Source organism: Rhizobium sp. BT03, assembly GCF_030053155.1.
Lineage (GTDB): Bacteria > Pseudomonadota > Alphaproteobacteria > Rhizobiales > Rhizobiaceae > Rhizobium.
Genome location: NZ_CP125640.1, coordinates 4,191,679 through 4,248,647 on the forward strand (window position 1 = coordinate 4,191,679; position 56,969 = coordinate 4,248,647).

Annotated in this window: 49 protein-coding genes and 1 other RNA gene (1 of these 50 running past the window's edge); 29 read left to right on the forward strand and 21 right to left on the reverse strand. The window is 62.9% G+C overall.

Going from position 1 to position 56,969, the window contains the following annotated elements; translation table 11 throughout:
- Positions 1-77: 77 nt before the first annotated feature.
- Both pncA and QMO80_RS20355 read right to left on the reverse strand, forming a co-directional pair.
- Positions 78-704, reverse strand: a complete 627-nt coding sequence (gene pncA / locus QMO80_RS20350) for a bifunctional nicotinamidase/pyrazinamidase (RefSeq protein ID WP_283198095.1) — start codon at positions 702-704, stop codon at positions 78-80.
- A gap of 248 nt (positions 705-952) precedes the next feature.
- Positions 953-1,456 (reverse strand): EF-hand domain-containing protein, encoded by a 504-nt coding sequence (locus tag QMO80_RS20355; protein ID WP_283198096.1) that lies wholly within the window; start codon positions 1,454-1,456, stop codon positions 953-955.
- A 275-nt stretch (positions 1,457-1,731) separates the two neighbouring features.
- Here QMO80_RS20355 and QMO80_RS20360 point away from each other — a divergent pair, with 275 nt between their 5' ends.
- A complete protein-coding gene (locus QMO80_RS20360) occupies positions 1,732-2,079 on the forward strand; it encodes a hypothetical protein (RefSeq protein ID WP_283198097.1) in 348 nt (115 codons plus the stop codon).
- A gap of 27 nt (positions 2,080-2,106) precedes the next feature.
- Here the strand turns inward: QMO80_RS20360 and QMO80_RS20365 are convergent, their stop codons facing one another.
- A complete protein-coding gene (locus tag QMO80_RS20365; protein ID WP_283198098.1) occupies positions 2,107-4,584 on the reverse strand; it encodes an ATP-dependent helicase in 2,478 nt (825 codons plus the stop codon).
- Between the two features lie 582 nt (positions 4,585-5,166).
- Here QMO80_RS20365 and QMO80_RS20370 point away from each other — a divergent pair.
- From QMO80_RS20370 to QMO80_RS20405, 8 genes are all read left to right on the forward strand, one after another.
- Entirely contained in the window at positions 5,167-5,643 is a 477-nt protein-coding gene (locus QMO80_RS20370) for a VOC family protein (RefSeq protein WP_283198099.1), read from the forward strand.
- A gap of 409 nt (positions 5,644-6,052) precedes the next feature.
- The gene (locus tag QMO80_RS20375; protein WP_283198100.1) at positions 6,053-7,996 is read left to right on the forward strand and encodes a PrkA family serine protein kinase; all 1,944 of its coding nucleotides are present in this window, start codon (positions 6,053-6,055) and stop codon (positions 7,994-7,996) included.
- Positions 7,997-8,008: 12 nt separating this feature from the next.
- Positions 8,009-9,283, forward strand: a complete 1,275-nt coding sequence (locus QMO80_RS20380) for a YeaH/YhbH family protein (RefSeq protein ID WP_283198101.1) — start codon at positions 8,009-8,011, stop codon at positions 9,281-9,283.
- Positions 9,280-10,830 (forward strand): SpoVR family protein, encoded by a 1,551-nt coding sequence (locus QMO80_RS20385; RefSeq protein ID WP_071087689.1) that lies wholly within the window; start codon positions 9,280-9,282, stop codon positions 10,828-10,830. The genes QMO80_RS20380 and QMO80_RS20385 overlap by 4 nt, the downstream gene beginning before the upstream one ends.
- A 168-nt stretch (positions 10,831-10,998) precedes the next feature.
- The gene (locus QMO80_RS20390; RefSeq protein WP_283198102.1) at positions 10,999-11,898 is read left to right on the forward strand and encodes an adenylate/guanylate cyclase domain-containing protein; all 900 of its coding nucleotides are present in this window, start codon (positions 10,999-11,001) and stop codon (positions 11,896-11,898) included.
- A 240-nt stretch (positions 11,899-12,138) separates the two neighbouring features.
- Positions 12,139-13,362 carry an efflux RND transporter periplasmic adaptor subunit gene (locus QMO80_RS20395; protein WP_283198103.1) on the forward strand — a complete coding sequence of 408 codons (1,224 nt, stop codon included), beginning with the start codon at positions 12,139-12,141 and terminating at the stop codon, positions 13,360-13,362.
- A complete protein-coding gene (locus QMO80_RS20400; RefSeq protein ID WP_283198104.1) occupies positions 13,359-16,514 on the forward strand; it encodes an efflux RND transporter permease subunit in 3,156 nt (1,051 codons plus the stop codon). Before QMO80_RS20395 ends, QMO80_RS20400 begins: the two co-directional genes overlap by 4 nt.
- A gap of 275 nt (positions 16,515-16,789) precedes the next feature.
- Positions 16,790-17,788 (forward strand): flagellin, encoded by a 999-nt coding sequence (locus QMO80_RS20405; protein WP_283198105.1) that lies wholly within the window; start codon positions 16,790-16,792, stop codon positions 17,786-17,788.
- A 291-nt stretch (positions 17,789-18,079) separates the two neighbouring features.
- On the opposite strand, the gene QMO80_RS20410 is transcribed toward QMO80_RS20405, so the two are convergent.
- Positions 18,080-19,411, reverse strand: coding sequence for an IS1182 family transposase (locus QMO80_RS20410; protein WP_283196684.1), 1,332 nt, complete (start codon positions 19,409-19,411; stop codon positions 18,080-18,082).
- Between the two features lie 273 nt (positions 19,412-19,684).
- On the opposite strand from QMO80_RS20410, the gene QMO80_RS20415 reads away from it, so the two are divergent.
- Positions 19,685-20,350: an OmpA family protein gene (locus QMO80_RS20415; protein WP_049733608.1), complete on the forward strand. Its 666-nt coding sequence runs from the start codon at positions 19,685-19,687 to the stop codon at positions 20,348-20,350.
- Between the two features lie 49 nt (positions 20,351-20,399).
- Here QMO80_RS20415 and QMO80_RS20420 read toward each other — a convergent pair whose 3' ends face one another.
- The gene (locus QMO80_RS20420; protein WP_283198106.1) at positions 20,400-20,807 is read right to left on the reverse strand and encodes a DUF2000 family protein; all 408 of its coding nucleotides are present in this window, start codon (positions 20,805-20,807) and stop codon (positions 20,400-20,402) included.
- 40 nt (positions 20,808-20,847) lie between these two features.
- Here QMO80_RS20420 and QMO80_RS20425 point away from each other — a divergent pair, with 40 nt between their 5' ends.
- Complete coding sequence (locus QMO80_RS20425; protein WP_283198107.1) at positions 20,848-21,759, forward strand: AraC family transcriptional regulator; 912 nt, start codon at positions 20,848-20,850, stop codon at positions 21,757-21,759.
- Here QMO80_RS20425 and QMO80_RS20430 read toward each other — a convergent pair.
- Entirely contained in the window at positions 21,719-22,813 is a 1,095-nt protein-coding gene (locus tag QMO80_RS20430; protein ID WP_283198108.1) for an AbrB family transcriptional regulator, read from the reverse strand. The two genes, QMO80_RS20425 and QMO80_RS20430, sit on opposite strands and share 41 nt — an antisense overlap.
- A 193-nt stretch (positions 22,814-23,006) precedes the next feature.
- A complete protein-coding gene (locus QMO80_RS20435; protein WP_283198109.1) occupies positions 23,007-23,930 on the reverse strand; it encodes a LysR family transcriptional regulator in 924 nt (307 codons plus the stop codon).
- A gap of 93 nt (positions 23,931-24,023) precedes the next feature.
- Between QMO80_RS20435 and QMO80_RS20440 the strand changes: the two genes are divergently transcribed.
- The 3 genes from QMO80_RS20440 (at position 24,024) to QMO80_RS20450 (ending at position 30,532) form a co-directional block, all read left to right on the forward strand.
- Positions 24,024-25,058, forward strand: coding sequence for an aldo/keto reductase (locus QMO80_RS20440; RefSeq protein WP_283198110.1), 1,035 nt, complete (start codon positions 24,024-24,026; stop codon positions 25,056-25,058).
- A gap of 267 nt (positions 25,059-25,325) precedes the next feature.
- Positions 25,326-26,738, forward strand: a complete 1,413-nt coding sequence (locus tag QMO80_RS20445) for an FAD-binding oxidoreductase (protein WP_283198111.1) — start codon at positions 25,326-25,328, stop codon at positions 26,736-26,738.
- An 89-nt stretch (positions 26,739-26,827) separates the two neighbouring features.
- Positions 26,828-30,532 carry an AsmA-like C-terminal region-containing protein gene (locus tag QMO80_RS20450; RefSeq protein ID WP_283198112.1) on the forward strand — a complete coding sequence of 1,235 codons (3,705 nt, stop codon included), beginning with the start codon at positions 26,828-26,830 and terminating at the stop codon, positions 30,530-30,532.
- Positions 30,533-30,587: 55 nt separating this feature from the next.
- Here the strand turns inward: QMO80_RS20450 and QMO80_RS20455 are convergent, their stop codons facing one another.
- The 4 genes from QMO80_RS20455 to ssrA all read right to left on the reverse strand — a co-directional run bounded on the left by QMO80_RS20455 (position 30,588) and on the right by ssrA (position 32,159).
- Complete coding sequence (locus QMO80_RS20455; RefSeq protein WP_283198113.1) at positions 30,588-30,806, reverse strand: ribbon-helix-helix domain-containing protein; 219 nt, start codon at positions 30,804-30,806, stop codon at positions 30,588-30,590.
- A 102-nt stretch (positions 30,807-30,908) separates the two neighbouring features.
- Entirely contained in the window at positions 30,909-31,103 is a 195-nt protein-coding gene (locus QMO80_RS20460) for a DUF4169 family protein (RefSeq protein WP_049733600.1), read from the reverse strand.
- Between the two features lie 49 nt (positions 31,104-31,152).
- Positions 31,153-31,668, reverse strand: coding sequence for an SspB family protein (locus QMO80_RS20465; protein WP_283198114.1), 516 nt, complete (start codon positions 31,666-31,668; stop codon positions 31,153-31,155).
- A 128-nt stretch (positions 31,669-31,796) separates the two neighbouring features.
- Positions 31,797-32,159: a transfer-messenger RNA gene (gene ssrA, locus QMO80_RS20470) on the reverse strand.
- 112 nt (positions 32,160-32,271) lie between these two features.
- Between ssrA and QMO80_RS20475 the strand changes: the two genes are divergently transcribed.
- The 5 genes from QMO80_RS20475 to QMO80_RS20495 all read left to right on the forward strand — a co-directional run bounded on the left by QMO80_RS20475 (position 32,272) and on the right by QMO80_RS20495 (position 37,741).
- Positions 32,272-33,066 carry a thymidylate synthase gene (locus QMO80_RS20475; protein WP_283198115.1) on the forward strand — a complete coding sequence of 265 codons (795 nt, stop codon included), beginning with the start codon at positions 32,272-32,274 and terminating at the stop codon, positions 33,064-33,066.
- A 13-nt stretch (positions 33,067-33,079) separates the two neighbouring features.
- Complete coding sequence (locus QMO80_RS20480) at positions 33,080-33,598, forward strand: dihydrofolate reductase (RefSeq protein ID WP_283198116.1); 519 nt, start codon at positions 33,080-33,082, stop codon at positions 33,596-33,598.
- Positions 33,599-33,747: 149 nt separating this feature from the next.
- Positions 33,748-34,833, forward strand: coding sequence for an FtsH protease activity modulator HflK (gene hflK / locus QMO80_RS20485; RefSeq protein WP_283198117.1), 1,086 nt, complete (start codon positions 33,748-33,750; stop codon positions 34,831-34,833).
- Positions 34,834-34,836: 3 nt separating this feature from the next.
- The gene (hflC, locus tag QMO80_RS20490) at positions 34,837-35,796 is read left to right on the forward strand and encodes a protease modulator HflC (protein WP_283198118.1); all 960 of its coding nucleotides are present in this window, start codon (positions 34,837-34,839) and stop codon (positions 35,794-35,796) included.
- A gap of 208 nt (positions 35,797-36,004) precedes the next feature.
- Positions 36,005-37,741, forward strand: a complete 1,737-nt coding sequence (locus QMO80_RS20495; protein WP_283198119.1) for a Do family serine endopeptidase — start codon at positions 36,005-36,007, stop codon at positions 37,739-37,741.
- Between the two features lie 316 nt (positions 37,742-38,057).
- Here QMO80_RS20495 and serB read toward each other — a convergent pair whose 3' ends face one another.
- Complete coding sequence (serB, locus tag QMO80_RS20500) at positions 38,058-38,948, reverse strand: phosphoserine phosphatase SerB (protein ID WP_283198120.1); 891 nt, start codon at positions 38,946-38,948, stop codon at positions 38,058-38,060.
- On the opposite strand from serB, the gene miaA reads away from it, so the two are divergent.
- On the forward strand, positions 38,947-39,843 hold the full coding sequence (miaA, locus tag QMO80_RS20505; RefSeq protein WP_283198121.1) for a tRNA (adenosine(37)-N6)-dimethylallyltransferase MiaA: 897 nt from the start codon (positions 38,947-38,949) through the stop codon (positions 39,841-39,843). The genes serB and miaA overlap by 2 nt on opposite strands.
- Positions 39,844-39,872: 29 nt before the next feature.
- Here the strand turns inward: miaA and QMO80_RS20510 are convergent, their stop codons facing one another.
- The gene (locus QMO80_RS20510; RefSeq protein WP_283200241.1) at positions 39,873-41,342 is read right to left on the reverse strand and encodes a PLP-dependent aminotransferase family protein; all 1,470 of its coding nucleotides are present in this window, start codon (positions 41,340-41,342) and stop codon (positions 39,873-39,875) included.
- Positions 41,343-41,439: 97 nt separating this feature from the next.
- Here QMO80_RS20510 and QMO80_RS20515 point away from each other — a divergent pair, with 97 nt between their 5' ends.
- The gene (locus tag QMO80_RS20515) at positions 41,440-42,054 is read left to right on the forward strand and encodes a LysE family translocator (protein WP_283198122.1); all 615 of its coding nucleotides are present in this window, start codon (positions 41,440-41,442) and stop codon (positions 42,052-42,054) included.
- A gap of 22 nt (positions 42,055-42,076) precedes the next feature.
- On the forward strand, positions 42,077-42,991 hold the full coding sequence (locus QMO80_RS20520; protein ID WP_283198123.1) for a dihydrodipicolinate synthase family protein: 915 nt from the start codon (positions 42,077-42,079) through the stop codon (positions 42,989-42,991).
- Here the strand turns inward: QMO80_RS20520 and QMO80_RS20525 are convergent.
- On the reverse strand, positions 42,976-45,000 hold the full coding sequence (locus QMO80_RS20525) for an ATP-binding protein (RefSeq protein ID WP_283198124.1): 2,025 nt from the start codon (positions 44,998-45,000) through the stop codon (positions 42,976-42,978). The genes QMO80_RS20520 and QMO80_RS20525 overlap by 16 nt on opposite strands.
- Before the next feature lie 324 nt (positions 45,001-45,324).
- On the opposite strand from QMO80_RS20525, the gene QMO80_RS20530 reads away from it, so the two are divergent.
- Together QMO80_RS20530 and ilvN are read left to right on the forward strand one after the other, a co-directional pair.
- Complete coding sequence (locus tag QMO80_RS20530) at positions 45,325-47,115, forward strand: acetolactate synthase 3 large subunit (protein ID WP_283198125.1); 1,791 nt, start codon at positions 45,325-45,327, stop codon at positions 47,113-47,115.
- An 83-nt stretch (positions 47,116-47,198) separates the two neighbouring features.
- The gene (gene ilvN / locus QMO80_RS20535) at positions 47,199-47,771 is read left to right on the forward strand and encodes an acetolactate synthase small subunit (RefSeq protein WP_003593459.1); all 573 of its coding nucleotides are present in this window, start codon (positions 47,199-47,201) and stop codon (positions 47,769-47,771) included.
- Positions 47,772-48,095: 324 nt separating this feature from the next.
- Here the strand turns inward: ilvN and QMO80_RS20540 are convergent, their stop codons facing one another.
- Positions 48,096-48,944, reverse strand: a complete 849-nt coding sequence (locus tag QMO80_RS20540; RefSeq protein ID WP_283198126.1) for an aldo/keto reductase — start codon at positions 48,942-48,944, stop codon at positions 48,096-48,098.
- A 150-nt stretch (positions 48,945-49,094) separates the two neighbouring features.
- Here QMO80_RS20540 and QMO80_RS20545 point away from each other — a divergent pair, with 150 nt between their 5' ends.
- Complete coding sequence (locus tag QMO80_RS20545; protein ID WP_283198127.1) at positions 49,095-49,688, forward strand: LysE family translocator; 594 nt, start codon at positions 49,095-49,097, stop codon at positions 49,686-49,688.
- On the opposite strand, the gene QMO80_RS20550 is transcribed toward QMO80_RS20545, so the two are convergent.
- Both QMO80_RS20550 and QMO80_RS20555 read right to left on the reverse strand, forming a co-directional pair.
- On the reverse strand, positions 49,680-50,156 hold the full coding sequence (locus QMO80_RS20550) for a DUF2269 domain-containing protein (RefSeq protein WP_283198128.1): 477 nt from the start codon (positions 50,154-50,156) through the stop codon (positions 49,680-49,682). The two genes, QMO80_RS20545 and QMO80_RS20550, sit on opposite strands and share 9 nt — an antisense overlap.
- Entirely contained in the window at positions 50,156-51,430 is a 1,275-nt protein-coding gene (locus QMO80_RS20555) for an SDR family oxidoreductase (protein ID WP_283198129.1), read from the reverse strand. The genes QMO80_RS20550 and QMO80_RS20555 overlap by 1 nt, the downstream gene beginning before the upstream one ends.
- A 406-nt stretch (positions 51,431-51,836) precedes the next feature.
- Between QMO80_RS20555 and nthA the strand changes: the two genes are divergently transcribed.
- From nthA to QMO80_RS20570, 3 genes are read left to right on the forward strand one after another with little or no spacing between them, the layout of a single operon-like run.
- Positions 51,837-52,484: a nitrile hydratase subunit alpha gene (gene nthA / locus QMO80_RS20560; RefSeq protein ID WP_283198130.1), complete on the forward strand. Its 648-nt coding sequence runs from the start codon at positions 51,837-51,839 to the stop codon at positions 52,482-52,484.
- On the forward strand, positions 52,481-53,140 hold the full coding sequence (gene nthB, locus QMO80_RS20565; RefSeq protein WP_283198131.1) for a nitrile hydratase subunit beta: 660 nt from the start codon (positions 52,481-52,483) through the stop codon (positions 53,138-53,140). Before nthA ends, nthB begins: the two co-directional genes overlap by 4 nt.
- Positions 53,127-53,498, forward strand: a complete 372-nt coding sequence (locus tag QMO80_RS20570; protein WP_283198132.1) for a nitrile hydratase accessory protein — start codon at positions 53,127-53,129, stop codon at positions 53,496-53,498. The genes nthB and QMO80_RS20570 overlap by 14 nt, the downstream gene beginning before the upstream one ends.
- Before the next feature lie 3 nt (positions 53,499-53,501).
- Here QMO80_RS20570 and QMO80_RS20575 read toward each other — a convergent pair whose 3' ends face one another.
- The 3 genes from QMO80_RS20575 to QMO80_RS20585 are packed head-to-tail and all read right to left on the reverse strand — an operon-like array spanning position 53,502 to position 55,198.
- Positions 53,502-54,284, reverse strand: a complete 783-nt coding sequence (locus QMO80_RS20575) for an anti-sigma factor (protein WP_283198133.1) — start codon at positions 54,282-54,284, stop codon at positions 53,502-53,504.
- On the reverse strand, positions 54,281-54,796 hold the full coding sequence (locus tag QMO80_RS20580) for an RNA polymerase sigma factor (protein WP_283198134.1): 516 nt from the start codon (positions 54,794-54,796) through the stop codon (positions 54,281-54,283). Before QMO80_RS20580 ends, QMO80_RS20575 begins: the two co-directional genes overlap by 4 nt.
- A gap of 21 nt (positions 54,797-54,817) precedes the next feature.
- Complete coding sequence (locus QMO80_RS20585; protein WP_184344495.1) at positions 54,818-55,198, reverse strand: hypothetical protein; 381 nt, start codon at positions 55,196-55,198, stop codon at positions 54,818-54,820.
- Between the two features lie 238 nt (positions 55,199-55,436).
- Between QMO80_RS20585 and QMO80_RS20590 the strand changes: the two genes are divergently transcribed.
- Positions 55,437-55,925: an Rrf2 family transcriptional regulator gene (locus QMO80_RS20590; RefSeq protein WP_283198135.1), complete on the forward strand. Its 489-nt coding sequence runs from the start codon at positions 55,437-55,439 to the stop codon at positions 55,923-55,925.
- Between the two features lie 13 nt (positions 55,926-55,938).
- On the opposite strand, the gene QMO80_RS20595 is transcribed toward QMO80_RS20590, so the two are convergent.
- Positions 55,939-56,969: the 3' portion of a mechanosensitive ion channel family protein gene (locus tag QMO80_RS20595; RefSeq protein WP_283198136.1), read on the reverse strand. The gene runs 451 nt beyond the window's last position; the window shows 1,031 of its 1,482 coding nt (coding positions 452-1,482); its start codon lies beyond the right edge, outside the window — the gene reads right to left on this strand; the stop codon is at positions 55,939-55,941.

The following is a 56,969-nucleotide window of genomic DNA, read 5'->3' on the forward strand; positions in this document are numbered from 1 at the left end:
CATTCTCCGCGTTGTTTTTAAAGCCTGTCGCGCAAAAAAAGCGAGGAGCGAAAGATCGCGACGCGCTTTAGCTTGAGTTAGCCGGTCAAAACCTTGGCGCTGTCGATAATGGCGATGCCATGGGCGCGCATCTCCTCGATCGCGGCGGCAACACCTTGGGGCGAGATGCCGCGGCTGGCATCCTCGATGAAGCGGACGCGCACATGGGGCATCATTTCCAGCGCGTCGAGCGCGGAGAACTTGACGCAATAATCGGTCGCGAGACCGCAGACATCGAGATCGGTGATGCCCTGATCCTCGAGGAAGTCGGAGAGGCCGGTGGAGGCATCCCGGTCATTATCGCGGAAGGCCGAATAGCTGTCGATCCGGGGATCTTCGCCCTTCTGCTGAATCAGATCGATCTCCGCCGATTTGAGCGCGGGATGCAGTTCGGCATCGAGCGTGCCCTGGATACAGTGGTCCGGCCACATCATTTGCGGTTTGCCGGCGAGTTCGCCCATCTCGAAGGGAGCAGCACCCGGATGGGTCGAGGCGAAGCTGCCGTGGCCCGGCGGATGCCAATCCTGCGAGGCGACGATCAGGTCGTATTTGCCGCTGTCGATCAGGCTGTTTGCGATGGGAACCACCTTGTCGCCATCCGGTACCGGCAGATTGCCGCCCGGACAGAAGCCGTTCTGAATGTCGACGAGCAGCAGCGCTTTCATCAAGGCCAATCCCTTCGCTTATCTCAGTGTAAGATGCCAAGCATATTGAACGCATCAACTAGTGGATTTCCCGGGGCCGGCGCGCAAGTGTTAATTCTGGTACTAGCGGTAGTAACCAGCTGAAAAAGAATACGCTAATACAATCATTGCGAGATTCTGTGGCGGCTCTCGTGTCGAAATGGAGGGGAAAGCGGAAGACGCTTTGCGTCTGGCGGGTCGAGGCTCCCCCGGCGGAGCCCCGCGCCGAACTATGCCGCGGTCACGCCGTCGGCTGTGGAATCATCCGCTGCGGCGGAAGCGCCATAGGTATTGCGGTGGGCTTGGAGGGCCGTCTGCATGTCGCTCAGGACTTTGGTGAGGAGCGGGTCGCTATCGCCTGACGCATTAATTTTGCTCGGATCGGCGGCGAGGAATTCGGACTCGGTCAATTTGCCGTCGCCATTGCTATCCATCGCGGCAAAGACGCCCTTGGAGGTGTCGTCGCTCTGATCGCTGCCGTCGCTCTGATCGTCGCTGCCGTCGGTCTTCTGCAGGGACAGCATCAGCGACAGGATGTCGGCGGTGATCTTCTTGACGATATCGGCGCTGCCGTCATCGCTGTCGGCGGCGGTTGCAGCCGTGCCGGATGACGAGGACTGCGATGCGGCGGCGAGCTCATCCGGGGAAATGACGCCGTCGCCATTCTTGTCGAGGCCGGAAAGGGGAGACTGATACTGGGATAATGTGCTGCCGAGAGATGAAACACTGGTCACTTGAACCTCCTTCGAAAAGTTCGTCGTGAAGCCCGCCTTTCATGGACGGGCAGGTTCCGGGCTAAGCTGATTTGCGCAAAGCGTCAAAGCGACGTTTTGACACGTTAACTTTTCGGTTTACAAATATATCCTATTGAAATTATTGTATTTTTATAGGTGAATGGGCTCGGCCGAACGGGGTTCTGCTCCGGTCGCGGAAGCGAGATGCGAGGGCGATCTTGCTCCCGGCCGCGATTTCTGCCTTTCTTGCTCAGACGCAAGCCGGAAGCGAAACCATGTCCGAGGCAGAGCCGAACGAGAAGATCGATGCGACGTTCCGCAACGGATCGCTGACGGCGACCGGGATCATCCTCGGTTTCTCTCTTAATTTCATCAGCCTCTGGGTTTCCAATCCCAATGACTGGAGCCGCATCGATCTGCTGCCGATGTCGTTCCTGACCGTCGGCATCGCCATTCAGGTGAAGGTGTTTGCCGATCTTTTGGCGCGGGACTCGCTGCTTGCCGTCAAATATGACCGGTCGCGCCGGCTCTTCCTGATCGGATTGTCGATCGTGGCCGTCGGCATGGGCATCGCCCTGATGAACGATATCCTCGGTCTGGGAAGCATGCGAATGCTCGGGTGACGGTTCTCGCGTCGCGCCGGCGGATTGTCAGACGCGCTCGACGAACCCGTCCAGCACCCGCTTCTGCCCAGCCCGGTCGAACTCGATCGTCAGCTTGTTGCCTTCGATGCCGGTGATGTTGCCGTTGCCGAATTTCAAATGGAACACGCGGTCGCCGAGGGTGAAGCGTGAAGGTTCCGACGAGGTGGATTTTGCCACCAGCTCGCCGTCGATCGTCCGTCCCTTCGGGCCGCTTTCGCCATAGCCGATACGTTCGACGGCGTGGCCGGAGCGGCTGCCCCAATTGTCGCGCGTGGCGTCGGTCTTGTTGGCCTGGGCGCGTTTCCAGCCGGGGGTGGAATAGGAATTGGCAAAGGGTTCTGATTTGTCGAAGCGGGACTGGCCGTAGCCGCCACGGCCATAGCCACCATAGCTCTGTTCCATTTCGGCGACCTCGACATGGGTCTCCGGCAGCTCGTCGAGGAAACGCGAGGGCAGGGTCGATTGCCAGAGGCCGTGAATGCGGCGGTTGGAGACGAACCAGATGTGGCAGCGGCGCTTGGCGCGGGTGATGCCGACATAGGCGAGGCGGCGTTCCTCCTCCAGGCCGGCGCGGCCGCTTTCATCGAGCGAGCGCTGATGCGGGAAGAGGCCTTCCTCCCAGCCCGGCAGGAAGACGGTGTCGAATTCCAGGCCCTTGGCCGAGTGCAGCGTCATGATCGAGACGGCATCGAGGTTCTCGTTGGTCTCGGCATCCATCACAAGAGAGACGTGCTCGAGAAAGCCGCGCATCGACTCGAAGCTTTCCATCGAGCGGATCAGTTCCTTGAGGTTCTCAAGGCGGCCGGGCGCTTCGGCGCTCTTGTCGTTCTTCCACATGTCGGTATAGCCGGACTCTTCGAGGATCTGCTCGGCGAGTTCGGTATGCGGTGTGTTTTCAAGCAGTTCCTGCCATCGGCGGAAAGATTGAATCACGTCGAAGAGGGCTTTGCGCGCCTTCGGCTTCAATTCGTCCGTTTCGATGATGTCGGCGGCTGCCGCAAGCATCGGGATATCGCGGGCTCGCGCATAATCGTGCAGGGCGCGCACCGTCGTATCGCCGAGACCGCGCTTCGGCGTGTTGATGATGCGCTCGAAGGCGAGGTCGTCGGAGGCTTGAGCGACGAGGCGGAAATAGGCCATGGCATCGCGGATTTCGAGGCGCTCGTAGAAGCGCGGGCCGCCGATGACGCGGTAATTGAGACCGAGAGTGACGAAGCGGTCTTCGAATTCGCGCATCTGGAAGGAGGCGCGAACGAGGATCGCCATATCGTTGAGCAGATGCTTGCCGCGCTGAAGCTGCTCGATCTCCTCGCCGATGGCGCGGGCTTCCTCCTCCGAATCCCAGGAGGCGTGCACCTGCACCTTGACGTCCTCAGGATCGGAGCGGTCGGTGAACAGCGTCTTGCCAAGCCGCCCTTCATTATGGGCGATCAGATGGGCGGCCGCTCCGAGGATATGTTCGGTCGAGCGGTAGTTGCGCTCGAGCTTGATGACCTTGGCGCCGGGGAAATCCTTCTCGAAGCGCAGGATGTTGTCGACCTCGGCGCCGCGCCAGCCATAGATCGACTGATCGTCGTCGCCGACGCAGCAGACGTTCTGCGGCTCGCCCTTGGTGCGCTGGGCAAGGAGCCGAAGCCACATATATTGCGCGGTGTTGGTGTCCTGGTACTCGTCGACGAGTATATAGCGGAAGCGGCCGTGATATTCCTTCAGGAGATCCGGGTTCTTGCGGAAGATCGCGATCGGATGCATCAGCAGGTCGCCGAAATCGCAGGCATTCAGCGTCGTCAGGCGCGCCTGATAGGCGAAATAGAGATCGCGGCCGCGGCCGTTGGCAAAGGCGCGGGCATCGCCCTCGGGGATATCGGCCGGGCCGAGCCCCTTGTTCTTCCAGGTGTCGATCATGCCGGCGAACTGCTTGGCCGGCCAGCGTTTGTCGTCGAGGCCTTCGGCCTGGATCAGTTGCTTGATCAGGCGGACGACGTCGTCGGTATCGAGAATGGTGAAATCGGAGCGCAGGCCGACGAGATCGCCGTGGCGGCGCAGAAGCTTGACGCCGATCGAGTGGAAGGTGCCGAGCCAGGGCATGCCTTCGACCGCGCCGCCGACGAGCAGCGCGATGCGCTCCTTCATCTCGCGGGCGGCCTTGTTGGTGAAGGTGACGGCGAGGATCTGCGAGGGGAAGGCGCGGCCGGTATTGAGGATATGGGCGATGCGGGTCGTCAGCACGCGCGTCTTGCCGGTGCCGGCGCCGGCAAGCACGAGGACCGGGCCTTCCAGAGTTTCGACGGCTTCGGTCTGCTCGGGGTTCAGCCCGGCGAGATAATCCGGCCGGCTGCCACCGTCGCGGGCCGCCATGGCGCGGGCGGCAATACCGCCGCCGGCGGGCACTCTTCCGGCGGGTGCGGCGGGTGGCTGCGGCTTGCGCGCCATCTCGGCCGGCTCTTCGTCGAAGAAGGGAATATCGTCGAAACTATTGCTCATGGCGCGTAATGTAGTGATTCGGGAAGGAAAGACCAGAAAAGATGTTCTGCTTTCATTCCCGGGCCGCCGCTATCCCAAGGGGTTTGCGCATGGCGGCAGGGCTGCTGGATAGAGCCTTTCCTGGTTAGATTGAAGCATTCTGTTGGCTCAAACGGAGTCGGATGGTCGACCGGCCGGCGCGCGTCGTAGCCCAGCTCTACGGCCAAGCCGGCCGGTCGATCAGCCGGCCCGTTTCAGCCAACCCTCCCGCAGATTTGCCAAGCAAATCTGCAAGACTCTAAAGCGCCGGCCGCACTGATCGCTTCGCCGCGGCGAAGCGGTGTGGCCGGAGGGCCGGGCATCTTTCCGCCAGTATCAGAGGCGATCGGCTCGGCCGTACCTGGGGTATGCCCGTCGCCAATCGCCTCTGCCCTGACGAAAACCTGCTCCGGCAGAATGCTTCAATCTAACCAGGAAAGGCTCTAGGACAGCGGCGACACGACGGAAAAATTTCAGCCGCACTCTGTCGGAAGCCGCGCAGGCGGGGCGTCCTTGGATCATCGGACAGTGGTCCGGATCCACCGTCAGCAAGGAGGCTGCATCATGACGAAGGTCGTTTCAAATCTCTGGTTCGCGGAGCACGCGCGCGAAGCCGTCGAATTCTATGTGTCCATTATCCCGGATTCCAGCATCGGCCGCACCACCATCCTTCCGGCGGAAACGCCGAGCGGGCCCCCCGGCAGCGTCGAGCTGATCGAGTTCACGCTCGGCGACCAGGCCTTCCTGGCGATGAAGGCCGGCCCGCTCGATAGTTTCAACCATTCCTTCTCGATCGCGATTCTGCTGGAAAACCAGGCCGAGATCGATCGGATATGGGACGCATTCCTCGCCAATGGCGGCACGCCGGAGGCCTGCGGCTGGCTGAAGGACCGCTGGGGCCTATCCTGGCAGATCGTGCCGCGCATGCTTGCCGAGATGGTCGCCGACGACGACCGCGAGCGGGCAAGGCGCGTGACCGAGGTGATGCTCGGCATGGTCAAGATCGATGTCGCTGCGCTGGAGAAGGCATTCAACGGCTGATTTGCGCCCGCGGGCGGATGATCGAACGATGGACTGACGGCCGGGATGCGGCCGTTTCCATCGTGTCAGGCGGGGATCGGCACATGCCGTCCCAGCATCGACTCTGAGCAGATCTGGCTGCCAATCGTCGATTTTTCCGGAACTCGAATCACGGGCGACATTGCACACCCTTTTCATCTTTCTGTCACGTCGCGAAATGTGCTGATACCGCAAGGGTGCTTTTTTCAACTATAATGAGAAACAGTTTCGTAGAGTAAAAATAACCGGTGAATGCACGTTTTTGTGCGTTGCAAGAAATAGCCGGTGAGCGTCGAATATACCTACGAAATTATTGATTCTTAGGAACGCCGTAGCCATCTCGATGGTTATACGGCTTAGAGCCTGCGGCATAAACCTTAATGGAGGTCCCATGCTGAGTGAATCCGTATTCGATGCGTTTACGCGCAGTTACGAAGCGCGCCGCGAAACCGACCTGTCGGTGCAGGAATATCTCGATCTCTGCAAAAAGGACCCGATCGCCTATGCCAATGCGACCGAGCGCCTGCTCGCCGCCATAGGCGAGCCGCAGATGGTCGACACCGCCAGGGACGCGCGCCTCGGCCGGATCTTCATGAACAGGACCATCCGGATCTATCCTGCCTTTGCCGGCTTCCATGGCATGGAGGAAACGATCGAGCGCATCGTTTCCTTCTTCCGGCATGCCGCGCAGGGGCTGGAGGAGCGTAAGCAGATCCTCTATCTCCTCGGCCCGGTCGGCGGCGGCAAGTCGTCCTTGGCGGAGCGGCTGAAGCTCTTGATGGAGGTTCATCCGATCTATGTCTTGAAGGCGGGCGACGAGATCAGCCCTGTTTTCGAAAGCCCGCTCAATCTCTTCGATCCGGAGACGATGGGGTCGCTCCTGCAGGAGCAATATGGCATTCCCGCGCGGCGTCTGAACGGGTTGATGAGCCCGTGGTGCCTGAAGCGCCTCGACGACTTCGGCGGCGACATTTCCCGCTTCCGTGTGATCAGGATACAGCCTTCGCGGTTGCGCCAGATCGCCATCGCCAAGACCGAGCCCGGTGACGAGAACAATCAGGATATTTCGTCGCTGGTCGGCAAGGTCGATATCCGCAAGCTCGAAACCTATTCCCAGAACGATCCTGATGCCTACAGCTATTCGGGCGGGCTCAACCGCGCCAATCAGGGCGTGCTTGAATTCGTCGAAATGTTCAAGGCGCCGATCAAGATGCTGCATCCGCTGCTGACGGCGACGCAGGAGGGCAACTATATCGGCTCCGAGAATATCGGCGCCATACCCTTCTCGGGCATCGTGCTGGCGCATTCGAACGAAGCGGAGTGGCAGACCTTCAAGGCCAACAAGAACAACGAGGCCTTCATCGACCGCATCTGCGTGATCAAGGTGCCCTATTGCCTGCGCGTGACGGAAGAGCAGAAGATCTACGAAAAGCTGATCGAGGGATCGGAGCTTGCGGATACGCCCTGCGCCCCGGCAACGCTCGAAATGCTTGCCCGCTTCTCGGTGCTGTCCCGTCTGCGCAAGCATGAGAACTCGACGTTCTTCTCGAAGATGCGCACCTATGACGGCGAGAGCCTCAAGGAGACCGATCCGCGCGCCCGCAGTGTCCAGGAATACCGGGATGCCGCCGGCATCGACGAGGGCATGGATGGAATATCGACCCGCTTCGCCTTCAAAGTGCTCGCTTCGACCTTCAATCACGATACCACCGACATCGGCGCCGATCCGGTTCATCTGATGTATGTGCTGGAACAGGCGATCCGCCGCGAGCAGTTTTCCGACGATGTCGAGAAGCGCTATCTGGAGTTCATCAAGGCCGATCTTGCGCCTCGTTACGCAGAGTTCATTGGCAATGAGATTCAGAAGGCTTATCTTGAGTCCTATGCGGATTACGGGCAGAACCTGTTCGACCGCTACGTTGATTATGCCGATGCATGGATCGAAGACGTTGACTTCAAGGATCCCGATACCGGCCAGCTTCTCGACCGCGAGCTCCTCAATCAGGAACTGACGAAGATCGAAAAGCCGGCGGGCATTGCCAATCCGAAGGATTTCCGCAACGAAATCGTCAAGTTTTCGTTGCGGTCGCGGGCAGCCAACGGCGGAAAAAATCCGTCATGGACGAGTTACGAGAAAATCCGGGAAGTGATCGAAAAGCGAATGTTTTCGCAGGTCGAGGATCTTCTGCCGGTCATTTCCTTCGGATCGAAGAAGGATTCGGAAACAGAGAAGAAGCATAGCGAATTCGTCTCGCGCATGGCCGCGCGAGGTTACACGGAGCGGCAGGTTCGGCGCCTTGTCGAATGGTACATGCGCGTCAAACAGGCAAGTTAATGCGGAGCCATTATGCACATTGTCGACCGGCGGTTAAATCCGCGCGGTAAAAGTCTGGAAAATCGGCAGCGGTTCCTTCGACGCATGAAGGGCGCCGTGCAGCAGGCGGTGAAACGTTCTCTGCAAAACCGAAACATTCGGGATGTGCTCGACGGCGGGGAGATCAGCCTGCCGATCGATGGAATGGCCGAACCGAGCCTGCGCAGAGGTGAGGGCGGCATCAGTGATCACATCCTGCCGGGCAACAGGGCCTTCGTCGAAGGAGACATCCTGCCACGCCCGCCAAGCGGCAGAGGCGGAAAACCAAAGGATGCCGGCGAGGGTGACGGCGAGGACGGCTTCCGTTTCGTGCTGACGCGCGAGGAATTCCTCGACGTGTTCCTGGACGATCTGGAACTGCCCGACCTTGCCAAGCGGCGCCTGGCCGAAACCGAAGAGGAAACGCCGTTCCGGGCCGGCTATTCCGTATCCGGATCGCCGTCCAACATTGCCGTCGGCCGCACGACGCGGCTGGCGATGATGCGTCGCGTCGCGCTTCACCGCCCGCGCCGCGAAGAGATCGAAGCCCTGCAGCGGCAGATCGACGAATGCGAAGACGACGAGAGCCGGCTGGCGCTCGAGGCGAAACTCAAATCCCTGACGGAAAAAAGCCGGCGCATCCCCTATATCGATCCGCTCGACGTGCGTTACCGCCGTTTCGAAAACGAGCCGAAGCCCGTGGCCAAGGCCGTGATGTTCTGCCTGATGGACGTCTCCGGCTCGATGTCGGAACATATGAAGGACCTTGCGAAACGGTTCTACCTGCTGCTCTACCTTTTCCTGTCGAAGCGCTACAAAAAGGTTGAGATCGTCTTCATCCGCCATACCGACAGGGCTGAGGAAGTCGACGAGGAAACCTTCTTCTACGGCCCGGCGACCGGCGGCACGCTGGTTTCCAGCGCCCTTGCGGCTATGCGCGGGATCATAGCGGCGCGTTTCGATCCGGCGGAGTGGAACATCTATGGCGCCCAGGCCTCGGACGGTGACAATGCCCATTCGGACGGAAACCTGAGCGGACAGCTGCTGCGCGAGATTTTGCCGCTGTGCCAGTACTTCGCCTATATCGAGGTTGGCGAAGAAGGCGGCGACTCGTCGGTATCGCGTTCACCGCTGTGGATGCTCTATGACGGGATCCGCTCCGAGCTGCTGCCGCTTTCGATGCGCAAGGTCTGCCGGCGAAACGAAATATTCCCGGTTTTCCATGATCTCTTCCAGAAACGTGACGCACAGTCGAGGGTGACGCCATGACTATGACGATGAGGCCCAGAGAACGGCTGTTGTTCGAGGGGGCCGACTGGGATTTTTCAACACTCCAGCGCATCCACGACGCCTGCGAGGACATCGCGCTTAACGAGCTTGGCCTCGACGTCTATCCGAACCAGATCGAAGTCATCACCTCGGAGCAGATGCTAGATGCCTATTCCTCGACCGGCATGCCGCTCTTTTACCGCCATTGGTCCTTCGGCAAACACTTCGCGCATCACGAAGCCTTCTACCGCCGCGGCATGCGCGACCTCGCCTATGAGATCGTCATCAACAGCTCTCCCTGCATCTCCTACCTGATGGAAGAGAATACGGCGACGATGCAGACGCTCGTCACCGCGCATGCGGCCTTCGGCCACAACCACTTCTTCAAGAACAATTACCTTTTCAAACTCTGGACCGATGCAGAGGGCATCCTCGATTACCTCGATTTCGCCAAGGGTTATATCACCCGCTGCGAAGAGCGTTACGGCGAGACCGCCGTCGAGCGGACGCTGGATGCGGCGCATGCGCTGATGTCGCACGGGGTGCATCGTTATGCGGGCAAGACCACCATCGACCTTCGCCAAGAGGAGAAACGGCAGCAGGAGCGCCGCGCCCACGAGGAGCAGATGTTCAACGATCTGTGGCGCACGGTTCCCGTCGGCAAGGCCAAAAAGACGAACGACGGCGGCCTGGAAAAGCGCCGCGCCGCACTTGGCCTTCCGCAGGACAACATCCTTTATTTTCTCGAAAAAACCGCGCCGCGGCTGCAGCCATGGCAGCGCGAGATCATTCGCATCGTCCGCCATGTCGCCCAATATTTCCATCCCCAGCGGCAGACCAAGGTGATGAACGAGGGAACCGCCACCTTCGTCCATTACCAGATCATGAACCGGCTTCACGAGCGGGGGCAGATCAGCGATGGAAACTTCCTCGAATTCTTGAAGTCGCACTCCAATGTCGTGTTCCAGCCGAGCTACGACGACCGCCGGTTCTCGGGCTTCAACCCCTATGCGCTCGGCTTTGCGATGATGCAGGATATCGAGAGGATCGTGACGAAGCCGACGGAAGAAGACCGCGCATGGTTTCCCGATATCGCCGGACGGGGCGATGCGATGGCGATCCTGCGCGACATCTGGGCCAATTACCGGGACGAGAGTTTCATCAGCCAATTCCTCAGCCCGAACCTGATCCGCCAGTTGCGGCTGTTCCATCTCTACGATGATCCGGAACAGACCGAAGGCATTCTGGTTTCGGCGATCCACAATGAGCGCGGATACCTGCGCATCCGCCGCCAGCTTTCCCGCGAATACGATATCGGCTGGACCGATCCGGCAATCGATATCGTCGATGTCGACCTCGCCGGCGACCGCCGCCTGCTGCTGCAGCATATTATGATGAATGGCAGCTATCTTCAGGAAGCCGACACGAGGCTTGTGCTGCAGCATCTTGCCGATCTCTGGGGCTACGACGTGTTGCTTCAGGAAATCGATGGTTCGAATACCGTGGCGAGAGAGCACACGGCGAGCCCCCGCAAGATCGTTCAATGATCGTCGCTATGTCTCCGAGCCGCATTTGTTGCCGTCGATAGTGTGCAATTATCGATGGCAACGAAGACAAAGGCTTAGTAACCTGCCGCCGCTGCAATCGCCCATCACTCACCCGCATTCACGTTTGCAGCGAGCGTCCGGGAGCGAATAGCGCGGAGACAAGAGATTATGAGTGAAACGCGGCGCAAGCTGACGACGATCTTCTGTGCTGACGTGCAGGACTATACCCGGCTGATGGGGACTGACGAGGAGGGGACGCTTGCGGCGCTGAAGCGCTGCCGGGAGGCGATGGGGCGCCTGATCGAAAGCCATGGCGGCCGCGTCATCAATACCTGGGGCGATGGGCTGATCGCCGATTTCCCGAGCGTGGTCGAGGCGGTGCGCGCGGCCGTCGACACCCAGAACGAACTGGCCGGTTTCAATGCCCGCCGCCCGGAAGACGGCCGCATGCTGTTCCGCATCGGCATCAATCTCGGCGATGTGATCGTCGAAGGCGACGACATCTACGGCGACGGCGTCAACATCGCCGCGCGGCTGCAGGCCTCGGCTTCGGCCGGCGGCATCGTCATATCGAGCACCGTCTACGATCAGGTCCGCAACAAGGTCGCTGTCGGTTTCGAGTTTCTCGGGCCGCTGATGGTGAAGAACGTCGATGAAGGCGTGCCGAGCTATGCGGTAAAGATCGGCGATGAGGCGCCGCCTCCCCAACGACCAAGCCCCTCGCGGCCGCAGCCGGCGGCTGAGATCGCCGAAGCAAGACCCGCGCCTGCCGGACGCAGGCTGTTCGCTGTGCTCGGCGTCATCGCGGCTGTGCTGATCGGTATCAATCTTCTATCGTGGCAGGGCGTTTTCTGGGCGCGCTTTCCGGTGCTTGCGCTCGCCGTCGTCGCCGCCTTCGCCTGGAATCGCAGCCAGATCCTGTTCAACCGGAAGGCCACCTCGCTGGCGATCGTGGCGCTCGGCATGGTCGGCATCAACCTCTTCACCTGGACGGGGCAGTTCTGGGCGGTGTGGCCGATACTGGGGATTGCGGCCGTCATGGGCTTGCGATGGTCGATGCGCCGGTAAATCGACGATCCCGGCTGGTTTTTTCAGGGGCGTCGAAGACGTTTGCGAGGTTCGCTCAAGCAAAAGTGAGCGGTCGGGTTATTCCCATTCTTTGCTGATATTACAAATCGGTAATGCCGGCTGCTTATGCTTGCCGGTAAACTGTAAACGCGCGATATTGTCGCATCAGACGGGATGTTGATCCCGCGGCGCCTCTTTCGACCGACCCTGGTCCAACCTCGAGTCCCTCTGGAGACGTGAATGGCCTTTTGGAAGCAGTTGATACTTTCTCTCATCGTCATTGTTGCCGGCTTTGCCGCGTGGGTTTTCTTTGTGCCCGGCGCCGGCGAAATGATGCGCGATGCAGGTATTCCAGAGAACCTCGTTTCCAGGATCGCGCCGAAGGCTGAGGAGACGGGGGATACCCGGGCGCAAGGCCAGCAGCGTGGCGAGGGGCAGGGAGAGGGCCAAGGACAGGGCCAGGGACAGGGACAGAACCGCCGCAATGGCGGTGGGCGCAACGGCGCCATTCTTGTCGCGACGCAGGCCGTCGTCCAGGGCGTCGTCAACGACCGGCTGAACGCCATCGGCACCGGTGACGCGATCCGCTCGGTCGCGGTCACGCCGCAGGCCTCGGGTACGATCCGCGAAATCCTCATCAAGTCGGGCGACAGGGTGAAGGCCGGCCAGGTGCTGGCCAAGCTCGACAGCGAGGAGCAGGTGATCGCCCGCGGCCAGGCCGATGTGGCGGTCAAGGCGGCCGTCGAGAAATCCAATCTCTATCACAACATCAAATCCAGCGTGTCGCGCATGGATGTCTTCGATTCCGAAATCGCCGAGCAGGGCGCGCGGCTGCAGTTGCAGGCCGCCGAGCTCAATCTCGCACGGCGCAACATTATTGCGCCGATCGACGGCATCGTCGGCATCGTGCCGGTCAATATCGGCGATAACGTCACGACGAGCATCCCGATCGTCACGCTCGACGACCGTTCGGAAATCCTCGTCGACTTCTGGGTGCCTGAGCGCTTCTCCAACACGGTGTCGGTCGGTCAGCCGGTGGAGGCGATGTCGGTCGCCAAGCCGGGACAGATGTTTACCGGCGTGGTCGAGGCCGTCGACAACCGCATCGACGCGGCAAGCCGTACGCTTCGATTGCGGGCCCGCATCGACAACTCTTCCGACGAGCTGCGCGCCGGCATGTCCTTCAGCGTCAGCATGAAATTCCCCGGTGATAAATATCCGGCCGTCGATCCGCAGTCAGTGCAGTGGGATTCGCAAGGGTCCTTCGTCTGGCTGGTGACCGACGACAAGTCGCATAAGGTGCGGGTCAGCGTCGTGCAGCGCAACCCGGATTTTGTGCTCGTCAAAGCCGACCTCAAGGACGGCGACAAGATCGTGACGCAGGGCCTGCAGCGCGTGCGTGAGGGCGGGGCGGTGCGGGTTTCAGCCGATGTCGCCGCGAATGCGGAGGTCGCCACGCAATGAATGTGACCGAGATTCATCAGGACAGGACCTCGGGCAAGCAGAGCTTCACCGCGCTTTTCGTTCGCCGGCCGATCCTGGCGCTGGTGTTCAACACGCTGATGGTGGTCGCCGGCCTTGCGGCTTATGTCGGCGTCGAGGTGCGTGAACTGCCGGATGTCGACCGTCCCGTCGTCACCGTGCGCACCACTTTCGACGGCGCATCGCCGCAGACGATCGACCAGGAACTGACCAAGGTGATCGAGGGCGCGGTTGCGCGCGTCAGCGGGCTGAAATCGATCTCCTCGACTTCTTCCTTCGGCCAGAGCCGGGTGACGCTCGAATTCTCGGATACGATCGATCTCGCTGTCGCCGCCAACGACGTGCGCGACGCGATCGGCCGCATCACCCAGAACCTGCCCGATGAAGCGGATGCGCCGCAGATCGTCAAGGCGGATTCGGATTCCTCGGCGATCATGCGCCTTGCCGTCACCTCCACCAATCTCAACATGGACGACCTGACGCAGCTCGTCGAAAACGAGGTGATCGATCGCCTCGCCTCCGTCGACGGCGTCGCCGACGTCGAGGAATATGGCGACCAGGAGAAGGTCTTCCGCGTCGATGTCGATCAGGGGGCGCTGGCGAGCCGCGGACTGACCATCGGCGATCTGACCAAGGCGCTCGACAATGCCGCCCTCGACGTGCCGGCGGGATCGCTGAAGAGCAATACGCAGGATATCGTGGTGCGCGCCACCGCCAACCTGCAGACGCCGGCGGATTTTTCCAACGTCATGCTGCAAGACCGCGTCCGGCTCGGTGACGTCGCGACGGTGACGCTCGGCCCACGCGACGGCGAAACGGCGCTGCGCTCGAACGGCAAGCCGGGCATCGGCCTCGGCATCATCCGCCAGGCGCAATCCAACACGCTGAATATCTCGACCGGCATCAAGGCCGCCGTCGAGCAATTGTCGAAGACGCTGCCCGAGGGCACGACGATCGCGATCACCAGCGACGACGCCGTCTTCATCCAGGGCGCGATCCACGAGGTGGTGCTGGCGCTGGTGCTCGCTGCCGTCATCGTCACCGCCGTCATCTATCTCTTCCTGCGCGACTGGCGGGCGACGCTGATCCCGGCGGTCAGCATGCCGGTGGCGCTGATCGGCACGCTGGCTGCGATCTATATGGTCGGCTTCTCGATCAACATCCTGACGCTGCTGGCGATCGTGCTGGCGACCGGCCTCGTCGTCGACGACGCGATCGTGGTGCTTGAAAATATCGTGCGGCGGCGTGCCGAAGGCATGGGGCCGCGAGCGGCCGCCGTGCTTGGAACGCGCGAGGTGTTCTTCGCGGTTGTCGCCACGACCGCGACGCTTGCGGCCGTGTTCATCCCGCTTTCCTTCCTTCCGGGACAGGTCGGCGGCCTCTTCCGTGAATTCGGCTTCGTGCTCGCGTTCTCCGTCGGCCTGTCGTCGATCGTGGCGCTGACGCTCTGCCCGATGCTGGCCTCGCGCATGCTGACGAAGCCGATGATCGAAGATCACGGCGCGCTCGGCCGTCTGGGCGGGGCGCTCGCCCGGCTCTACAAATGGGCGCTGCACGGCTGCCTCAACGCCCCCTTCGTCGTCCTCCTGTTCTCGGTGATCTTTGCCGGCGCGGCACTCGTCGCCTTCTCGAGCGTCAGAAGCGAACTGACGCCGGAAGAGGACCGGTCGATGGTGATGATGCGGCTGACGACGCCGCAGGGATCAAGCCTCGAATACACCCGCGACAAGATGCAGCTCGTCGAGGAAAATCTGCAGCCGCTCGTCGACAGCGGCGACATCCGCAACGTCTTCTCGATCTCCGGCCAGGGCGGTTCGCTGAATAGCGGCTTCATGGTGCTGACGCTTGCGCCCTGGGGAGAGCGCCACAGGACGCAGGCGGAGATCGTGGGCGACATCAATCAGGCGGCAGCAAGGGTGCCGGCACTGCGCGGCAATGCCATCTCCTCCAACAGCCTGCGCATCCGCGGCGCCGGCAGCGGCGTGCAGATGGCGCTGATCGGCAACGATCATGAGGCGCTGACGGCGGCGGCGGCCAAGCTGGTCCAGGCACTCGACGCCACCGGCCGGTACGATACGCCGCGCCTGACCAACGAGCCCAGCCAGGCGCAGGTGTCGGTGGCGATCGACCGCGAGCGTGCCTCGGATCTCGGCATCGACATAACGGGGCTTTCGACGGCGATCCAGTCGCTGCTCGAAGGGCGCTCGGTGGTCGACGTCTTTGTCGACGGCGAGTCCTATCCCGTGCTTCTGACCTCGACGACGCGGCCGATCGACGATCCGACCGACCTCGAAAACGTGTTCCTGAAAACCGGCGACGGCAAGATCGTGCCGATGTCGGTTATTGCCACGATGAAGGAAGGTTCGGTCGCGCCGCAGCTGAACCGCGAACAGCAGCTCGCCTCCGTCGCGATCACCGCCGGCCTGAAGGGCGGCATGTCGCTCGGCGACGCGGTCAAGCAGGTGACGGAGCTTGCGCAGCCGCTGCTGCCGGCCGGCGCACGCCTGCTGCCGCTTGCCGAAGCCGCGACGCTGGAGGAGAATTCGAGCGGCATGGCGCTGACCTTCGGCTTTGCCATCGTCATCATCTTCCTGGTGCTGGCGGCGCAGTTCGAAAGCGTGCTGTCCTCGCTGATCATCATGTCGACGGTGCCGCTCGGCCTTGCCTGCGCCGTCTTTGCGCTCATCATCACCGGCTCCAGCCTCAATATCTACAGCCAGATCGGACTGGTGCTGTTGGTCGGCGTCATGGCGAAGAACGGCATTCTGATCGTCGAATTCGCCAATCAGCTGCGCGACCGGGGCGAGGACGTGCGCTCGTCGATCGAAAAGGCCTGCGCCTTGCGCCTTCGCCCTGTCATGATGACGATGATCGCCACCATCCTTGGCGGCGTGCCGCTGGTCTTTGCCCATGGCGCCGGCGCCGAAGCGCGCGTCGCGCTCGGCTGGGTGATCGTCGGCGGCCTCGGCTTCGCGACGCTGGTGACGCTGTTCATCACGCCGGTCGCCTATCTGCTGCTCGCCCGCTTCGGCAAACCGCACGCCCATGAAGAAGCGCGGCTGCACGAGGAGATGGCGGTCGCCACGCGGCCCCGCGCCGCACCCGACGAGGAACAGCTGCAGGCCGCCGAATAGGCCTCCATCCGAACTGAAGACGCCGCCGGATCGCCATTCGGCGGCGTTCTTATGGTGTATCAAACCTTTTGAAATAAGATAAATTACTTCTGAAGTTTAGCCGTTTGTTAAGCATAAACGGCAATGATCGTGACCAGCAACCGGCTGGTCTTCTTCGTTTCTTGAAGGCCGCAACGCGCTGGAACCCCAGCGACCCCGGACATGAATGTCCGCGCGGCAACGGTTCATTTCTTTGTGCAGTTTGCGTCCTGTTTGCGTTTTGGAGTGTAGTTCCCGTGAGTATTTATCAGCGCGTCTCCGTGGACGCGGCGCTTCATGTGCTGCGCGATATCAACCGCAACATGACGGTTACGCAAAACCACATCACGACCGGAATGCGTGTCGCGAAAGCCGCCGACAATGGCGTCTACTGGTCGGTCGCCACCACCGCGCGCACCGACAACAAGGCTGTGTCGGCGATCCAGGATGCACTCGGCATGGCGGCGGCGACGATGGGCACAGCCTATACCGGCGTCGAAAACGTCATCGACGTCGTCTCCGAGATCAAGGCCAAGCTGGTTGCCGCGACCGAAGACGGCGTTGACAAGGACAAGGTCAACGAAGAGATCAAACAGCTGCAGGAGCAACTGCGCAGCGTTTCGGAATCGGCGACCTTCAACAGCGACAATTGGGTGATCCTCAACAACGACGCGACGCCGACGCAGCCGCGCCAAATCCCGGCCTCCTTCATCCGCAATGCGGACGGCACGGTCTCGGTCGGCATGCTGAGCTATCATATCGACAACACGCCGGTGGGGGCGACGAGCTCCAAGGACGCGCGCTATTTGATCGACGATCGCGCCACCGGTTCTGGCGAATACGGTGTGCTGACCTCGTCCTATTTCGCCACCGAACTCGGCGCCTCGCAGAATTATGTGCTGATGGAAAGCAAGAACGGCACCACCACCGGGCAGGTGGTGATCTCGCTTTCGGACGCCACGACGCAGGGGCAGATCGGCGAAATGATCAGTGTCGTCGATGCCGCGCTGACGCAGCTGACGACGGTCGGTTCGGCCTTCGGCGCGCTGGAGAAACGTATCAACCTGCAGAACGATTTCGCCATGAAACTGCACGACAACAACACCGCCGGAATCGGCCGGCTCGTCGATGCCGACATGGAGGAAGAGTCGAGCAGGCTCAAGGCGCTGCAGACGCAGCAGCAGCTCGGCCTGCAATCGCTGAACATCGCCAATGCCACTTATGATACGGTCAGGCAGTTGTTCCAGAATTTCTAAGGATGTGAGCCGCCACCCGCCCTCGTGGTTCGAGACGGCCCTGCGGGCCTCCTCACCATGAGGGCTGGTTGTCGCGCCCTGCGGCTAGGTTATCAGCGGCAGGGCGCTGCGCTCTGATTGGGCAAGCCGCAACCTCTCTCCGGCCTCATCCTGAGAGCTTGTGAAGCTTTTGAATCTTGTGCGTTTCAGGCCAGTGTTGGCTGGTCTTGGCTGGCCGATGCCATCGAGCGTTAGCCGATTACGCGGTGCGTTTTGATGGTCGCGTGTTGGCGTCAGGGTGATTGCCCTGGTTTAGCCATTGGCAAGCCGATGGCCTTGCAGGATATTGTTGGTGAGTGCGTAGCAGAGCACGACGGCCTGGACCTTTTCGATGCCGCGCACCGTCAATTGTCGCAGATTCCAGTTGCGCCAGCGGGCATGGATGCATTCGCAGATCGAGCGGGGTTTGTACTGAGCCTTGCCCGTCTCGCTTCCCATGCGGGTCCGCCAGGTTGACACACCCGCACCGTCGCCGCGCCGCGGCAAGAAGGGATCGGTTCCGTGTTTGGACTGCGTGGGCGGACAAAAGACCTCGACCCCTTCGCCGTGCGCCCACTCGATATCTTCAGCGCTGCAAAAGCCGCCATCGGCGAGATAGCGGCGCGGCAGATGGCCGCTCAGCGCGCGCAACCGCTCCAGCATCGGCCGCATGAGGCCGCGATCGGAGCCGGCATTGGTCACCTCGAGCCCGACCACGAACTGCTCGCCGGCGGTGCTCGCAACCTGCACATTATAAGCCGGACGGAAGCCGCCGTCGGCCATCTTCATCACCCGCGCCTGCGCATCCGTGCTGGAGGCGCGCGGCTCCTTCGGCTTTTTGCCATTGCCGCGCTTTTCTTCGCGCGCTTGGCGATGGCGCTGAATCTCGTCAAGAGCGGCCTTGGCTGCTCTGAGCCGCTCGCCGCGCTCACGCGCCGCTCGTTGCCTGGCAGCCTCGATGCGCCGAGTGCTGGCATCCGAACGCGCATCGACCTCGCGCTTGAGCTGATCCACAACCGCCTCGGCAATGGAAAGATGCCGATCAAGCGTCGCCTTGCGGCCGAACGAGGCGGCACCCGCGCTCGCCCGGACCCGCACGCCATCCTGCGCCAAATTATCGAAAGCGACGAGGCCGGCATCGGCAAGCGCCGCCAGATGCTCGGCCAGCAGCCGGTCGAGCAGATCGGCGCAACCAACCCGAAAATCCGACAGCGTGTGATAGTTCACCGAGACGCCGCCGCACAGCCAGCGATAGACGTCGTGGCTCCCGCACAGCCGTTCCAGCGCCCGCGCACTGCCGACGCCATCGCTGCTGGCATAGAGCCACAGCGCCAGCAAAAGCCGTGGCGAAATCGGCGGATGGCCCGGCCGCTGCTCACGCGCTTTGATCCGATCTTCAAGCGCGCTCAGATCCAGTCCCTCGACATAGCTCCAAATCACGCGCACCGCGTGATCCTGGCCGATCAAGCTGTCGATATCCACGGCACGCAACTCGATCTGATCGCGCACCGGCTCGCGCATGCGCGCCGCCCCGCGCCCCGCCTGAGCACTGCGCTGCGATCCATGCACCGGCAATCCTTCGAACAGCTCGTCGCTCACCATCATCCCCCAAGCAAATCAACCACCCAACAGAATCACAATCCCATCGACACCGCCACAAAACATTCACAGGCTCTGAGGCGCCCCGCAGGGGCCTCGAAGGACGGGGCCGGGCACTGACGCGTGGTCGATCCATTAAAACTGGTGATATCAGCGCATTCCCGCAACATGGCTCCTATTTCGGCGCCTGAAATTCCCTTATCACGAGAACATCTTCATTTTCTTGCCGCAATCCTTGCCATTTGCTCGTATCAGCTTCGAACGGAGACCATCCTGTCCATGATCAAGAAATTCGTACTTTTGGCTGTCGCAGCAAGCTATCTCAGCGCCTGCACGACGACCGATCCCTATACCGGTGAACAGAAGGTTTCCAATACGGCGGGTGGCGCAGCACTTGGCGCGCTTGGCGGCGCTCTGGTCGGCGTGGCTGTCGGCGGCGGCGGCCACGGCAAGCGCAACGCAGCGCTGATCGGCGCCGGCGTCGGTGCGCTCGCCGGCGGCGCGATCGGCAATTACATGGATCAGCAGGAATCCGAGCTTCGCGCCCAGCTCGAAGGCACCGGTATTTCGGTAACCCGCAACGGCGACAACATCATTCTCAACATGCCGTCGAACATCACCTTCGACGTTGACCAGGATGCGGTGAAGCCGGGCTTCTATCCGACGCTGAATTCGGTGGCGATCGTGCTGCGCAAGTTCAACCGCACGCTGATCGACGTCAACGGCCATACGGATTCGACCGGCAGCCTGCAGCACAATCAGGACCTGTCGCAGCGCCGCGCGCTTTCGGTCGCCGATTATCTCGGCGGCCAGGGCATCGACCAGCGCCGCGTCTCGGCCGTCGGCTTCGGCCCGTCGCAGCCGGTTGCCTCCAATGCCAGCGAGGCCGGCCGCGCCCAGAACCGTCGCGTCGAAATCCAGATCGCGCCGATCACACAGGGCTGAGGCAGACTTTCCGTCTTTGAAGCGGCCGGGCTATGCCCGGCCGTTTTTGTTACTGCTGCATCGCCGCGCCCTTGGTGATCTTGTCGACGATCTTCTTTTCGGCGCGCAGCGCGATCCCGACCACCCTGGCATCATCGGGCGCATATTCGGAAAAGACGGCGCGGTTGGCGGCGTCGTGGCCGGTTGCGAACATTTCCTCGATGAAGAGCGAGGCGGTGACATCGCGTTCCAGCGCGCGTCGGTGGATGGCTGACATCGTTGCCTCGTCGGCGGAAAGCACGATGATCGGCTGGATCGATAGCGGATTGTAGAGATTGCCCACGCGATCCTTGTAGGGCTCGCCGATGATTTCGGGATGGCCGCCGGCGATGCCGGTCATCAGGAAGGCGGTGACGTTCAGCTTCTGCCAGCCGGCAAGATTGTTTCGCAGGACGACGGCAATTTTGGTATCAAACATCGGACAGTCTTTCACCTCGGGTTAGGGAGTCTCGGGCGCGTTGAGCCAGGATCTACATCCGCAGGCCCTCGAAGGTCTTGAACGTTTGTGCGCGGGACCTGCCGGCAACGCCATCCTGGCGGCGCCGGCTTTTCCCGGTATCGAGCGCATCGAGGCGCAGTTTTCAGGCAATGCCTTCGAGCCGCACCGACACGACACCTATGCGCTCGGCGTGACGCTGAAGGGTGTGCAGACGTTCGGCTATCGCGGCGAGCGGCGCTTCAGCCTGCCGGGCCAGGTGATCGTGCTGCATCCCGATGAGGAGCATGACGGCGGGGCCGGGACCGAGGACGGGCTGCACTACCGCATGCTCTACCTGGAGCCGTCGCTGCTGCTCGAATGCCTGGAGGCCGATGGTGTCGGTCTGCCTTTCGTCGACCAGCCCGTCATCGGCGATCCGGCGCTGGCGGCTGTGCTGCTCGCCGCCCTCGGCGAGCTCGACCGCGAGTTGGACGAGCTTTTCGTCGACGATTTCCTGTCGCAGGTGGCGGGCGGGCTGTCCAAGCATGCGCTGCTGCCGCGCCGGCCGCTCGGCAGCGTCGCCTGGCGGCAGGCGCGGGCGGCGCGGGATTATCTTGAGGCGCATACGACCCGCGCAGTACGCTCCGGCGAGCTGGAAGCGGTGACGGGGCTCGACCGTTTCGCGCTGTCGCGGCATTTCCGGGCGGCCTTCGCCACCAGCCCGCACCGCTATCTGCTGATGCGGCGGCTGCAGCGGGCCTGCACCATGGTCGGCGCGGGAGAGGGGATTTCGGACGCGGCGGCTGCGACCGGCTTTGCCGACCAGAGCCATCTCAACCGGCATTTCAAGAAGGCTTACGGCATGACGCCCGGCCAGTGGGCGGCGCTCGCCCATAACCCTGCGCGGCGCTTTATACGGGATTTTCCGCAAGGCCGGAGCGACGGGCGATGAAGCGGGCGAGCGCCGGGCCGATCATCAGAATGACAAGGAAACGGCCGGTCTGCATCGCCATGACGAAGGGCACGTCGACATCGCTGGAGGCGGCGATGATGGCGACGGAATCGGCGCCGCCCGGGCTGGTGGCGAGATAGGCCGTCAGCGGGTCGATGCCGGCGAAGATATGAAGCGCAGCCGCCATGCAGCCGCAGAGCGCCATCAGCAGCACGATGCAGGCTGACACCCGCGGCAGGGCGCGTGCCACATGCTCAAGGATCGAGCGGGTGAAACGCAGACCGATGCTCCAGCCGACAAGCGCATAGGCGATGGCGAGCAGCCACATCGGCAACTCGATCTTCAGAAAGCCGATGCCCTGCAGGAAGGCGCCGAGAAAGAGCGGCACGATGATCGTGCCGCCCTGAATGCGCAGGCGGCGGACGCCATAGGCACAGATGGCGGCAAAGGCGGTGGTCGCCGCGAAGGCCGGCCAGTCGACCGCGGGAAAAAGGATGAGCGGCGGCGGCTCGGCGCCGTCGGCCGCCACCCAAAGGCGCGAGATCACCGAAGCGCCGACGGCGACGAAGACGACGCGCAGATATTGCATGAAGGCGACGAGGCGGGCATCGGCGCCATAGGCCTCCGACATGATGACCATGGCCGACGCCCCGCCCGGCGAGGAGCCCCAGACGGCGGTGGTTCCAGGCAGTACCTGCCAGCGTGTCAGCAGCCAGCCGAGACCGGTGGCGATGGCGATGACCGAGAAGATGAAAAGCAGGAAGAGCGGCGCGTCCTTCGCCATCGTGCCGAGAATGTCGGGGGTGATGGTGCGCGCCATCATCAGGCCGACTAGGACCTGGCCGAATTGCAGCGGCCAGGCGGGCACGCGAAGCTTTCCCTTGCCGACGGTGAGCGCCAGCACGATGGCCGCGGCCATCGGTCCGATCAGCAGCGAGGCGGGCAGGGCAAAGAGTTCGAGGAAGACGACGAGAGCGGTCGAAAGCGCCAGCAGCAGGGCCCATTTCGGCAGGCCGGCATCCCGCAGCAGGCGGCGTGCGTCGCTGAATGGCATGATCCCCATATCTTTCCTGGCCGGTGCCAAGCCCTGAGGCTGAAAATGGGAGGAAGCTCCGGCATGTCGAAGAGAGGCCGGCTGCAAGGACCGGCTGGCGCGGGTTCGGTATAGGCAGCGGCAATGGCGGCGGTCAATTGCGAAATCTGGCTCTTCGGCGGCCCGGATTGCGAATTCGATTCAAGCGGCGGCTTTAAACCATTGTATTCATGGATGAGAGACGCACATGGCCTGCGAGGAAATCGAGCAAGGCGCGCACGCGCGCCGGCAACGGGCCGCCCTGGCCCATATAGAGGGCGTAGAATTCTTCGAGATCGCCGGGATTGGCTTCTTCGAGCACGGGCACCAGCCGGCCGGCATCGATATCGGCACGCACGGTGAAGGCGGCAAGCCGGGCGAGACCGGCACCGGACAGCGCCAGATGCCGCATGGCTTCGCCATCTCCCACCTGCACGCCGGGCGTGATCGGGACCGTTACCGTCTCGCCGTCTTCGCGCAGCGGCCAGCCCTCGACGGCGCGGGCGTAGGAAAAGCCGATGCGGCAGTGGCGGCGGAGATCGGCGACCGTGCGTGGCTCGCCGTGACGCCTGAGATAGTCGGGCGAGGCGACGATGATCTTGCCGGTGGCGCCAAGCTTGCGGGCAATCAGGCTGGAGCTCTTCAAGGGGCCGGCGCGGATCGCGACGTCGGCGCGCTCCTCCATCAGGTCGACGATCGCGTCGGTATGAGAAATATCCAGCGTCACGGCGGGATGAAGCGCCATGAAGGCCGGCACGAGCGGCGCCAGCACATGGTTGCCGAAGGAGCCGCTGGTGTTGACGCGGATGCGGCCCGAGGCCTGTTCGCCTGATGAGGCCTGGCGCTCGGCCTCGGCGATATCGGCAAGGATGGCGATGCTGCGCTCGTAAAAGGCGCAACCCTCAGGCGTCAGCTGCAGCTTCCGCGTCGAACGATTGACGAGGCGTGCGCCGAGGCGTTTCTCCAGGCGGGCGACGAGCTTGCTGACGGCCGACGGCGTCATGCGCCGCGCCATGGCGGCCGCGGAAAATCCGCCGCGCTCGACGACGCTGACGAAGACCTCCATTTCGCCGGAGCGGTTGATGTCCTGACGGCTCATGATGAATTCAAGTCATAAATGATTTGCTGACAGGCAATCTATATCACCGGGTTGCCGAGGTCTATCTCAGACGAAAACGAAGGAGACAGATCCATGGACTACAGAAATCTCGGCGCATCCGGCCTCAGAGTGCCGGTGTTGAGCTTCGGCGCCGGCACCTTCGGCGGCAGCGGTCCGCTGTTCGGCGCCTGGGGCAATACCGATGCGCAAGAGGCGCGGCGGTTGGTCGACATCTGCCTCGAAGCCGGCGTCAATCTCTTCGACACCGCCGACGTCTATTCGGCCGGCGCTTCCGAAGAGGTGCTCGGCCAGGCGATCCGCGGCCGGCGCGACGCCGTGCTGATCTCGACGAAGACGGCGCTGCCTACGGGCGAGGGGCCGCAGGACTGGGGAACGTCGCGGGCGCGGCTGATCCGCGCCACCGAGGCAGCGCTCAGCCGGCTCGGGACCGATTATATCGACCTCCTGCAGCTTCACGCCTTCGATGCCTCGACGCCGGTCGAGGAGGTGCTGTCGACGCTCGACGGGCTCGTTTCCTCAGGCAAGATCCGCTATGTCGGCGTTTCCAACTTTGCCGGCTGGGAGCTGATGAAGTCGCTCGCCGCCGCCGAACGCCACGGCTATCCGCGTTATGTCGCTCATCAGGTCTATTATTCGCTGGCCGGGCGCGATTACGAATGGGAGCTGATGCCGCTCGGCGCCGACCAGGGCGTCGGCGCTCTCGTCTGGAGCCCGCTCGCCTGGGGACGGCTGACCGGCAAGATCCGCCGCGGCCAGCCGCTGCCTGCGGCAAGCCGGCTGCACGAAACGGCGCAATACGGCCCGCCTGTCGACGACGAGAAGCTGTTCGACATCGTCGCGGTGCTGGACGCCATTGCGGAGGAAACCGGCCGGACGGTGCCGCAGATCGCCATCAACTGGCTGCTTGGCCGGCCGACGGTCTCGAGCGTCATCATCGGCGCACGCAACGAGGAGCAGCTCAGGCAGAACCTCGGCGCGGTCGGCTGGAGCCTTTCGAAGGACGAGATCGCAAGGCTCGACGCCGTCAGCGCCGTGACGGCGCCCTATCCCTATTTCCCCTATCGGCGGCAGGAGGGTTTTGCGCGGCTCAACCCACCGATCGTCTGAGGCGCCGGAGACAGCGGACTTGCGTGTGGCAATGGGTCTATAACAAGAGGGGAATGAAATCTTCCGGCAATCTTAACTGGACAGCCGCTTTGACTTGCCCCATACCCAGCCTGCTGGATAATTCCTTAAATCGGAATCGATTTAAGGATGAAATTATGCAGTAATTTTAAAGGTCTACAGCGGCCTTCGCGTGTCTGAACAGATGCGCGGCGCTGTAGCCTGCAGGACATGATGTGGTTTCTGCGAAATGGCAGGGAGATCAAAGGGATGGCGCTGAAGGACGCGAAGGCCGGCACACGCAACGAGGCGGGGATATCAGCCGTGCTCGGCATTCTCAAACAGACCTTCGGCGAGCGCTTCCAGACCGGCCAATCCTTCCGTGAACAGCATGCCCACACGACCACCTACATCCCGCCGCAGCTGCCTGATGGTGTGCTCTTCGCCGAGAGCGCCGAGGATGTGAAGGCGGCGGTCAGGCTATGTGCGACCCACAAGGTGCCGGTGATCGGCTTCGGTGTCGGCACCTCGCTGGAGGGCCAGGTCAATGCCGCCAATGGCGGTATTTCGATCGATTTCAGCCGTATGAACCGGGTGCTCGAAGTCAATCCGGAGGATCTCGACTGCACCGTCGAGCCGGGTGTGACGCGCGAGGCGCTGAACATCCACCTGCGTGATACCGGCCTGTTCTTCCCGATCGATCCCGGCGCCAATGCTTCCATCGGCGGCATGGCCTCGACGCGGGCCTCCGGCACCAATGCCGTGCGCTACGGAACGATGAAGGACAATGTGCTTGCCGTCACAGCCGTCACCGCCAATGGCGAGGAGATCCGCACGGCCCGGCGCGCCCGCAAATCTTCCGCCGGCTACGACCTGACGCGGCTCTTCGTCGGCGCCGAGGGCACGCTTGGCATCCTGACTTCGGTGACGCTGCGCCTGCAGGCGATCCCGCAGAAGATCGCCGGCGGCGCCTGCGCCTTTCCGAGTGTCAAGGCCGCTTGCGACGCCGTCATCATGACGATCCAGATGGGTATTCCCGTGGCCCGCATCGAGCTGCTCGATACGGTGCAGATGCGGGCCTGCAATGCCTATTCCAAGCTTTCCTATGCCGAAAGCCCGACACTCTTCCTCGAATTCCACGGCACCGACGAGACGGTGCCGCTGCAATCGGCAGCCTTTGGCGAGATCGCGGCGGAATGCGGCGGCGGCGAATTCCTGTGGACCGCCAACGCCGAGGAGCGGACCAAGCTCTGGAAGGCGCGCCACGATGCCTATTGGTCCGCAAGGGCGCTGGCGCCCGGGCTTGCCGCACTTTCGACCGATGTTTGTGTTCCGATATCGCGGCTTGCCGATTGTGTTTCGCAAACGCAGGCCGATATCGAGGCGCATGGACTGCTCGGCCCGATCGTCGGCCATGCCGGCGACGGGAACTTTCATGTGCTGCTGTTGTTCGATGACAAAAGCGCCGAAGACATCGCCAAGGCCGAGAGCTTCGTGCAGCGGCTCAATCGGCGGGCGCTCGACATGGACGGGACATGCACCGGCGAACACGGAATCGGGCAGGGCAAGATGGCGTTCCTCGAACAGGAGCTGGGGGGCACGGTGGATCTGATGCGACAGGTGAAACAGGCGCTCGATCCGGACGATATCTTCAATCCCGGCAAGATTTTCCACCAGGGCTGAAAACGGAATATTCTCATGAACTTGGGCCTTGCCCCCGGCATGAATAGCGCTAGTGTCGGCAACAGTATCCCGAATGGAGAATTCTTGCATTGGTAGGCCGGTTCCTCGTCTTTCTGGGGGGAGTGATCGTCGTAGCGCTGTTTGTGGCGCTGCTTGCGCCGCTGTTCATCGACTGGACGGATTTCCGCAAGAATTTCGAGGATCAGGCAAGCCGCATCATCGGCAAGAAAGTCACCGTCTACGGCACGGTGGATGCGCGGTTGCTGCCGTTTCCGTCGGTGACGCTGCACGACGTGCGCGTCGGCCAGGAAGCGGACGGCACGCCGATCGTCAAGGTCGAGCAGTTCTCCATGGATGCGGAGCTTGCGCCTTTCCTGTCGGGCGAGGCGCTGATTTTCGACATGCGCGTCGTCAATCCGAAGGTGCGCCTGAGATTGCTCAAGGACGGCACGCTCGACTGGATGCGCGGCAGCCACGCCGAAATACCGGCGAAAACCGTCGTTCTCGAAAACGTGCATGTCAATGGCGGCGAAGTCGAGTTCATCGACGACCAGTCGGGCCGCTCCCGCCGGATCACAGGCCTCAATGCGGAAATGTCGGCCAAGTCGCTGGCCGGCCCCTGGCGTATCGAGGGCGATGCGGCGCTTGACGGCGAGCACGGCAGCTTTGTGATATCGAGCAGCCAGCCGGACGAGAAGGGCGTGCTGCGCATGCGCACGAAGCTTTCGCCGGACAAACAGCCTGTCAGCGTCGATCTCGACGGCGAATTGAAGCTCGTCGACAGCAAGCCGAACTATCAGGGCCAGCTTTCGGCGGCGATCGAAAACCGCAACAGCGCCAGGCCCGCCAACAAGAAAGAGCAGCCGCCCCGCGTCAAGGGCCGCTTCGAGCTTACCAACGAACGCATCCGCATTCCCGAATACCGAATGGAGATCGGCCCGACGGACGATCCCTATGTCATCACCGGCGAGGCGACGCTCGATACCGGCAATGCGCCGGAATTCCTGTTGACCGCCGACGGGCAGCAGATCGACGTCAACCGCATCGGCAATCAGGGCGCGGCCGGCAAGACGACGCGCGATGCGGCGGTCTCGGCACGCCAGCGGCTGAGCTCGCTGATCGATGTCATCCGGCAGGTGCCGATCCCGCAGGTGCCTGGAAAGGCGAGTGTCAAGCTGCCGGCGATCGTCGCCGGCGATACGACGCTGCGCGACGTGCAGCTGGAGTTGGAGCCAGCCGGTACCGGCTGGATGATCGACAGCGCCACCGGCACGCTGCCGGGGCGCACGCAGGTGGAAGGCAAGGGCAAGCTCCTGCTGCAGGGCGAAGCCTCGTTCAACGGCCAGATCGTGGTGGCCTCCAGCCAGCCGACGGGGCTTGCCTCCTGGCTTGCCGGCTCGGTCGATCCGGCCATCCGGCAATTGCGGCAGGCCGGCTTTTCCGCCAATGTCAGCCTGACACCCGAATTGCAGCGTTTCGAAAATCTCGAGATCGCCATGGGACCGGCGACGCTGAAGGGCAGGCTGGAGCGGCAGGCGATCTCCGGCCAGACACCGACGCTGTCGGTGGCACTGAACGGCGATACGCTCGATCTCGATGCGCTGCAGGCGCTGAGCGGGCTGATGACCGGCCAGGATGCCGGCGACAGCGTGCTCGACCACAAGATCGCCGCCCAGCTCAAGGCCGATAAGTTCACCGCTTTCGGCGTCGATGCCGAGAATGTCGAGACCACTTTCACGATCGCCGACGGGGCGCTTGCCGTCGACCGGCTGTCGATCAAGAATATCGCAGGCGCCGAACTGACGGCGACGGGCAGGGCGGAAGGCTCGCTGCTCGACTATAAGGGCGCCGGCGAGATCACCTTCAAATCGGCCGATCCCGGCGGCTTTTTCACCATGCTGCGCGAGCACCTGCCGCATCACCCGGTGCTCGACCGGCTGGTGCGAAATGCCGGCTGGTACGGCAATACGGCGCTGCGCGGCGCGCTGACGCTCGGCGGCGACGAGGGCGATGCGCTGACGGTGACGCTTGCCGGTGTTGCGAACGGCAGCCGCGTCAATCTCGATTACCGCATGTCCGACCTGCTGGCCCTGACCGGCAACGGCACGACGAGCCTCGAGGCGACGCTCGAAAATGCCGTGCCGTCCATCCTGTTCGGCCAGGCCGGGCTCGATCCGCTGCCGGTCGATGTCGGCGCCAACGGCCGCCTGACGCTGAAGGTGAAGGCATCGGGCAACGATCCCGCCGATGCCGCGCTGACCTTTGCCACCGACCGGACCTCGTTTACCGCCAACGGCAAGGTCGATGTCCGGCCGGAGACTTTCATGAACGGCCAGATCGCGCTTTCGCTCGACAGCGCCGATATCGATCCCTATCTCATCATGAACGGGATCGCCCTGCCGCAGACGGGAACCGGGCTGCCGTTCGGCCTGCAGGTCAATGCCGGCGTCGACAGCGACAAGATCGTCTTGTCCGATCTCAAGGGCCATGCGGCCGACAACGAGTTTTCAGGCGCGCTGAGCTTCGACCGGAAGGCTGCGAAGACGACGGCGAGCGGCGAACTGACGCTCTCCAAGGCGGATGCCGGCTGGCTTGGCGAGGCGGTGTTCGGGCAGATCGTCGATCCCGCCAATGGCGCGCTGACGACGGCGCCGCTCGGGCTGCCCGTCTTCAAGGATCTCGACGTCAACGTGAAACTGACGGCCAAGCAGTTCTGGCCAGGCCTGCCGGAAACGGCGGTCACCGACTTCACAAGCAACGTCGTCTACAAGGGCGACGAGCTGCAGCTCAACGACATGGCCGGCAGCTGGGACGGCGGGAAGCTCTCCGGCAATCTGCTGTTCACCAATGCCGACGGCACCGGCTTCCTGCAGACGAAGCTTGCGCTTGCCGATTCCGATCTTGCCGGCGTCGTCTGGCTGCGCGACGGCGCACCGATTGCCAACGGCAAATTCGGATTGTCGCTGTCGATGGAAGCCTCGGGCAAGACCATCGGCGAGATCGCCAGTTCGCTGAACGGTTCGGGCGAACTGAGGCTCGGAGATAGCAGCATACGCGGGCTGAACCTCGCCATCTTACCGCCGCTGCTTGCCGCGACCGACACGATGCAGGAGCAGATCAATGCCGGCAAGGTGCATCCGATCGTTGAGACGCTGCTCAGCAACGGAGAGGCGAAGCTGCCGCCGCTCGGCATCCCCTTCAATATCGCCGATGGGACGTTGCGCGTGCAGAATGTCGCCGTCGCCAACGATCTCGCCCGCATCACCGCCGATGCGCAGATCGCGCTGCCGGAGGAACGGATCAGCGCGACGTTGGGCGTCGGGCTCATTCCGGGCACGGAAGCGCTGTCCGGCGCGGAGCCGGCGCTCAGGCTGAATTTTTCCGGCATGCTGCCGTCGCCCGGCAAGACGATGGATGTGACCGATATCACCAGCTATCTGTCGCTACGCGCCTTTGAGCGCGAGCGCCGGCGCGTCGAGCGGCTGCAAGCGATCGTACTCGAAAAGCAGCGGCTGCGCCGCGAGGCGGCCCTCTATCGGTTCAACGACGCCGAGCGCGTCAGGGCGGCCGAAATCGAAAAGCAACGGCAGGCGGAGGAAGAGCGGCTGCGCGCATTGGCGCAGGCAGCGGCCGCGCAGAAGGCGCTCGCCGAAGCGGAGGCGGCACGCGCGGCCGAGGCCAAAGCCAAGGCGGATGCGCAGGCGAGGGCTGCCGCCGAGGCGGAAGCGGCGCGGCGCAGCGGGCCGCCCGGTTCGCTCAATTTCGACCAGGTGCCGGGCGTTCAGGCGCAATGAATATGCGCGGGATTTGATTGCAGCGCGCGGCGTGAATCGAGTCCGATTGAAGGAATTATGCCGCAGCGCCGGCTTTCGCCCAGGCGAGCACATGCAGCCGGAGTGCCGAGGACAGGTTGCTGTCCGGCGGCCGATGATCATCGATCTCCGAAATCAGCGCGGCCAATGCCATGGAGCGGCCTGCGGCGATCGTTTTCAGCTCAGCCCAGAACTCGTCTTCGAGGGAAAAACTGGTGCGATGGCCGTGCAATGTCGCCGAATGCTTGCGGATCATGAAGCGGCGTCTCGGTTGGGCTTTCGCGGATTGATTCAGTAAAACCGCATAAGTGGCTGATCTTGGAATCGATTCCGGCTCTTCAAGCTCTGCGTGAAAGTGTCAGGCTCCGTCGTCATCCGTCTCGATCCGGCCGGCGCGATGGGCCTTGTCGGCCTTCTCGTTCAGACTGCGGGTGAGCTGCTTTTCGGCCTTGGTGCGACCGAAGGAAATGCGGTTCTGCTCGGCCTGCGCCTCCTTTTCGGAGCGGGCCTGCTGCTTGCGGAATTGGCGCAGATTGACGATTTCGGCGCTCATGCGGGGCCTGAATCCTTATGAAAAAGGGAGGCCAAGCCTCCCTTTGAAATCACTGCTTCTTGCGGAAGGAGTCGAGCGAGACGACCGAGCCCGGCTTCTTCTCTTCGCCATCGCCGGGTTTGGCGCCCGCAGCCTCATCCGGCTTTGCTGCCGCGTCGACGGGATAGGCGGTGATCTCGCCGGACGGCAACTCCTCGCCATCGGCGAGCGGCACATCGAATTCGAGCTCGAAATTGACGGAGGGATCGTAAAAGCCGCGGATCGCGTTGAACGGGATGACCAGCTTCTCAGGAACGTCGGAGAAGGAAAGGCCGATCTCGAAATGCGTCTCGGTGATCTTCAGGTCCCAAAACTGATGCTGGATGACAATGGTCATCTGCTCGGGATATTTCGACTTCAGGTGCTGGGAGATGCGTACGCCGGCAGCACCCGTGAGGAAGGTGATGAAGAAGTGATGGTCGCCGGGCAGACGGCCCGTCGCTCCGACTTCCGCCAAAACCTTGCGGATGACGCCGCGAAGTGCATCCTGTGCCAGAATGTCGTAGCGGATATGATCCTGCCCCATGCTTTTCCTGTCTTTCGTCGGTTCGGAAGTCTTTTCACAAGGTTATATGCCACGTCCGGGCGCCTTGGGAAAGACCGGAGCCGAGTCACGTTTTTCAGCAGCATACATGATTTCGGCGGCAGGGAGAAGGTGAAGGCTTCTGTTGCCAGGTGCCTTCGGACCCCGCCTAGAGGTGCGAACCACTAGGACTTGATTTGAAGTGTCACACTGCGATTAAGCAGCGAGACGAGCTTCCGCATAGTTGTCGTTTGCAACTACAATTTTAGCCCGATAACGGCGGTACAATGCCGAGCAAAAAGACGATCTTTACACCCTTGTCGATCCTGTTTCGCCCCCATCAAAAGCCGGCCTTCGTGGCCGCCGGTTTTTGGTGGAGGCGCCGGGTACCGCCCCCGGGTCCAATAGGCTTATTACACCGCTCGTTTATCGCCATAGCCGGCCCGAAAGCCGGCAGGGTTGATATAGTGGTTTCCTCAGCCCAAGGAAAGGGCCAACGTCATAAAAGCGTTTATGGACCGCATCAGAAACATTGGGAAAATACTCGCCGGTGATTGGTTTCCTGCTGCTTGAGGCTTAAATTGGCCGAAACGGAATCAGCGCGCCATGAAGCAATATCTCGATCTCCTGAACCATGTGATGGAAAAGGGCTCCGACCGGGGCGACCGCACCGGCACCGGCACGCGTTCGGTCTTCGGCTACCAGATGCGCTTCGACCTGCAGGAAGGCTTCCCTGTGCTGACCACGAAGAAGCTGCATCTGCGGTCGATCATTCACGAACTTTTATGGTTCCTGAAGGGCGAGACGAATATCCGCTATCTCAAGGAGAACGGCGTTTCCATCTGGGACGAATGGGCCGACGAAAACGGCGATCTCGGCCCGGTCTACGGCGCTCAGTGGCGCTCCTGGCCGGCGCCGGATGGCGGCCATATCGACCAGATCGCCAATCTCGTCAAAGGCATCGTCAACAACCCGAATTCGCGCCGCCACATCGTCTCGGCCTGGAATCCGGCCGAGGTCGACGAGATGGCGCTGCCGCCCTGCCATTGCCTGTTCCAGTTCTACGTGGCCGATGGCAAGCTTTCCTGCCAGCTCTATCAGCGCTCGGCCGACATCTTCCTCGGCGTGCCGTTCAACATCGCCTCCTATGCGCTTTTGACGATGATGGTGGCTGAGGTAACCGGGCTGAAGCCTGGCGATTTCGTCCACACGCTGGGCGACGCCCATCTTTACCACAACCATTTCGACCAGGCGAAGCTGCAACTGGCGCGCCGGCCGAAGCCGCTTCCCTTCATGCGCATCAATCCCGATGTGAATGACATATTCGGCTTCACCTTCGACGATTTCGAGCTGATCGGCTACGAGGCCGATGCCAGCATCAAGGCGCCGATCGCCGTCTGATCCGGGACATCCCATGGCCGATATTCGCAGGACCATTTTCGCCGCCGTTGCCCGCAACGGCATTATCGGCCGCGACGGCGACATGCCCTGGCGGCTGTCGAGCGATCTCAAGCGCTTCAAGGCGCTGACATTGGGCAAGCCTGTGGTGATGGGCCGCAAGACCTATGAATCGATCGGCAAGCCGCTGCCGGGGCGGCCGAACGTCGTCATCTCCAGGCAGGCGGCGATAGACCATCCCGATGTCTCCATGGCGCATTCGCTGCCGGAAGCGATGACGGCGGCCGAGTGGCTGGCGCGCGAAACCGGTGTCGACGAGGTCTGCATTATCGGCGGCGGGCAGGTCTATGCCCAGGCGATCGGCCTGGCCGATCGGATGTGCATCACCCATGTCGAGGTCGATCTCGACGGAGACGCATCGTTCCCTGCGATCGATCCCGACATCTGGCAGGCAGGGGAGCCTATCGCAGTTCCGGCCGGCGAGAAGGACAGTTATCCCACGCGCTATGTCATCTATGAGCGCCGCCACGCCTGAAAATGAACTATTTTCCAATTAAATTGACCAAGTTTCTCACGTTGCGTTGAAAGCCGATGCGGCGATACCTATAACGGTCACCAACGCATCCACCGGTCAGCCCCCACGGTTCCGGATGCGTGGAAGACTTAACGAACAACGAGGTTTTGATGCCCTGGAGCAATCAGAATGGCGGCGGCGGCCCTTGGGGCGGCGGCGGCGGTAATAATCAGGGACCATGGGGCCAGGGGCCGAACCGCCCGCGGGGCGGTGGCAGCGGCAAGGGCGGACCGCCCGATCTGGAAGATATCATCCGGCGCGGCCAGGACCAGCTGCGCAACATCGTTCCCGGCGGTTTCAACGGCGGCGTGGCGGTGATCGTCGCGGCGGTCGTCGCCATTTTCTGGCTGATCCAGTGCGTCTACGTGGTGCAGCCGGACGAACGTGGCGTCGAGCTGCGCTTCGGCAAGCCGAAGGACGAGATCTCGATGCCCGGCCTGCATTTCCATCTCTGGCCGATGGAATCCGTCGAGACGGTCAAGGTGACCGTGCAACAGCTGAATATCGGGGCGACGTCTGCATCGTCCTCGAACGGCCTGATGCTGTCCAGCGACAAGAGCGTCATCAATGTGCAGTTCGCCGTGTTCTATACGGTCAGCGATCCAAAGGCCTATCTCTTCAACGTCGAAAATCCGGCAGAGACCCTGCAGCAGGTTTCCGACAGCGCCATGCGCGAAATCGTCGGGCGTCGTCCGGCGCAGGACGCCTTCCGCAGCAATCGGCAGCCGATCGAAGTGGATGTGCTCAATATCGTCCAGGATACGATGAACCGCTACGGCGCGGGCGTGACCGTGACCGGCGTGACGATCCAGAACGTGGCGCCGCCGCGCGAAGTCGCCGATGCCTTCGAAGAAGTGCAGCGTGCCGGCCGTGACCGCGACAGCACGATCGAAGATGCCAACCGCTACACGAACCAGAAGCTCGGCCAGGCGCGAGGCGATGCGGCGCGAATCCGTGAAGATGCGGCCGCTTACAAGGACCGTGTCGTCAAGGAGGCGGAAGGTGAGGCGCAGCGTTTCACCGCGATCAACGACGAATATTCGAAGGCTCCCGAAGTGACCCGTAAGCGGCTGTTCATCGAAACGATGGAACAGGTCTTGAAGAGCTCGAAGAAGGTGATCATCGACGAGAAGCAGGGTGTGTTGCCCTATCTGCCGCTCAATGAGCTCGGCAAGCCGGCGCAGCAGGGAGGTTGAACCATGACATCGAACAGACTTCCCATCATTCTCATCATCCTCGCCATCGTGCTGGTCGGGCTTTATTCGTCGATCTTCGTGGTGAATGCACGCGAGCAGGCGATCGTCGTCCGCTTCGGCCAGATCCAGTCGGTCAAGACCGAACCCGGCATCTATTTCAAGCTGCCCTTCGGCTTCATGGATGCCGACCGCGTCCAGCTGGTCGAAAAGCAGGCGCTGAGGCTCGATCTCGACAATATCCGCGTTCAGGTTCAGGACGGCCAGACCTTCGACGTCGATGCCTTCGTGATCTACAATATCTCGGATGTTCGCCGCTTCCGCGAAACGGTGTCGGGTGACCGCGAGGCCGCCGAAGCGCGGTTGAGGGCGCAGCTCGATTCATCGCTTCGCCGCGTCTACGGCCTGCGCGACTACAATGCCGCGCTCTCGGAAGAGCGTGTCGCGATGATGCTGGAGATCCGGGACGACCTGCGCACGGATGCCGAAAATCTCGGCCTGCATATTGACGATGTTCGCATCCGCCGCACCGATCTCTCTCCCGAGGTTGCGCCCAACACCTATAACGCCATGCGCTCGGAACGCCTGGCCGAAGCCGAGCGTATCCGCGCGGAGGGTAATGAAGAAGGCCAGCGGCGCCGGGCCGTCGCCGACCGCCAGGTCGTCGAGTTCACCGCGGGCGCCCAGCGCGACGCGGAAATCCTGCGCGGTCAAGGCGATGCGGAACGCAACCGCGTCTTCGCCGACGCCTTCAGCAAGGATCCGGCTTTCTTCGAGTTCTATCGCTCGATGGCTGCCTACTCCTCTGCGCTTTCGTCGCAGGATACGACGCTGGTGTTGTCGCCGAATACGGAATTCTTCCGCTATTTCGACAATGCCGCCGGCACCCTGCAAGCGCCGACAAATCCGGCCTCATCAGTTCCCGGTGCGGCTGCTCCCGCAGCACCCGCCCAGCCGGCGAACTGACGGCAAGGGATGCCGCTCGCATCCCCGACAATCCTGAAAGGGCCGGCCCGAGTGCCGGCCCTTTTTTCGTGGAAAAGTCGAGGTAATCAGGCTTTTGCGAGGGTAAGTCATATTGCACGGGGATTTCGCGAAAAGGTGATTTCGCCCTCCATCATTCCGCCTTATGCTGGTGCTCAATGTGCGCATTTACCCCTTATGAGGAAGCTTGATGGCCCCCACGAATCGCTCGCCCTTCAGACGAACGCTCGCGCTTATGGCCAGCGCTGCAATTCTTGCGCATGCCGGCATGAACGGGGTTGCCTATGCGCAAACCGCGCCTGAAACGACAGCGCCAGCAGTTGTCGCACCCGCTCCGGCTACTCCGGAAGCAACTGCTCCTGCGCCCACGCCGCCTGCAGCCGCTGCACCGCAGCCGGCTGCGCCAATTCAAGCCGGAGTGCCGAACAACGGTCCGGCGTCGGTCGCGGATCTCGCCGAGGGGCTGCTCGACGCCGTGGTCAATATCTCGACCTCGCAGAACGTGAAGGACGACGAGGGCGTCGGTCCGGCGCCGCGCGCGCCCGACGGCTCGCCTTTCCAGGAATTCTTCAACGACTTCTTCGACAAGAAACAGGGCAATAAGGGCGGCAACCACAATGTCAGCTCGCTCGGCTCCGGCTTCGTCATCGACCCGACCGGCTATATCGTCACCAACAACCATGTGATCGAGGGCGCCGACGATATTGAAGTCAACTTCGCCAATGGTTCGAAGCTCAAGGCAAAGCTGATCGGCACGGATACGAAGACCGACCTTTCGGTGCTGAAGGTGGAGCCGAAGACTCCGCTGAAATCGGTGAAATTCGGCGATTCCAGCACGATGCGCATCGGCGACTGGGTGATGGCGATCGGCAATCCGTTCGGCTTCGGCGGTTCGGTGACGGTCGGCATCATTTCCGGGCGCGGCCGCAATATCAATGCCGGCCCCTATGACAATTTCATCCAGACGGATGCGGCAATCAACAAAGGCAATTCCGGCGGCCCGCTCTTCAACATGAAGGGTGAGGTGATCGGCATCAACACGGCGATCATTTCGCCGAGCGGCGGCTCGATCGGCATCGGCTTCTCGGTGCCCTCCGAGCTTGCCTCCGGCGTCGTCGATCAATTGCGCGAATATGGCGAGACGCGGCGCGGCTGGCTCGGCGTGCGCATCCAGCCGGTGACCGACGATATTGCCGACAGCCTCGGGCTCGACAGTGCCAAGGGCGCGCTGGTCGCCGGCGTCATCAAGGGCGGCCCCGTCGATGACGGTTCGATCAAGGCGGGCGACGTCATTTTGAAATTCGACGGCAAGACCGTCAGCGAAATGCGCGATCTGCCGCGCGTCGTGGCGGAAAGCACGGTCGGCAAGGAAGTCGACGTGGTGGTGCTGCGCGACGGCAAGGAGCAGACCGTCAAGGTCAAGCTTGGCCGGCTCGAGGACAGCGATCAGGCGGCGGCATCCGGCGATGCGGCGCCCGACGGTTCGCAGGATGACGGCGTGATCACCCCCGATCCCGACGAGAACAACGATATGGACCAGCCGGATTCGGGCGATCAGGCCCAGCCTGCGCCGGGTGCACCGGCGCCGGACCAACATCAGGGCCAGGTGTCACCGGATGCATCAACGCCGAAGAATGTGCTCGGCCTGTCGCTGTCGCTTTTGAGCGCCGAGACGCGCAAGGCTTTCGGCATTGCCGAGAGCGTCGACGGTGTGGTCGTGACGGAGGTGACGCCCGGCTCCGCCTCGGCCGAAAAAGGGCTGAAGCCCGGCGACGTGATCGTCGAGGTGGCGCAGGAGTTCATGAAGTCGCCGGACGCGGTCGCCGCGAAGGTGAAGTCGCTGAAACAGGAAGGCCGCCGCAACGCCCAGCTGATGATCGCATCGGCGAATGGCGATCTGCGGTTCGTGGCGGTGCCGATGGAATAGGTGAATTGCGGCGGTGATTTGATTGGCCGCTGCGGTTTCTACCCCTCGTTCCCGTGACAAGCGCTGGAACAAGGAAGGAGAGGGCGTGCCGTGTGGTACCCCCCTCTGCCCTGCCGGGCATCTCCCCCACAAGGAGGGAGATCGCAAGCGGCTTGCGCCCCCTGCCTATCTACCGTTTCGTCGTGCTGGACGCTGATTATTTGGGGAAGCGGGTGCGCCCAGCCGATCTCCCCACCTGTGGGGGAGATGCCCGGCAGGGCAGAGGGGGCGGCCACGGACACGCGGGTGAAGGCGGAGAGTGTGTGCCGTGTCGGCTTCAACCCGTTACAAAATCCGTCTTCCGATAGCCCTGGATGTAGAGCAGCGCCGTCAGGTCGCCGTGGTTGATGCGCATCTGCGCCTCGGCGGCGACGGCGGGCTTGGCGTGGAGGGCGACGCCGGCGCCGGCGAGGTGAAGCATGCCAAGGTCGTTGGCGCCGTCGCCGACGGCGATCGCGTCGTCAGGCGAAATGCCGAGGCGAGCCGAAATCTCGTTCAGCGCGTCGACCTTCGCCTGCTTGCCGAGGATCGGTTCGGCGACGAAGCCGGAGAGGATGCCGCCATCTTCGAGCAGCGTGTTGGCGCGGTTCTCATCGAAGCCGAGGGTGGCGGCGATGCGGCTGGTGAAGACGGTGAAGCCGCCGGAGACGAGGGCGGTGTAATGGCCTTTCGACTTCATGGTGGCGATCAGTTCCGGGCCGCCCGCCGTCAGCGTGATGCGCTTGGCGATCACTTCGTCGACGACCGATATCGGCAGGCCCTTCAACAGGGCGACGCGTTCACGCAAAGCGGGCTCGAAAGCGATCTCGCCGTTCATGGCGCGGGCGGTAATGGTCGCCACCTTCTCCTTCAGGCCGACTTCGGCGGCAAGTTCGTCGATGCATTCCTGGCCGATCATCGTCGAATCCATGTCGGCGATCAGCAGTTTCTTCCGGCGGCTCTCCTGCTCCTGGACGACGAGGTCGATCGGCGCGCCTGATATGACGGCAAGAATAGTGGTCTCGGCCGCTTGCGCATCCGTGCCGTCACGCAACGCGATGTCGCAGGCGATGCCGTCGGCCAGCCAGTAGAGGCCGGAAGCGTTCACCGCTTCTGCCGCCTGTTCGGCGATCTTGGGTGTCAGCACGGGATTTGACGGATTGGCAACAAGCGTGGCAACGAGAGCCATGATGGAAAACCTTCTGAGCACAGTGAACGCGATCCTGATAACCGGGCCGACGGCCAGCGGCAAGTCCGCGCTCGCCGTCGAATTGGCCAAGCGCCATGACGGCGCGGTCGTCAACGCTGACAGCATGCAAGTCTACGATACGCTGCGGGTGCTGACCGCGCGCCCGTCGGAAGAGGAGATGCAGGGTGTGCCGCATCATCTATACGGCCATGTGCCGGCGGGTGCGGCCTATTCCACCGGCAGCTGGCTGCGCGATGTCTCGGCGCTGCTGCCGGCGCTCAGGGCCGCGGGCCGGCTGCCGGTCTTCGTCGGCGGCACCGGGCTTTATTTCAAGGCGCTGACCGGCGGCCTCTCCGATATGCCCGAGATACCCGAGGCGCTGCGGGAGGAACTGAGGGCGCGGCTGCTGGAGGAAGGGCCGGAGAGGCTCCATGCCGAGCTCGCCGAGGCTGATCCCGCCATGGCGGCCAGTCTTAACCGCCAGGACGGGCAGCGCATCGTCCGGGCGCTTGAAGTGATCAAGGCGACGGGACGGTCGATAGCCGAATTCCAGGGTCGGTCGGGACCGGTGGTGATCGACGCTGCACAGGCTCGCAAGATCGTCGTGCTGCCGGATCGGGCGGTGCTGCATCAGCGCATCAACGGGCGTTTCGAAAAGATGCTGCGCCAAGGCGCGGAAGATGAGGTGAGGGCGCTGCTTGCGCTCGACCTGCCCGCCGAGGCGCCTGTGATGAAGGCGATCGGGGTATCGCAGATCGCGGCGATGCTGAAGGCCGGGATGACGCGCGACGAGGTGCTGGAGAAGGGTGCTGCGGCGACGCGGCAATATGCCAAGCGGCAAATGACATGGTTCCGCAACCAGATGGATGACAGCTGGGAACGGCTGGCAGTCTAGCTTCGGCGGCGGCCACCCACTCCGAAGATCTACAGGTTCAGCAGTTTGACGAGTTCGCCAACCGCCGCCTGCAGCTGGTCCGGCAGAAATCCGCCGAAGCCCAGCATCAGGCCGGGGCGCGCCGGCTGCGCGGCATACATCGGGGAGATCGCGCGCACCGCAAGGCCGGCCGATAGGGCGCGGGCTGCGAGCTGCACGTCGTCGGTCCCCTCGGGCAGCCACAGAAGAATGTGCATGCCCTGGTCGCTCGGCTGAATGCGGCAGCTGTCGGGCAAGGCCCCCTCGAGGCTTGCGAGCAGGATTGCGCGGCGTTCGGCATAGAGGCCGCGGATGCGGCGGATATGGGCTTCGAAATAGCCTTCCCTCATATAGGCCGCCAGGACGTGCTGCTCTGCGGTCGGCGAGTGCCGGTCGAGAATGGCGCGGGCACCGGCGAAGGCTTCCGCGAGCGGAGCAGGGGCGACGACATAGCCGAGGCGCAGCGATGGAAAGAGCACCTTGCTGAAGGTGCCGAGATAGACGACGCGAGAGGGACGCAAGCCCTGCATCGAGGGGAAGGGGTGTCCGGCATAACGCAGCTCGCTGTCGTAATCGTCTTCGACGATCCAGGCGCGGTTTTGATCGGCCCAGGCGATGAGAGCGTTGCGGCGCGCCATGCTGAGCGGCATGCCGACCGGATATTGATGCGAAGGGGTGACGAAGGCGGCGCGCGCCTGCGGGCAGAGTTCGAGGCCGCGTTCCACGTTCATTCCCTGTGCATCGACCGGGATGCGATGCGTCCCTACGCCGAGATCGTCGAGCACGGCCGTGAGCCCGGGATAGGCCGGATCCTCAGCCCATACCGGATCGTCCCGCGATAGCAGGACACGCCCCGCCAGGTGGAGGCCCTGCTGGGTGCCCGACGTGACGATCACCTGTTCCGGTTCGCAGTGAACGGCCCGTGCACGGCGGACGTGGTCGGCTATGGCGACCCGCAGCTCGTACAGTCCCATGGGATCTTGATAGCTCGCGGGGGCTGCCGGTTTCGACGCGCGCACGCGATTGCCGAGGCGGCGCCAGTTGTCGTCGGGCGCGATGCCGGAAGCCGGGACGGCGATGGCGAAGGGAATGGGCGGGTGAGGGGTGAGCGCGCGGGCGATCGATATCAGCCGGGCCGCCGGGAGAGGCAGATCGATGGTATCGGCGCCCGGCGGCGCTGCCGGTGCGGGCGGAAACGCCGGCGTCGCGTCCACCAGGGCCGAGGCAACACGGGTTCCGGCCCCGACCTTCGCTTCGAGATAACCTTCGGCGGTCAGTTGATCGAACACCCCGACGACGGTGCCGCGGGCGATCTTCAAGGACGCAGCAAGGGTGCGCGTCGAAGGGAGGCGCTCGCCCGGCCTGAGTTCTGCGCTCGAGATCGCGCTGCGCAGGGCCTGGGCAAGTTGGCGGCCGACATCGGCCGTTCGGTCGATGGCTTTGAGCGATGGGATCTCGATGGCACTGCGCCGCTTGGACATGGCAAAATGGCCCATGAAAATTCTTGAAAATGGCGCTTCATGATGGACCAATTTTCGAGGAGAAGGAAGCGAAGTGGATGTTTCCGGAAAGAAAGAAATGCAGGATCTTCTCGTCGTCTACATCGCCTATGTCATCGCGGCAGGCAGTCCCGGGCCAAGCAACATGGCCATCATGAATGTAGCGATGCGCCAAGGGCGGCGGCCGGCCTTGGCGCTTGCCGCCGGGGTGATAACGATGTCGACATGCTGGGGGCTGATCGCGGTCACGGGCATCTCGACACTGCTTGTCCGCTATGCTCACGCGCTGCTGGTCCTCAAGATCGCAGGCGGCGTATACCTCCTCTGGCTCGCCTGGAAAGCGGCCCGCTCGGCCGCCGCCCCGGATGCGCCGGCGGGTGAACTCGCCCGGCCTGCTGCGGAGCTCGGCGTGCTCTATCGCCGCGGGATCCTGATGCATCTCGGAAACCCGAAGGCGGTTCTGGCCTGGGTCGCGATCATGTCGCTCGGTCTCAAGCCTGGCGCCTCGCCCGAGACGGCCGTCACGGCGTTCGGCGGCTGCGTGCTTCTCGGGATCTCGATATTTTCCGGTTATGCCGTGCTGTTTTCGACGGCGCCGATGGTGCGCGGCTACGCGCGGGCGCGCCGCTGGATCGAGGGAAGCCTCGCCGTTTTCTTCGCGGGCGCCGGATCGCGCCTGCTGTTCTCCCATTGACCGCTTTTCTCAGGATCGCATCATGTTTTCAGTGTCTCCGTTTCATGGCCTTTCGGCTTTTCCGCCAACCCCCGTCGACATGGATGGCCGGGTGAACACCGAGGCCCTTTGCCGCCTTCTCGAGCCTTTGCGTGATGCGGGCGTCGCCTCTATCGGTCTTCTCGGCAGCACCGGGATCTATGCCTACCTCACGCGCGAGGAACGGTTGCGGGCCGTCAGGGCGGCGGTCGAATGCGTTAAAGGGCGTATTCCCATCGTCGTCGGTGTTGGCGCTCTCCGGACAGATCACGCCTGTGACCTTGCGAGGGATGCCGAAATGGCCGGCGCGGATGCGCTTCTGCTGGCGCCGGTCGCCTACACGCCTTTGACCCAGGAGGAAGCCTTCCAGCATTTCCTGGCGGTCGCGAAGGCGGCGGCGCTGCCGCTCTGCATCTATAACAATCCCGGCACGACTCACTTCACCTTCAGCCGCGAGCTTCTGCAGCGCCTCTCCGATATCGAGACGATCAAGGCGGTGAAGATGCCTCTGCCGGCCGACGGCGATGTGCGAGGGGAACTCGCGGCATTGCGTGGAAAGACCGATCTCGCGATCGGCTATAGCGGCGACTGGGGCGCGGCCGAAGCGCTGCTCTCAGGCGCCGATGCCTGGTACAGCGTCGTCGGCGGCTTGCTGCCGCGCACGGCCCTTGCCTTGACCAAGGCGGCGACGGCAGGCGACGGCGATGAGACGCGCAGGCTCAATGGGCTGCTTGAGCCGCTTTGGACGATGTTCAAGGAATTCGGAAGCATCCGTGTGGTCTATGCCCTCGCCGAGCATCTTTTGCTGGCCCAAGCAGAGCTGCCGCGGCCTCTCTTGCCACTTGGGCCGACGGAGCGGCAGCGTGTGCTCGAGGTTGCCGAGCCGCTCACAGCTCTGGAGCGTCAATCCTTGTTGTAGAGGCTGCTCAGCGGTTTTTTCAGGATGCTTTCGCGTAGCGACGTGCCGGGCTCGCGGCGGGTGACCGCGGGCTGATCCGTTGGCGGTGCCGGCCGGGGAAAGACCGGTTCTTCGCGGCGCATCTCGCGGCGGAGCGCGTCCAGCCGGGGGTCGATCGCCGGCGGCGCGGCGGGGTCGAGCCGCGGCGCCTGCGGCAGCAACTCGCGCCGGTAGGATTCGAGCGGGGCGGATGACGGTACAGGCGAGGCATAGGGCTTATCGTCGATATCCTCGTCCTTCGCGTCAACCTCGTCGGGGGCTGCCGCTGATGCGGCATAGCTCTGCTGGAAATTCGAAATGTCGGGTCCGACGGTCACCGCCCGCATGCGGGTGACGATCTTGCGCAGATCGACCGTATCCGGATCTTCCTCGCTGTGCTTGCTGTTGGCGCTGGCGGCCTTCGGCAGCAGGCTTTCGTCGACGCGGGAAAAGCGCATGCGCATCGGCACGCTGATCGCCTCGCCGAAGGCGATCGCCTCGCCATTGCCGATCGAGGAGATGAAGCTCGTCGTCGAGATCGACGAGTTCGGGATGGCCGAGCGGATGATTTCCTGGTCGCGGTCGTTGGCCAGGCGCATGGCAAACAGCGTCGAGCACTGCGACAGGATCGTCTGGTCGAGTTCACCCGGCCGCTGGGTGATGATGCCGAGCGAGACGCCGTATTTCCGGCCCTCCTTGGCGATGCGGGCGATCGCCTGGCGCGTCGGCACGAAGCCGAGGCTGGGATCGGAGGGGATATAGCGGTGGGCTTCCTCGCAAACGACGAGCATATGGATGGCGCCTTCGCTCCACAGCGCCACCTCGAAGGCCATGCGGCAGAGCACGGAGGCGACCGAATTGACCACTTCGGAGGGGATGCCGGCCAGCTGGAAGGTGCAGATCGGCCGGTTTTCGCCGGGAATGCGGAAAATCTGCGCGATGGTCTCGGTGATCGTGTCGCTGATCGTGTTGTTGGAGAACATGAAGTGATAGCGCGGATCGTTGATCGCGGCGATGAGGCGCATCTTCAGCGACCGCAGGAAAGGCTTTTCCGTGCGGCCTTCGAGGCGGCCGATGCGCTCGTCGATCAGCGCCAGCAGATCGGCCATGCGGTAGGGAACTGGTGTGTCCGCAGTGATCGAGCTCTTTTCCGTGGTGCGGCGCACCAGCGAGTTGTCGCTGCCGCGGAAGGCGCGCTTGGCCTCGGGCAGGATATCGCGCAGCATGTCGAGTTCTTCCGGCACCGGCGGGCGGCCGCGAAAGACGACTTCGGCGAATTCCTCCAGCCGCATCAGCCAGAAGGGCAGGTCGAGCGTGTCGGTATCGATGGTGACGGCGTGCTTGGGAAAGGCGGCGGCGAATTCGTTGTGCGGATCGAGGATCAGCACGCGCAGCTTCGGGTTCGCCGCGATCGCCTTGTGCAACAGCAGCGACACGGCCGTCGATTTGCCGACGCCGGTGGAGCCGACGACGGCGAAATGCTTGGAGAGCATCGAGGGGATGTGGATCGCCGCATCGATGCTTTCGTCCTGCGTGAGTTTGCCGATGACGGCGGTCGTGCCTTCTCCGGCATCGTAGATGCGCATCAGGTCGGCGGCGCGGATGCGATGGGCGATGGCGCCGAGATAGGGATAACGCGAAATGCCGGTGGAGAATTCCTCGCGCCCGTCCTCGTCGACACGGACTTCGCCGAGGAGTTCGGTCTCGATCTTGAAATTATTGTCCTCGCCTTCGCCCCAGGCATGGCTGCCGGTGTTCATCTGATAGACGAGGGCAACGACGCGGTTGCGGCCGACGCTGATCGAAATCAGCCGGCCGACGGACCAGAGTTCGGTAAGATCGGTGCCGCCTTCTTCGGCGACGGCGGCAATCGTCGCCCGGGATCCGCTGCACGCAACGACGCGGCCGAGAAAGCGATTTCCCGGCGCATGGCCGTCGCGGCGATCGTGCTCGCCTGCCTTGCCAGACACGCGCAAGTCGTTGTTGAGCAAAGGGCTACTCCCTGCAATGGGGCATAATAATAAAGTCCATCCTTTAACAAATCCTTCAAACCATGGTTTTTAGAGGGTAAAGGGGCGCGGATGGATTTTTATTGCGGCATGCGTTGACGCTGCGAAATTTTCTGTCTATCACTGCCGACCATGAAAATCGCAACGGCTCTTATCGTGGTGGGAAAGCGCATGGGCAGGATGGTGTAACCATCCGGCGGTAGCCACCCATGCGCTAGATGACAGGCTCCTCAGGGGCCTTTTTTTATGCCCGAAATTCGGGCTTCCGGCCACAAACGCAAATCCCAGCATAAACGGAACAGACAGATGAGCACGGACAATCAGGCGGCAGGCAATCGGATGACGGGAGCGGAGATCGTTCTCAAGGCGCTGAAGGACAACGGCGTCGAACATATCTTCGGCTATCCCGGCGGCGCGGTCCTGCCGATCTATGACGAGATCTTCCAGCAGGAAGAGGTCAAGCACATCCTCGTCCGTCACGAGCAGGGGGCAGGCCATGCGGCCGAAGGCTACGCTCGCTCCACCGGCAAAGTCGGCGTCATGCTGGTCACCTCGGGTCCGGGCGCCACCAATGCGGTCACGCCGCTGCAGGACGCGCTGATGGATTCGGTCCCGCTCGTCTGCCTGACCGGCCAGGTTCCGACCCCGCTGATCGGCTCCGACGCCTTCCAGGAATGCGATACGGTCGGCATCACCCGGCCCTGCACCAAGCACAACTGGCTGGTCAAGGACGTCAACCAGCTCGCCGCCGTCATTCACGAGGCCTTCCGCATCGCCCAGTCCGGCCGTCCGGGCCCAGTCGTCGTCGATATTCCGAAAGACGTGCAGTTTGCGACAGGCACCTATACGCCGCCCGCCGATTACACGATCCAGAAGAGCTATCAGCCGAAGATCCAGGGCGACCTCAACCAGATCCATGCAGCGATCGAGCTGATGGCGACTGCGCGCCGTCCGATCATCTATTCCGGCGGCGGCGTCATCAATTCCGGCCCCGAGGCCTCCAAGCTGCTGCGCGAGCTGGTCGAACTCACCGGCTTCCCGATCACCTCGACGCTGATGGGGCTCGGCGCCTATCCGGCTTCGGGCAAGAACTGGCTGAAGATGCTCGGCATGCACGGTTCCTACGAAGCCAACATGGCGATGCATGACTGCGACGTCATGGTCTGCATCGGCGCCCGCTTCGACGACCGCATCACCGGCCGCCTCAATGCCTTTTCGCCGAATTCGAAGAAGATCCATATCGATATCGATCCCTCTTCGATCAACAAGAACGTCCGTGTCGATATCGGCATCCGCGGCGATGTCGGCCATGTCCTCGAAGATATGGTCCGCCTGTGGCGGGCGTTGCCGAAGAAGCCGGAGAAGAACCGTCTCGAAGAATGGTGGACCGATATCGCCCGCTGGCGTGCGCGCAACTCCTTTGCCTATACGAGGAGCAATGAGGTCATCATGCCGCAATATGCGCTGGAGCGGCTCTATGCGCATACCAAGGACCGCGATACCTACATCACCACCGAAGTCGGCCAGCATCAGATGTGGGCGGCGCAGTTCTTCGGCTTCGAACAGCCGAACCGCTGGATGACCTCAGGCGGCCTCGGCACGATGGGCTACGGCCTGCCGGCGGCCCTCGGCGTCCAGATCGCCCATCCCGACAGCCTCGTCATCGACATTGCCGGCGACGCCTCGATCCAGATGTGCATTCAGGAAATGTCGGCGGCGATCCAGCACGATGCGCCGATCAAGATATTCATCATGAACAACCAGTATATGGGCATGGTGCGCCAGTGGCAGCAATTGCTGCACGGCAACCGCCTGTCGAACTCCTATACCGAGGCGATGCCCGATTTCGTCAAGCTGGCGGAAGCCTATGGCGCCGTCGGCCTGCGCTGCGAAAAGCCCGATGAACTCGACGATGCTATTGTTGAGATGATCGAGGTCAGGAAGCCGGTGATCTTCGATTGCCGGGTCGCCAATCTCGCCAACTGCTTCCCGATGATCCCCTCAGGCAAGGCGCATAACGAAATGCTGCTGCCTGATGAAGCCACCGACGAAGCGGTCGCCAATGCGATCGACGCCAAGGGCCGCGCGCTCGTCTGACATTTTTAATTTGCGCATAATCCTTTCCGAAAATCGTTTTCGATTTTCGGGGTTATGCGACAGGGAAGAGGAAACTCAAGACCATGAACGCACACCTACAGCCCACGGGCTCCGCCTACTTCATCTCACCGGAAACGGCGGCGATCGAAAGCCACACGCTTTCCATTCTCGTCGACAACGAACCGGGTGTTCTTGCTCGGGTCATCGGCCTGTTTTCCGGCCGCGGCTACAATATCGAGAGCCTCACCGTCTCCGAGACCGAGCATCAGGCGCATCTTTCCCGCATCACCATCGTCACGCGCGGCACACCGCACGTGCTGGAGCAGATCAAGGCGCAGCTCGAGCGCATCGTGCCGGTGCACCGCGTCGTCGATCTGACGGTGCGCGCCCGCGAACTCGGCCAGGAGCGGCCGATCGAGCGCGAGGTGGCGCTGGTCAAGGTGGTCGGCGAGGGCGAGATGCGCGCCGAGACGCTGCGCCTTGCCGATGCTTTCCATGCCAAGGTAGTGGATGCGACGATCGATCACTTCATTCTGGAGATCACCGGCAAGTCCTCGAAGATCGACCAGTTCGTGGCGATCATGAAACCGCTCGGCCTCATCGAGGTCTGCCGCACCGGCATTGCTGCGATGAACCGCGGCGCGCAGGGGATGTGAGGCTGCTATAAGCTTGGCCCTTCGAGGTTATCCTCGGCTGGCAAGGGACGGAGACGGCGTGGCAAATCTCTTCTCCCCTCGAGGAGAAGGTGCCGGCAGGCGGATGAGGGGCCACACGGAATATCCCTTCCGTGATAGTTCGTTCCCCGCATCGCAACGTTGCGCCCCAATGTGGTCTACGCTTGTATGAGGATCATTTGAAAGGCTGGCGTCACCGGCCCCCTCATCCGCCCTTCGGGCACCTTCTCCCCGCTGGGGAGAAGGGGGAATCGATAGGTCGCGGCGTATAGCTGATAGACGTGGAGCAGTTCGAGCCGCTGGATATCACAGCATCTCCAGCGGCTTTTTCCTTGCCGGCGGTGGGAAGGCGGCGTCCAATGCCTGCCAGTCGTCATCGGTGATCTCAAGCGAGACGCAGTCGCGATTCTCAGCCGCGCGTGCGGCATTCGATGTCTTCGGGATGACGATGACGCTGTCGCGTTCCAGGAGGAAGGCCAGCGCCAGCTGCGCGGGCGTTGCCTGATAGGCCTTGGCGATGCGGATCAGTTCGGGATGGTGGAGGATATGTCCCTGCTCGATCGGCGAATAGGCCATGACGGGAATGCCGCGGTTCTGGCACCAGGGCAGGAGATCATATTCGATGCCGCGGCGGGAGAGATTGTAGAGCACCTGGTTGGCCGCGACATTGGCGCCGTCGGGAACCCTGAGCAGTTCCTCCATGTCGTCGGTATCGAAATTGGAGACGCCCCAGGCGGCGATCTTGCCTGACGCTTTCAGCATTTCGAAGGCGGCGACGGTCTCGGCCAGTGGATAGTTGCCGCGCCAGTGCAGGAGATAGAGATCGATGCGGTCGGTGCCGAGCCGTTCCAGGCTGCGCTCGCAGGCTTCGACCGTGCCTTTCAGGCTGGCGTTCCAGGGATAGACCTTGCTTACGAGGAAGACCTCTTCGCGCCGTCCCCTGATCGCCTGGCCGACGATCTCCTCGGCGCCGCCGTCGCCATACATTTCGGCGGTGTCGATCAGCGTCATGCCGAGATCGATGCCCGCCTTGAGGCTTTCGATCTCCATCCTGGCATGGCCGGCATCCTCGCCCATGGCCCAGGTTCCCTGGCCGAGCGCCGGCACTTTCGTGCCGCTCGGGAATTTGACAGAGGGGATAGGGTCGTCCTGCATGATTTTTTCCATTTTTCAGGAGATTGCGCAGCGCTTCTATCTTTCAACCAATCCTGTCACCATGACAATGATGTAATGGCATCGTCCGTTTAGGACAGCTATGCTGACCTAAATAGAGTGCGCCGAAAGAGCCGCGCTTCGGGAGGTCGCATGCCGCTGGATACGTTTTTCGCCCTTGTTCTCTTTGCCTTCACGACGTCGACCACGCCGGGGCCGAACAATATGATGCTCTTCGCCTCGGGCGTGAATTTCGGCTTCCGCAGGACGATCCCGCATATGTTCGGCATCGGCGCCGGCTTCTTCTCGCTGCTGATCGGCGTCGGCCTCGGGCTCGGGGCGCTGCTGCACACGTTGCCGCTGGTCTATACGGTGCTGAAGTTCGCCGGTGGCGCCTATCTCGTCTGGATCGCCTGGAAGATCGCCTCCTCGCGTTCGCTGAGCGAAGGCAAGAGCAGTACGGCGCCGATGTCCTTCGTCTCGGCGGCGGCCTTCCAGTGGGTCAATCCGAAAGCCTGGGTGATGGCGGTCACGGCGATGGCGACCTATACCAATCCCGAACTCTACCTTGCCAGCGTGCTCATCGTCGGCCTGGCTTTCGCGGTGGTCAACGTGCCGAGCGTTTCCACATGGGCGGGCTTCGGCTCGGCGCTCAGGGAATGGCTTTCCGATCCGGTGCGGCTGAAATGGTTCAACATCAGCATGGCGGTGCTTCTGGTGGCGAGCCTTTGGCCGATGCTAAAATAAGGCGATCGACGGTTTCGTCAGCATCAGCCAGAAAATGCCGATGACGGAGAAGAAGGCCGGAAAGCCGAAAGCGAACCAGATGCGGTAGAGGCTGAAATAGGCGGGCGGCAGGGCGCTTGCCGAGGCTGCCGCAGTACGGGCGAGATCGCGCAGGCGGATCTGGATCCAGACGACCGGCAGCCAGAACAGGCCGGTGACGACGTAAAGCAGCAGCGACAGCGCGATCCAGCCCTCCGACAGGTCCCAGCCGATCGAGCGGGCAAGGAGATAGCCTGTCATAGGCTGAAAAATGGCGGCGGTGGCCGTGAAGATCGTATCGGCGATGACCACGGTTCCGGCGACATGGGCGATCAGGACGGGATCGCGCGTGCGATGCGCCATCACCATGAAGAAGGCGATGCCGGCGCCGGTGCCGAAGAGCACGGTCGCGCCGATGACATGGGCAAGCAGCAGCCATTCCTCGAGCATCAGCGTTCATCCAGGGTGGCAAGGGCGGTCAGCGTCAGCAGGATCGATGGCAGCACTTTGACAAGAACGCCGAGCGGATCGAGCCAGAGCGTCGGTTCGAGCAGGCTTGCGCCGATGAGATAGGCGAAGGAGACGGCCAGCATGCCGAGAAGGGCGCGTTTGGCGAGTGGACGCACAAGCACGGCGGCGCCGAGTGCGGCGTCGATCAGGCAGGTCGCAAGCGTCAGCGCCGTGGCCGTGGCCTCCGGCATGAACGGCAGGAAGTGGGCGGATGTTTTCGTGAGCGCCAGCAGCGGGATGAGGCCGGAGAGCAGCCAGAAGGCGGAGAGGCCTGATATGACGAGCGGCTTCAGGAGATAGAGCCGGGCAAACCAGAGATCCTGCACGCCGGAGGGATTGGCCGAGAGTGTCGCCGTTGCGGATGTCGCGGTTAGGCCGCTTTCTCCTTTCGCGCTTCGGATGCCTTCCGACATCACAGTCATCGCCGTCGAGCGCAGCGGCGAACGCCAGCCGAGCAGCCCTGCCATATCGGCAAGCCACGTCACGGGCTTCGCAAGCCATGGGGCAAGGGAAAAGACGCGGGCGGGCGGCAGGCCCAGCCATTGCCGGTGAAGGCTGACGAGATCGGCGAGCGTCAGAACCTCGTCGGCGGCAAGATCGATATCACCCCGGAGGCCGCCTGCGACCGCCCGCGATACGGCTTCCGCCACATCGTCCACCGACAGCGTTTCGATCGGGCTTTCGGCATGGACGAGCGGCAGCGCCAGGGGGAGGGCGGCAAGCGCCCGGAGCAGCGACGAGCCGCCATGGGCATTGCGGCCGAGAACGAGGGCTGGGCGCAGGATGAGATGAGGCAGGCCGCTTGTCGCCAGCGCCTCGTCGGCCCGGCGCTTGGTGGCGAGGAAGGGCAGTTCGCCCGCCGCCCCGGTGGTCCGTGCCGATATCTGCACGATCAGAGGCTGGGACATGCGTTTGGCGGCGGCATAGAGAGCCAGCATTGCCTCGGCTTGCGTGGCGGCCAGATCGTCCGCCGGCCCGTCCTGCAGCGCGCCGGCGCAATTGACGACAACCTGCTGGTCTTTGAGGATCTCGTCCCAGTCCTCAGGCTTCGTTATGCGGGAGAGATCGGTACGCCGCCAGTCGATCGCCGGCTGTTTCAGCCGGGCACGCGTGGGATTGCGGCCGAGCCCGGTCACGGCATGCCCATCGGCGACGAGGCGGGCCGCGACGACGGAGCCTATGAAGCCGGTTGCGCCGAGAATCAGAATGTTCATGGCGGGAGATTAGCGGAAAAGATCAGGGCGCATAGAAGGGCTTGGCGGGGTTGTGGTGTGTGGTAGAAAGAGCGGTGAATATTTCCACGAAGGATGCTTTGAGGGAGAGCGAGGCCTCGCCTCATCCCCCTTCTCCCCATCGGGGAGAAGATGCCGGCAGGCAGATGAGGGGGTGAGCGGCGAAGCCGCGAATGCACGGAGCGCAAGCGGAGGGCAACAATGACGGGCGTGCCGTGCGGCCCCCTCATCCGACCCTTCGGGCCACCGACCGGGGTTGAGCCGCTGGGCTCAACCCGTGCTTCGGACCCCCGCTGGGGAGAAGAGGGTGCAAGGGGCTGGCCTTACCCATCCTTCGGCCGCGTGAGAGCAAGTGGGGCGCCTATCCGCGTTCCGGGAGGATATTGCGATGCACGACGACCACGACCAAAATGACGACCACGCTCACCACCACCATGACCACGACAACCACTATTCCGACATGCAAGCCCGCGTCAAAGCGCTGGAAACGCTGCTGACGGAGAAAGGGTTGATCGACCCTGATGCGATCGATGCGATCGTCGAGACCTATGAGACGAAGGTGGGGCCGAGGAACGGCGCGCATGTCGTCGCGAAAGCCTGGAGCGATCCTGATTTCGCCGACTGGCTCAGGCGCGATGCGACGGCGGCGATCGCAAGCCTCGGTTATACCGGCCGGCAGGGCGAGCATATGCGGGCCGTCTTCAACACCGCCGAGACCCATAATCTGATCGTCTGCACGCTCTGCTCCTGTTATCCCTGGTCGGTGCTCGGGCTACCGCCGGTCTGGTACAAGGCGCCGGCCTATCGCTCGCGGGCGGTCATAGATCCGCGTGGCGTGCTCGCCGAATTCGGGCTGACCCTGCCGGAGGAGAAGAAGATCCGTGTCTGGGATTCGACGGCGGAGTTGCGTTATCTCGTCATCCCAGAGCGGCCGGACGGTACGGACGGAATGGACGAAACCGCACTGGCCGGCCTCGTCAGCCGCGATGCGATGATCGGCACGGCGGTCGCCGGCAGCCCGGAGGCTCTATCATGAACGGACCGCACGATCTCGGCGGGCAGATGGGTTTCGGGCCTGTCGCGCCCGAAAAGGACGAGCCCTATTTCCATGCCGAATGGGAAAAGCGGGCGCTCGGCATCACGCTGTCCTGCGGCGCTTTCGGCGCCTGGACGATCGATGAAAGCCGGCATGCCCGCGAAAACATTCCGCCGGCCGATTATCTCGCCGCTAGCTATTACGAGATCTGGATCCGCGGCGTCGAGACGCTGCTCGCACGCCACGGTTTTGCCACGCGCGAGGAGCTGCTCTCCGGGCGAAAGCTGCAGACAGGCACGGTGCCGAAGCGGGTGCTGAAGGCGGAGATGGTGCCGAGCGCGCTGGCGAAAGGCGGGCCTTGCGATCGTCCTGTCGAAACCGCCCCGCGCTTTGCGGTCGGCGAGACGGTAAGGACGAAGAATTTCAATCCGGCCACCCATACACGGCTGCCGCGTTATGCGCGCGCCAAGACGGGCGTCGTCGAGGCGGTGCAAGGGGCCTTCGTCTTCCCCGACGACAATGCGCATGGCCGAGGCGAAAATCCGCAATGGCTCTATACCGTCGTTTTCGACGGCGGCGCGATCTGGGGCGAGGGCGCGGACCCGTCGCTGACGGTCTCCATCGATGCGTGGGAGAGTTATCTTGAGCATTTGTGAGACGCCGTCGCAGCTGGCGCAATCACCAGGATTGCCGAGGTCGCCGGAGGGGGAACCGGTTTTTCCCGAGCCTTGGGCGGCGGACGCTTTCGCCATGACGGTGCATCTGCATGAAAAGGGGCTGTTCGCCTGGAGCGAATGGGCCGAAGCCCTGTCTAAGGAATTGCATAAGCCCGGTCGTGCCGAAGATGGCAGCGACTATTTCGGCTGCTGGGTGGCGGCCCTTTCCGAACTGCTCGTCAGCCGCGGCATAGCGGATGCATCTGTCATCCTCGACCTGCAGCAGAGCTGGCAGCGCGCCGCGGAAGCCACGCCGCACGGGCAGCCGATCGAACTTAGCAACGATCCGCTGCGCTGATTTTCACGAGGGAAATTGCCTATAGCATTCCTCGGCCACACTACGCAGCGTTTCACGCGTGATTTCGCCGGTGACGGCGTAGCCGAGTTCGCCATCGATCCAGTAGAAGGTTTCGAGATTGCCCGATGAGGCGAAGCGGAAACTCGTCGTGCGGTTTTCCGTGTTGCGGCCGACGATGACCGTCAGGCGCTCGCCGGCCTGGTTCTCGTACATGAACATGGCGCCCGGCCTGTCATCGACCGGCAGCAGGCGGCCGCCGACCAGCTTGAAGCCGAGCGGCTGCAGGTTCGGGATCTTCAGGTTCTGGATGGCGAGGCGCTTGCCGAGCCAGGTGGCGAGATGTGCCTCCTCGTCGGCGAAGACCTCGACCGGGTGGCGAACCTCGGCGGCATAGACCATGAACGCGGTCTCGGCCTGCTTCGGCAGGGTTTCGGAACCGGCAAGCTGCAGCTCCGGCCTTTCCAGCAGTGCCGGGCCGTAGTGGCCGCTGACGGCGCCGAGCGCGAAGACGACGAGGGCCGCGGCGGCGATCGCCGGGCGTCTCCACCCCGATGAAACGGTGCGCGGGGGTGATAGGAGCAGGATGTCGGTGTCCTTCGCCTGCTCATATCCTGAAAACAGCGACCGGATACCGCTATTCTGCGCCTGCCATTCGGCGACCAGCGCCGCCTCGTCGGGATTGTCGGCAAGATAGGCTTCGACGCGGGCGCGCGCTGTTTCCGGCAACTGGCCGTCGGCATAGGCGTGGAGATCGGCTTCGGTGACGATCGGGTTGGTCTCGTTCATTTCGGTCTCCGAAGCGTAATGACGTTGTCGGCTTTCAGCCGCTCGGCGACGCGCTGGCGGGCGCGCGACAGCCGGGACATGACGGTGCCGATGGGGATATCGAGGGCGGCGGCAACCTCGCCGTAGGTGTATCCCTCGATGACCACGAGCATCAGGACGGCGCGATGCTCCTGCGAAAGACTGTTCAACGCATCGTCGAGCCGGGCACGCGCCAGCGGATCGGCCGGCGGTTCGGGGGTGACGATACCCTCGGCGGCGTCGAGTTCGACCAGGCCGTCGCGCGCCTTGCCGCGCCGGCCGTTGCGGTAGAGATTGGTCATGATGGTGAGGACCCAGCCGCGCAGATTGAGGCCGCGCCATTGGCCGCGGCGCGCCAGTACCTTCTCGACGCAATCCTGGAGCAGATCCTCGCCATCGGCATCCGAGCGCGTCAGGCTGCGCGAATAGCGCCTGAGCGAGGGGAGGAGGGCCAGGATCTGGCCCTCGAAACTTTCAGGTGCGGGTGTCTTCACGCCAGCTCTCTTGTCATGAAATCAGGGCTTGGCAAGGTCCCAGTTGCCGCCGACGCCATCGCCGGTGATGTCGCCCGCCTTCTTGTCCTTGACCCAGTAATAGAGCGGCATGCCGTCCTTGGCCCATTGCTTCGTGCCATCCTTACGATCGATGATCGAATATGCACCATCGGCCTTGGCATCGGAAGCGGCCATCAGCGGCGGCCAGTTCTTGGCGCAGTCGTCGTTGCAGTTGGAAACGCCCTTGGCGTCCTTTTTGAAGGTGTAGAGTGTCATGCCGTTTTCGCCGGCAAGAACCTTGCCCTTGGCGGATTCGACTTCCTTGACAGGAGCGGCTGCGAAAGCAGCGGTCGCGGCGAGGGCGGCGGCGGCCACGACGGACAGGAATTTCACGGATGTCATGATGTCTCTCCTTGAGAATTGGGCACGCAATTTCGCGATACCTGAGATGAGACACGGGACGCGGCGGTTTTATTCCCGACGCATGGAAAGTTTTATGGCAGGAGGCGTGCGGGAGCCTATGCCGACATTCCGAAGGCAGGGCGAAGGCCGGTTTGCGCGATCATTTACATCCCGCCGATTTGTGGATAGTGTATATCCTTAATTCCGTTCGCAGAACCAGTATCACGCGAGTTGCTGAATGATCCTGAAAAGCCAGGTCGAGTGGGCGCTCCATTGTTGCGCCATTCTCGCGGGCCTGCCCGAGGGCAGGTATCTCTCCACCAAGGCGCTCGCCGAGCTTCATGGACTGCCGAAGGAATATCTTTCCAAGGCGCTGCAGAGCCTGTCGCAGGCATCGCTGGTCGATACCACGCTCGGCCCGAGCGGCGGTTACAGACTTGCCAGACCCTCGTCCGAGATCAATTTCCTCGACATCGTCGAGGCGGTCGAGGGCAAGGCGCGCAGCTTCACCTGCACGAACATCCGTGAGAACAATCCCTGCCGGCCGGCCGGCTATTGCGACAGCAAGCCCTGCGCGGTCGCCCGCGTCATGTGGGAAGCCGACGAGGCCTGGCGCAATACGCTGCGGCGCGTTCGCCTCTCCGATCTGGTCGGCACCCTGTCCGAGGAGGTTCCGCCCGATATCTGGCGGGACACGTTTGAATGGGTGCTGAAGCGCGCCGGCTGAGAGGTGCGAAATCCTACGCCCTGAAAATGGTCCTGATGGTCTTCAGGATGGCATGGGCGCTGCGGATCTGTTCCGGGGGCAGGGCGGCGCCGTCGCGGAAGCGTTCGGCGCGGCCGGCGAGATGTTCGGCGATTTCTTCGGCGAGCGCCGGGCGTTCGGAAAGCAGCGGTGCGAAGGCTTCCTGGTCGATTTCATAGGCCGTCACCGGCGTCAGCGCTTCAAGGGTGCAGACTTCCTGCATGCCGGCGAGCAGGCCGGTCTCGCCGAAGAAATCGCCGGGCGCCAGCCGTCCGCGTTCCTCGTCCGCATGCCGGGCGGCGATGATGCCGGCGCGCACCATCATCAGCGAGGGCAGCATTTCGCCCTCGCGCACGATGATATCGCCTTTGCGGAACTGCCGGGCAGCGGTGGTTTCGGCGAGCTTTGCCTTTTCCTCCGCCGTCAGCGTCGCAAAGACCGGAATGGCTTCGATCAGGGCAAGCGGCGTCACGCGCGGCGGCTGGGCGTTTTCCTCGGTCGGCAGGTCGGCGGCAAGGATCCTGGCCGAGGGCGGAACGGCGATCAGCAGGCCGGCGGATTTGCAGTGGCGATAGACGAGATCGAGCACCTCGTTTCGCGCCGGCACACGCTGGCTGGGGCTCGTCACCCGGAATTGCAGCTCGACTTCGAGCGCGGTGGCATCAAGCCCTTTCAGGGCGACCACCGGCGGCGGGTCGCGCACGATCGAATTGCAGCTCGTCAGCGCGGTCAGCATGACCTGGCGGATCGAGGCCGGCATGCGCGTCGGGGCGATGCGGATGGTGAGGATCAGCAGATGGGTCTCGTCCGGCCGGCTGACATTGGTCAGGCCGAGCTTGGCGAGAAAGCTGTTCGGCAGCACGACGATATTGTTGCCGGGGGTCAGGATGTGCGTTGCGCGCCAGTTGCTCTCGACGACGCGCCCTTCCGTGCCGTCGCTCAAAAGGATCCAGTCGCCGATGACATAGGGCCGGCCGAGGGTCAGCGCGATGCCGGAGAAGACGTCGGCGAGCGTGTTCTGCAGCG

What these genes read in the sequence shown, in the direction of transcription:
- QMO80_RS20590 (WP_283198135.1), top strand. Translation starts at nt 55,437, where the DNA reads ATGATCCTGAAAAGCCAGGTCGAGTGGGCGCTCCATTGTTGCGCCATT.
- QMO80_RS20415 (WP_049733608.1), top strand. Translation starts at nt 19,685, where the DNA reads ATGATCAAGAAATTCGTACTTTTGGCTGTCGCAGCAAGCTATCTCAGC.
- pncA (WP_283198095.1), bottom strand. Translation starts at nt 704, where the DNA reads ATGAAAGCGCTGCTGCTCGTCGACATTCAGAACGGCTTCTGTCCGGGC.
- QMO80_RS20575 (WP_283198133.1), bottom strand. Translation starts at nt 54,284, where the DNA reads ATGAACGAGACCAACCCGATCGTCACCGAAGCCGATCTCCACGCCTAT.
- ilvN (WP_003593459.1), top strand. Translation starts at nt 47,199, where the DNA reads ATGAACGCACACCTACAGCCCACGGGCTCCGCCTACTTCATCTCACCG.
- QMO80_RS20420 (WP_283198106.1), bottom strand. Translation starts at nt 20,807, where the DNA reads ATGTTTGATACCAAAATTGCCGTCGTCCTGCGAAACAATCTTGCCGGC.
- QMO80_RS20375 (WP_283198100.1), top strand. Translation starts at nt 6,053, where the DNA reads ATGCTGAGTGAATCCGTATTCGATGCGTTTACGCGCAGTTACGAAGCG.
- QMO80_RS20380 (WP_283198101.1), top strand. Translation starts at nt 8,009, where the DNA reads ATGCACATTGTCGACCGGCGGTTAAATCCGCGCGGTAAAAGTCTGGAA.
- QMO80_RS20495 (WP_283198119.1), top strand. Translation starts at nt 36,005, where the DNA reads ATGGCCCCCACGAATCGCTCGCCCTTCAGACGAACGCTCGCGCTTATG.
- QMO80_RS20430 (WP_283198108.1), bottom strand. Translation starts at nt 22,813, where the DNA reads ATGCCATTCAGCGACGCACGCCGCCTGCTGCGGGATGCCGGCCTGCCG.
- QMO80_RS20365 (WP_283198098.1), bottom strand. Translation starts at nt 4,584, where the DNA reads ATGAGCAATAGTTTCGACGATATTCCCTTCTTCGACGAAGAGCCGGCC.
- QMO80_RS20585 (WP_184344495.1), bottom strand. Translation starts at nt 55,198, where the DNA reads ATGACATCCGTGAAATTCCTGTCCGTCGTGGCCGCCGCCGCCCTCGCC.
- QMO80_RS20545 (WP_283198127.1), top strand. Translation starts at nt 49,095, where the DNA reads ATGCCGCTGGATACGTTTTTCGCCCTTGTTCTCTTTGCCTTCACGACG.
- QMO80_RS20455 (WP_283198113.1), bottom strand. Translation starts at nt 30,806, where the DNA reads ATGATCCGCAAGCATTCGGCGACATTGCACGGCCATCGCACCAGTTTT.
- QMO80_RS20395 (WP_283198103.1), top strand. Translation starts at nt 12,139, where the DNA reads ATGGCCTTTTGGAAGCAGTTGATACTTTCTCTCATCGTCATTGTTGCC.
- QMO80_RS20515 (WP_283198122.1), top strand. Translation starts at nt 41,440, where the DNA reads ATGCAGGATCTTCTCGTCGTCTACATCGCCTATGTCATCGCGGCAGGC.
- QMO80_RS20460 (WP_049733600.1), bottom strand. Translation starts at nt 31,103, where the DNA reads ATGAGCGCCGAAATCGTCAATCTGCGCCAATTCCGCAAGCAGCAGGCC.
- QMO80_RS20530 (WP_283198125.1), top strand. Translation starts at nt 45,325, where the DNA reads ATGAGCACGGACAATCAGGCGGCAGGCAATCGGATGACGGGAGCGGAG.
- QMO80_RS20445 (WP_283198111.1), top strand. Translation starts at nt 25,326, where the DNA reads ATGGCGCTGAAGGACGCGAAGGCCGGCACACGCAACGAGGCGGGGATA.
- QMO80_RS20440 (WP_283198110.1), top strand. Translation starts at nt 24,024, where the DNA reads ATGGACTACAGAAATCTCGGCGCATCCGGCCTCAGAGTGCCGGTGTTG.
- hflK (WP_283198117.1), top strand. Translation starts at nt 33,748, where the DNA reads ATGCCCTGGAGCAATCAGAATGGCGGCGGCGGCCCTTGGGGCGGCGGC.
- nthB (WP_283198131.1), top strand. Translation starts at nt 52,481, where the DNA reads ATGAACGGACCGCACGATCTCGGCGGGCAGATGGGTTTCGGGCCTGTC.
- QMO80_RS20390 (WP_283198102.1), top strand. Translation starts at nt 10,999, where the DNA reads ATGAGTGAAACGCGGCGCAAGCTGACGACGATCTTCTGTGCTGACGTG.
- QMO80_RS20550 (WP_283198128.1), bottom strand. Translation starts at nt 50,156, where the DNA reads ATGCTCGAGGAATGGCTGCTGCTTGCCCATGTCATCGGCGCGACCGTG.
- QMO80_RS20510 (WP_283200241.1), bottom strand. Translation starts at nt 41,342, where the DNA reads ATGTCCAAGCGGCGCAGTGCCATCGAGATCCCATCGCTCAAAGCCATC.
- miaA (WP_283198121.1), top strand. Translation starts at nt 38,947, where the DNA reads ATGATGGAAAACCTTCTGAGCACAGTGAACGCGATCCTGATAACCGGG.
- QMO80_RS20360 (WP_283198097.1), top strand. Translation starts at nt 1,732, where the DNA reads ATGTCCGAGGCAGAGCCGAACGAGAAGATCGATGCGACGTTCCGCAAC.
- QMO80_RS20555 (WP_283198129.1), bottom strand. Translation starts at nt 51,430, where the DNA reads ATGAACATTCTGATTCTCGGCGCAACCGGCTTCATAGGCTCCGTCGTC.
- QMO80_RS20465 (WP_283198114.1), bottom strand. Translation starts at nt 31,668, where the DNA reads ATGGGGCAGGATCATATCCGCTACGACATTCTGGCACAGGATGCACTT.
- QMO80_RS20435 (WP_283198109.1), bottom strand. Translation starts at nt 23,930, where the DNA reads ATGAGCCGTCAGGACATCAACCGCTCCGGCGAAATGGAGGTCTTCGTC.
- QMO80_RS20370 (WP_283198099.1), top strand. Translation starts at nt 5,167, where the DNA reads ATGACGAAGGTCGTTTCAAATCTCTGGTTCGCGGAGCACGCGCGCGAA.
- QMO80_RS20480 (WP_283198116.1), top strand. Translation starts at nt 33,080, where the DNA reads ATGGCCGATATTCGCAGGACCATTTTCGCCGCCGTTGCCCGCAACGGC.
- hflC (WP_283198118.1), top strand. Translation starts at nt 34,837, where the DNA reads ATGACATCGAACAGACTTCCCATCATTCTCATCATCCTCGCCATCGTG.
- QMO80_RS20410 (WP_283196684.1), bottom strand. Translation starts at nt 19,411, where the DNA reads ATGATGGTGAGCGACGAGCTGTTCGAAGGATTGCCGGTGCATGGATCG.
- QMO80_RS20400 (WP_283198104.1), top strand. Translation starts at nt 13,359, where the DNA reads ATGAATGTGACCGAGATTCATCAGGACAGGACCTCGGGCAAGCAGAGC.
- QMO80_RS20520 (WP_283198123.1), top strand. Translation starts at nt 42,077, where the DNA reads ATGTTTTCAGTGTCTCCGTTTCATGGCCTTTCGGCTTTTCCGCCAACC.
- QMO80_RS20540 (WP_283198126.1), bottom strand. Translation starts at nt 48,944, where the DNA reads ATGCAGGACGACCCTATCCCCTCTGTCAAATTCCCGAGCGGCACGAAA.
- QMO80_RS20475 (WP_283198115.1), top strand. Translation starts at nt 32,272, where the DNA reads ATGAAGCAATATCTCGATCTCCTGAACCATGTGATGGAAAAGGGCTCC.
- serB (WP_283198120.1), bottom strand. Translation starts at nt 38,948, where the DNA reads ATGGCTCTCGTTGCCACGCTTGTTGCCAATCCGTCAAATCCCGTGCTG.
- QMO80_RS20385 (WP_071087689.1), top strand. Translation starts at nt 9,280, where the DNA reads ATGACTATGACGATGAGGCCCAGAGAACGGCTGTTGTTCGAGGGGGCC.
- nthA (WP_283198130.1), top strand. Translation starts at nt 51,837, where the DNA reads ATGCACGACGACCACGACCAAAATGACGACCACGCTCACCACCACCAT.